This window comes from Streptomyces sp. NP-1717 (assembly GCF_022695985.1).
Classification (GTDB): Bacteria; Actinomycetota; Actinomycetes; order Streptomycetales; family Streptomycetaceae; genus Streptomyces.
In genome coordinates this window covers 1-54,471 of sequence record NZ_JAAPBF010000017.1, presented here as the reverse complement: position 1 = coordinate 54,471, position 54,471 = coordinate 1, and the positions used below count along the sequence as shown (strand labels likewise).

Genomic DNA, 54,471 nt, shown 5'->3' with positions numbered 1-54,471 from the left:
CTTCACGTCGACGGCGGGCGCGGACGACGAGGACGCCGCCGGGAGCACGTCCACTTCGCGGCTGCTGACATCACTGTCCGTGCCGCTGGCGCTGCCATTGCCGCCACCGCCGTTCGAACACCCGGCCGCCGCGGTGGCGATCAGCAGGGCGGAGGCCAGCGCGGTGGCTGTCCTGGTGTGCCGTGTCATCAAGGACTCCTCGATCGTCGGCCGCCCACGCGGGCAGCACGCGGCCCGCCCGATCGGGGCCGCCAGCCCCAGTGCACAGGAGGGCCGGCGCACCGGCCACCTGGGCGGGGCCGTCCGGAGTGCGGTCCGGACGGGACCGAGGAGTACGAGGTCTACGGGCGGGGCCGGGCGCCGGTCAGCTCTCTTCGAAGTAGGCGTCCAGCACGACGTCGAGTTCGGCCGTCCACTCCTTGAGGCTGCTCCGGGAGGGTGCGTCGACCTCCGACTGGTACTGGCGGCGGCCGGTCGTGTGCAGTGTGACGGTGAACCGGCGGCCGAACCGGGGGGTCTCGACCTCCACGGCGCCGATCTCGGCCCAGCCGAACTCCGCCTCCTCCTCGTCCAGCGTGAGCCGGATGCCGGTGCGGTCGGCGGTCATCGAGGCGCGGCGGTCGCTGACCTCGAAGACCGGCCCTTCGGTGGCGGAACCGGAGTCCGTGCCGGAGCCGTCGGAGGCGTCCTTCGTGAAGGAGACCGCCTCGTCCGCCTCGTCCTCGGTCTCCGGGCCGGCCTCGTCGTCGGCCGGCGCGCGAGGCGTCCGCGCCTCTTCGGTCACCTCTTCGTCGGCGGCCTCCTGAGGCGCGCCCTTGGCGGCGTCGTCGGTCTCCTCTGCGAGGCGGGGTGCCATGAGCCCAGGGATGTATCCGGGATCGGTCCCCGCGGCGGGTACGGGCTGGATTATCGGATCGATGCGCTCCACGGCTGGCAGTATGGCCGATAAACCTGTGCGAGGGACACTCGGATCACCGACGGCCACAGGAACGGCGCGATCCCGGCGAACGGGCGGACCGAGTGGTCGCACGTCACGGGAACCGGATCCGCGTCCGGTCCCGGAACGGAACACCCCGGCGTCTTCCGGGAGATGGCGGTGGGAGACCCGATCAGGGCCGCCCCCGGCCGATCGGCGTACCCCACGAGTGAGGGACGAAGTGGGAGGACAGGCAGCGGTTCTGCCCTGGCGGGGCGTCAACTACCACACCGGGACGGACTATTCGGGCCTCGGTCCGGGCCCGGCGGAACCGCACCGGTCCCGCCCCCTCTTCCGGCAGCACATGGCCGCTGTCAGGAACGAGCTGCACTGCACGTCGGTCAATCTCTACGGCACCGGGCGACCGAGAAGCTGCGCTCCTTCCACGAGGTGGCGCGGCGCCACGGAACTCACTGATCCCGAACGAGGTCTCCCGGACATCGGCGGAGGTAATGCGAGCCGATGAATCCCGCGGCGCCCGTGACGAGTGCTGAGGCCATCTCGGCATCCTCGGCAAAAGCATGTCGATTTGCCGGATATCGCCCCGGAAATAGGGGGCCAAATCGTCTGGGGCACACGTTCCGGTGTGTCCCGGGTGGTGACCGGCGGGCAGGTGGGACGAAAGGGAAAAGGCGCCGTCGCGCCGGGGAACTCGCGCCGGACGCCGGGCGGTGCGAGGCCGCACTGAGGGAATAGTCTCTGCGAGGCCTGGCACACCGCTATCCCAGAGCCGTCCGGAGAGTTGGGAGCGACACCGTGTTCTACTACGTCCTGAAATACGTCCTGTTGGGTCCGCTGCTGAGGCTTCTCTTCCGGCCGAGGATCCAGGGGCTGGACAATATCCCGGCGGACGGTGCCGCCATTGTCGCGGGAAATCACCTGTCGTTCTCCGACCACTTCCTGATGCCCGCCATCATCCGGCGGCGCATCACCTTTCTCGCGAAGGCGGAGTACTTCACCGGGCCCGGGGTCAAGGGACGGCTCACCGCCACGTTCTTCCGCAGCGCCGGTCAGATCCCGGTCGACCGGTCCGGCAAGGAGGCCGGACAGGCGGCGATCCGGGAGGGGCTCGGAGTGCTCGGCAAGGGTGAACTGCTGGGCATCTACCCGGAGGGCACGCGCTCGCACGACGGACGGCTCTACAAGGGCAAGGTCGGGGTCGCGGTGATGGCCATCAAGGCACAGGTCCCGGTGGTGCCGTGCGCGATGGTCGGTACGTTCGAGATCCAGCCTCCCGGCCAGAAGATCCCGAACATCAAGCAGGTCACGATCCGCTTCGGCGAACCGCTGGACTTCTCCCGGTACGCGGGCCTGGAGAACGAGAAGGCGGCCGTCCGGGCGGTGACCGACGAGATCATGTACGCGATCCTCGGCCTGTCCGGTCAGGAGTACGTGGACCGGTACGCCGCCGAGGTGAAGGCCGAGGAGGCGGAGCGCGCGCCAGCGAAGAAGTTCCCGCGCCTGCGGCGCTGACGCCACGCCAGGTCCGGTCCGGGGACGGTCGTGAGGGAGGGGGCGGCGGCCCTTCCGGGCAGCCGCCCCCTCCCCGTCACCGGTGCCTCCCGCGCCTTACGGCTTGGGCGTGGCGTGCGGTGCGCACGTCACGTCGCGCCGGTCGAGCTCGCCGCTGAGCAGATACGACTCGACGCGGTCGTTGATGCACGGGTTCGCCACATTGGTGATTCCGTGCGAACCGGCGTCCCGCTCGGTGATCAGACGTGAGCCCTTGAAGCGCTTGTGCAGTTCGACGGCGCCCCCGTACGGGGTGGCGGCGTCGCGCTCGGACTGCGCGATCAGTACGGGAGGCAGGCCCCGGCCCGTCCCGACCTCGACCGGTGTCTGCTGTTCCACGCCCCAGGTGGCGCAGGGCAGGTTCATCCAGGCGTTGGCCCAGGTGAGGAACGGGTGGTCGCGGTGGAGCCGGGTGTTGTCCCGGTCCCAGGTGCGCCAGCTCGTGGGCCACTTGGCGTCGGCGCACTCGACGGCGGTGTAGACCGCGTTGCTGTTCTCCGCGCGCGCGTTGCCGACCGTGTCGGAGAGGTCGGGTGCGGCGGCGTCGACGAGCGCCTGGGTGTCTCCGGCCAGGTACTTGCTCCAGGTGTCGGCGACCGGCACCCAGCTGGAGTCGTAGTACGGAGCGCTCTGGAACAGCCCGATGAGTTCGGCCGGTCCCACGACGCCGCCGATCGGGTTCTTCTTGGCGGTGGCGCGGAGCGTGTCCCACTGCTTCTCGACCTTGGCGACGGTGTCGCCGATGTGGAACGCCGCATCGTTCTCGGCGACCCACTTCTTCCAGTCGTCGAAGCGCTTCTCGAAGGCGACGTCCTGGTCCAGGTTGGCCTGGTACCAGATCTTCTCCCTCGACGGGTTGACCACGCTGTCCAGCACCATGCGTCGCACATGGGACGGGAAGAGCGTGCCGTAGACGGCGCCCAGGTAGGTGCCGTAGGAGACGCCGACGAAGTTGAGCTTCCTGTCGCCGAGCGCCGCCCGCAGGACGTCGAGGTCCCGCGCGGTGTTGGGCGTCGTCATGTGCGGCAGCATCCAGCCGCTGCGCTCCTTGCAGCCGTCCGCGTACTCGGCGGCGAGCTTGCGCTGGGCCCGCTTGTCGGCCTCGCTGTCGGGGACGGGGTCGGCCTTGGGCGCCTTGACGAACTCCTGCGGGTCGACGCACGAGATGGGCGTCGAGCGGCCGACTCCGCGCGGGTCGAAGCCGACGAAGTCGTACGCCTTCGCGGCGTCCGCCCAGATGGCGTTCTTGGTCACGACACGGCGCGGGAACGCCATGCCGGAACCGCCGGGGCCACCGGGGTTGTAGACGAGGGAGCCCTGACGCTCACCCGCGCCGCCCGTGTTGCCTATCCGGTCGACGGCTATCTTGATCTGCTTGCCGTGGGGACGGGCGTAGTCGAGCGGAACGCTCACGTAGCCGCACTGGATCGGCTTCTCCAGGGCCCAGTCGGCGGGGCAGTCCGCCCAGTCGATGCCCTTCTTCGCGGCGCGCTCGGCGGCGACCTCGGCGCCGTGTGCCTGAGCGCTCCGGGTCCTCTGCTCCTCGCTCCGCGCCTTCGAGCCGTCGGCCGCGCGGGCGTCGGCGCTCGCCGACGTGGCGGCGAGTGTGGTGGCGATGAGCGTGCCCGCGAGCAGGGTGCCGGCCGAGCCGAGTAGTGCTGTGCGTCTCAAGTGGTACCTCCCCCTGTGTGGCGCGCCGCGCGCTGCGGCGCTGTTCGTAGGGTTATCGGGAGGATCCTTCCGTCTCGGGACCCGTCGGGAACAGGTGATGGCCCTGATTCTTTGCCGAACCGATAGCCGGTGAATCCGGTTCCGCTCAGCGGTACATGTCCGCCAGGGCGTCGTCCAGGACCCGCCGCAGCGCCCGGGCGTCCGGGGCGAGGGCGGTCACCAGCGCTGCGGGACCGGCGAGCGGGGTGCGTACGGCGGTGTCGCCGAGCAGCCGGGGCGCCACCGGCTTCTCCTCGAACTCCGGTGCCACCAGCAGTAGTTGGCCGACCGCACGATGGTCTGCGACGACCGCGCCGCCGTCCCATCCACCGGGTGCGCCGGGTCCGAGGGCGAGTTGCTGGTCCAGCAGCGGGCGGCCCGCGTGGTGCACGGTGAGCCGGGAGGTGACGGTGCCGGGCGCCTCTCCGTGGCGCCCGAGGACGAGTTCCTCGCGCAGCACCAGCCGGGCGGTGGGGGCGAGTTCGACGCGGGTGTGTGTGCGCAGGTCGCTGCCGGTGACGGAGATCAACTGCTCGGGCAGCCAGTGCAGTACGGCGTCCGCGCCGACCGTCAGCCGTACGTCGTAGCCGGCGTGGTCGGCGGGCTCGTCACCGGCGCGGCGGCCGGGCAGCGCGATCATGGCCGCCGCCGCGTCCACGGTGAGCGCGGCCCCGTCCCGTACCCCCACCTCCAGGGCGAGCCGGTCGCCGCCGAGCGGTGCGCTCATCGCGCCGACGACGGTGACGCGGGCGGGCGCGGCGGAGCGGGCGTCCGGGCCGCCACCCGGGTGGGGGCCCGTGCCGGTGGTGGCCGCTCGGGTACGGCGCAGTGCGAGCGGGCCGGCGCTCTCCAGCACGGGCAGGACGGTGCCGCCGCGTCCGTCGGGCGCGGCGGTGATCCGGGCGGTGGCGTGGACGCTCATGCGGTCCAGGCGGTGAATCGCGCGCGTACCCAGTCGGCCACCGGGGCCACCCCGTCGGGGCCGGTGAGCGAGGTGAACAGGACGGGCAGTTCGCCGCGCTGCTCCTTGGCGTCGGACGCCATGCGCCCGAGGTCCGAGCCGACGTACGGCGCGAGGTCGGTCTTGTTGATCACCAGCAGGTCGGAGGTGGTCACGCCGGGACCGCCCTTGCGGGGGATGTCGTCGCCGCCGGCCACGTCGATGACGAAGATCTGCGCGTCCACGAGGCCCTTGGAGAAGGTGGCGGTGAGGTTGTCCCCGCCGGACTCGACGAGGATCAGGTCGAGCGGTCCGACGGAGTCCTCCAGATCCTCGACGGCTTCGAGGTTGGCGGAGATGTCGTCGCGGATCGCGGTGTGCGGGCAGGCGCCGGTCTCGACGGCCTGGATCCGCTCGGCGGGCAGCACCGCGTTGCGCAGCAGGAACGCCGCGTCCTCCCGCGTGTAGATGTCGTTGGTGACGACGGCGATGGACAACTGGTCGCGCAGTGACCGGCAGAGGGCCGCGACGGTCGCGGTCTTGCCGGAGCCGACGGGCCCGCCGAGGCCGATGCGCAGGGCCCGGCGCGAGCCGTCGGGGCGGGCGGCCCCGGCGCCGTGGCCGTGCGGGCCCGGATACGGGTCGGTGTACGGGTCCGCGTGGTCGAGGTGCATGGTGCGGCTCCTTCGTGACGAGTGGTGCTGCGAGGCGTTACGAGGCGAAGAGGCGCACCGCCCAGGCCGCGTGCGCCTCGGCGGTGATGTCGAGCAGCGGCGCCGAGGCGGCGGGCAGCGCGCCGGGGCCCTTGCGTACGGCGCGGTGCGCGGTGGCCACGGCGTGCCGGGCGGCTTCGTCGATGTCGGGTGCCAGCCGGGCGAGGACGGCGGTCGCGTCGAAGGGGTCCAGGCTGAGCAGACGTACGGCGGCGGTGGCCGGGCCGCTCGCCGTCTCGTACAGGACGCAGTGCGCGGCGTCCTCGGGTCCGAGACCGGCCGAGCGCGCGGCGAGGCCGAGGACGATCGGCTGGTGGGCGCCGCGCGGGCGGGCCGCGGCCAGCGCGTCGAGTTCGGGGCCCGGCCAGGTGGCGCGTGCGGCGCGCATCATCTGGCGGCCCAGTCTGCGTGCGGTGGCGCGCAGGGCGGGTGAGGGGGTGCGTGCGTCGGCGGCCTCGTCCAGTGCAAGGGGGTCGACGCCGAGTACGGCCGCCGCGGCGAGCGCGGCGGTGGTGAGGCCGGTGGTGTGGAGCCGGCCCCGGCAGAAGGACGCCAGGTCGCGGGCGTCGGTGAGCCGCCCCGCGCGGACGGCCGCCTCGGCGCCGCCCGAGTGGGCGTGGCCGCCGGCCGGGAACCGTCCGTCGGCGAGGACGAGCAGTGCGGCGCGGCTCATCAGAAGAGGAAGTAGCGCTGCGCCAGGGGCAGTTCGGCGGCGGGTGCCGGTTCGACCACCTCTCCGTCGATGGTCACCGTGAAGGTGTCGGGGTCGACCTGGACCCGTGGCAGGGCGTCGTTCTGCCGCATGTCGGCCTTGCCGACGGAGCGGGTGTTCTCGATGGGTACGAAGCGTTTGCCGAGGCCGAGGCGTTCGGGCAGGGCGTCCTCGATCGCCTCCTGTGCGACGAAGTTGACGGAGTTGGCCGCCGGGGCGGTGCCGGTCGCGCCGAACATGGGCCGGGGCATGACGGGTTGCGGGGTGGGGATGGAGGCGTTGGCGTCGCCCATCTGCGCGTACGCGATCTGGCCGCCCTTGATGACCAGTTGGGGCTTCACACCGAAGAACGCCGGGTCCCACAGGACGAGATCGGCGAGTTTGCCGGTCTCGACGGAGCCGATCTCGTGGCCGAGTCCCTGCGCGACGGCCGGGTTGACGGTGTACTTGGCGATGTACCGGCGGACCCGGTGGTTGTCGGCCCGGCCGTCGCCGGGCAGTGCGCCCCGGCGTTTCTTCATGACGTGCGCGGTCTGCCAGGTCCGCAGGATCACCTCGCCGATACGGCCCATGGCCTGGGAGTCGGAGGAGATGATCGAGACGGCTCCGAGGTCGTGCAGGATGTCCTCGGCGGCGATGGTGGACGGTCTGATCCGTGACTCGGCGAACGCCAGGTCCTCGGGGACGGCGGGGTTGAGGTGGTGACAGACCATCAGCATGTCGAGGTGTTCGTCGATGGTGTTGACGGTGTGCGGCCGCGTGGGGTTGGTCGAACTGGGCAGGACGTACGGCTCGGAGACCACCGTGATGATGTCGGGGGCGTGACCGCCGCCCGCGCCCTCCGAGTGGTACGCGTGCAGGGTCCGCCCGGCGACGGCGGCGAGGGTGTCGGCAACGAATCCGGCCTCGTTGAGTGTGTCGGTGTGGATGGCGAGCTGGACGCCGGTCTCCTCGCAGACGCCGAGGCAGGTGTCGATGACGGCCGGGGTCGCCCCCCAGTCCTCGTGGATCTTGAACCCGAGGGCGCCGCCGCGCAGTTGGGAGTACATGGCGTCGCGCGACATCGTGTTGCCCTTGCCGAGCAGTCCGATGTTGACGGGGGCCGAGTCCAGGGCGGCGAACATCCGTGCCAGATGCCAGGGCCCCGGCGTGACGGTGGTGGCCTTCGTCCCCTCGGCGGGTCCGGTGCCGCCGCCGACGAGGGTGGTGATGCCGGAGGAGAGCGCCTGGTCGACGAGGGTCGGCGAGATGAAGTGGACGTGGGCGTCGACGGCTCCGGCGGTGAGGATCTTCCCGTTGCCCGCGATGATCTCGGTCTCGGGCCCGATGACGAGATCGGGGTGGACGCCGTCCATGGTGTCGGGGTTGCCGGCCTTGCCGATGCCGGTGATACGGCCGTCCCTGATGCCGATGTCGGCCTTGACGACGCCCCAGTGGTCGATGATCACGGCGCCGGTGAGCACGGTGTCCGGGGCGCCCTCGGCCCGCGTCGTACGCGACTGGCCCATCGACTCACGGATCACCTTGCCGCCGCCGAACACCGCCTCGTCCCCGGCGAGTCCGGGGCCGCCGGAGCGGTCCTCCTCGATCTCGACGAGGAGGTCGGTGTCGGCGAGCCGGATCCGGTCGCCGGTGGTGGGGCCGAAGAGGTCGGCGTAGACGGCTCTGTTCAGCTCAGGCATCGAGGGGACCTCCGGTCGCGCCGCGCAGGCCCGGTACGACGCGGTGCCCGGCGAGCGGGACGAGTTCGACGTCGACGGGGATGCCGGGCTCGAACCGTACGGACGTGCCGGCGGCCACGTTCAGGCGCAGGCCGTACGCCGCCGCGCGGTCGAACCGCAGGCCGGGATTGGTCTCGGCGAAGTGGTAGTGGGAGCCGATCTGGACGGGCCGGTCGGCGGCGTTGAGCACGGTGAGACGGGTGACGGGGCGGCCCTCGTTGAGCTGCACGGCGTCGTCGCCGTAAAGGATCTCTCCGGGAATCATCGGCGGCCCTCCCCTCAGACGATCGGGTCGTGGACGGTGACGAGCTTGGTGCCGTCCGGGAAGGTGGCCTCGACCTGCACGTCGTGGATCATCTCGGGGATGCCCTCCATGACGTCGTCGCGGGTGAGCACCTTGCGTCCGGACGCCATGAGTTCGGCGACGGTACGGCCGTCCCTGGCGCCTTCGAGGAGGTGCGAGGTGATGAGGGCGACCGCCTCGGGGTGGTTGAGACGCAGTCCGCGCGCCAGCCGTCTGGTGGCCACGTCGGCGGCCACATGGATGAGCAGACGTTCCTGCTCGTGCGGGGTCAACTGCACGTTCCCACCTCACTGTCGCGGCCCGGTCCGGCGTGGAGCCTGTTGTCCACCCGTGTCGATTCAACACTCTGTTGAACACGTGAGAGGGCAACGCGGAGAGACATCGCACGTTACGGCGGAAGTTTTTCCGGCAGGTTAACCGGGCCTTTGCGCACCCATGGACATCAACCCGCGCAGGCCGTCCTGGAGGATCTCCACCGGGGCCTCACCGAACAGCGCCTGCTGGGCGGCGAAGCCCTGCACCGTGGCGATCACCGTCCGGGCGACATGCTCCGCCGGGATGTCGTCCCGCATCAGCCCCGCCGCCTGGTACGCCTCGACGACCTCGACCCAGGCGGCGCGCACCGCGTCGTAGCCGGTCCGGAGCAGCTCCGCGAGCGACTCGTTGCGCAGGGTCTCCCCCCACACCTGGATGAGCAGGCGGGGCATCTCGACGGTGACGCCCCGGACGTGCTCCCCGTACACCACGCGCCCCATCACCTCGCCGACCAGCACGTCCGGCGGGTCGGGCGGACTCTGGCGCGCGGCCTCCTCGAACGCCTCCCTGACGGTGTCGAGCACCTCGGCGACGATGGCCCCGATCAACTCCTCCTTGCCGCTGAAGTAGCGGTAGACGGCGCCGGCGGAGAGGTCGACCTCGCGCAGCACGTCCTGCATCGACGTGGCGTGGAAGCCGTTGCGCGCGAAACAGCGCGCGGCGCCGTCGAGGATCTGACGCCTGCGGGCGTCCAGGTGCTGCTGCGATACGCGTGCCATGCGAGCAACGTAAAACGAACATTCCTTCTTGACAAGGTTCCGTTCCGCGGTGACAGTGGAATCCGTAAAACGAACGATCCTTCTTTTTTACCGCTCCCGTGGACCGAAGCGAGGACACGATGCCCGCCTCCCCCACCCGCCGCATGATCGGCGTCATCCTCCTGATCCCCCTGATCGCCGCTCTGGCGCTGTCGGCCTTCGCCTGGCCCGCCGCCCGGACGGCCCCCCACGATCTGCCGGTCGGCGTCGCGGGGCCCGCCGCGGCGACGGCGCCGCTCCAGCGGGGATTCGAGCGGCAGCCGGGCGCCTTCGAGGTGCACCGGTACGACGACGAGGCCGCCGCCCGCGCGGCCGTCGAGGAACGGGACGTCTACGGGGCCGTGGTCGCCGCACCGGAGGGACCGCACCTGCTGACGGCGTCCGCGGCCGGACCAGCCGTCGCCCAGCTGCTCAGGGAGGCCGTGACCGCGCGGGCACCGGCGGGCACCCAGGTCCGTGTGACCGACGTGGTCGCGACGCCCCCGGGCGACCCGCGCGGCGGCGTGTTCGGCGCGAGCATGCTCCCGCTGTCCCTGGCGGGCGTCGCCACCGGCGCGCTGGTGAGCCTGCTCGCACTGCGCGGCGTCCGCGCGCTGGGCACGCTGTTCGGAGCGGCGGCCCTGGCGGGCCTCATGGCCACCGCCCTCGCCCACAACTGGCTGGACGTGCTCGCCGGCGACTGGTGGGCGGAGGCAGGGGTGTTCGGGCTCGCCGTCCTGGCCATCGGCGCGACCGTGGCCGGGCTCGCCGCGCTCCTGGGCCGGGCCGGGATCGGTCTCGGGGCGCTGCTGGTGGCGCTGCTCGGCAACCCGCTCTCCGGAGTGTCGAGTGCGCCCGAACTCCTGCCGGAATCGGTCGGGGCGCTCGGTCAGTGGCTGCCGCCGGGCGCGAGCGGTTCACTGCTCCGCTCGGTCGCCTACTTCGACGGGAACGCGGCGGCGACACCCGCGCTGACGCTCACCGCGTGGGCGGTGCTGGGCCTGGCCGCCGTGATGCTGGGGGCACGCCGCACGGCCGCGGCGCCCGAGACCCCGGACTCGCCCGACGCCCCGGCGCGTACGCGGGAGCCCGCCCCGGCCGCCTGACCGCGTCTCACCGAACCGCGCACACCCACCATCACGCCGGACGGGCCCAGCCCATCCGGCGTCCGAGCGTGGCAGCCGGGACAGAACCCCGCCGCGCCCGGCGTCCGGGGCCGGAGATCTCAGCGCCTCTCCGGCCGCTCGTGTTTCGCCACGATGCCGAAGTCCGCGCGTTCGCCCGGAGCGGACGCCACCGACCTGATCGCGCTCACCGAAGCGATCACCCGCTCCTCGGCCGCGGCGGCCTCCTCGGACTTGAGGCTCTCCAGTCGCTCCAGGTCAGCGGCCGACACCAGGGCGACGAGCGGCTTGCCGTGACGCGTCACCACGACGTGTTCCTCGCCGTAGACGACCCGGTTGATCAGGTCCGCGAGTTCCGCCCTCGCTTGCGTCACCGGAATTTCGTAGGCCATGCTCTCCATCTTACGGTCTGTACGTCCTGTACATTTTTTACGGACGAGAGCCGTGTCCGGCACGCGAGGAGAGGCACACCATGAACCGTCCTTCCGCCCGTTACGTCCTGCCCGAGTTCACCGAGCGGACCTCCACCGGGACCCGGTCGCTCGACCCGTACTCCAAGCTCTTCGAAGGCCGGATCGTCTTCCTCGGCACCGCCCTGGACGACACCTCGGCGAACGATGTGATCGCCCAGCTGCTCCAGCTCGAATACGCGGCGCCGGACCAGGACATCGCCCTCTACATCAACTCCCCCGGCGGCTCCCTCAGCGCCATGTCCGCCGTGTACGACACGATGCAGGTCGTCGGCTGCGACGTGGCGACCACCTGTCTCGGCCAGGCCGTGTCGACCGCCGCGGTCCTGCTGGCCGCGGGAGCCCCCGGCAAGCGCATGGCGCTGCCCGGCGCGCGCGTCGTGCTCCGGCAGCCGGGGATCGAGGAGCCCGTACGCGGCCAGCCGTCCGATCTCGCCATCCACGCCGAGGAGTTGCTGCGGCTGCGGGCCCTGATGGCGCGCATGCTGGTGCGGCACACCGGCCGGAGCACCGAGCGGATCGACGACGACATCGACCGGGACACGATCCTCGACGCGACGGGCGCCATGGAGTACGGCCTGGTGGACCACGTCGCACAGGACCGCAGGGCGTCCCTCGGCCTCAACTCCCCCCGGTGACCCGCCGATGCTGCCACCGGAACTCCCGCCGCTGCCCGCGCTGACGCGCGCCGAGGGCGACTTCGTCGACAGCTACCTCCAGGTCGTCGATCTGGTCGGCCGGATCAACCCGTCGCGGGGCGACGACACGTACGGCGCGCTGCGCGCCGCACAGGCCCTGGTCTCCAGGGCCGCCGAACTGCGCGACGCGCTGACACTGATGCACGCCAGGGGTGAGCGGGAGTTGCACACGCCGACCCTGGACCGCGCACTGCGGGTCCTCGACGGGGAGCGCAGGGCCGGGCGGGTCACCATGCCGCCCGGACCGGGGACTTGACGGGCCCCGGCCGCACAACCCGCCCAAGGACCCGTGACACGGCGCGGACCGGCGGCCCACCGCCCCGTACGGACGCGTCCGTACGGGAATTGCCCGCCCGTTCGGCGTATCGGCGCGCCCCCCGCGATCAAGGCGGCGACTTGCGGCGGGTGATCGGCCGTCCGGCCCTCACATACTCGCTGCGCCGCAGGTACAGCGCATGAGTGGTCATATCAGCCCTTCACCCAATCGCCCACAGCAACCCAAACGCGCCAAAAGTGACGAGAGTCACATCTGGTCGTTTCGGCGCGGAATTTCACCGATGCCGCGTCAAGATCCGTGGACGACAAGCCCCCGCCACCTCGGCGGGGCGGTCCGGGTGGACGCCGAGTCCTGCCGCCGCTCCGGACGACTGGTCGACACGAGTGGATCGGCAGGAGTGGAGGACCCGAGCAGTTCGGGGCGTTCCGACCATGGACCGCCCCTCGGGGTGAAGCCGCGCACGCGGCCGGACATCTTCGCCTGTCCGAACCCGACAGGTCATCCTTCACAGGCGGCTGACGAAGGGTTGCGCATGTCCGCGCAGACGCATGTCCCGTCGCTGCTCTCCCGGACCGGTACCGCATCGGTTCTCCTCGCCGCCGTCGGCGGCACGATGCTGGCGCCCGGCGCCGTGTCCGAGGCACACGCCCGGCCCGCGACCGCGGCCAAGGCTCTGCATGTGGCCGCCTCCAAGAAGGGCGCGCCGTACAAGCACGGGGCGGCGGGCCCGCACCGGTTCGACTGCTCGGGCCTGACGGTGTTCTCGTACAAGAAGGCGGGCAAGTCGCTGCCGCGTACGGCGCAGCAGCAGTACAACACGTCGCGCCACATCCCGGCCTCCAGCCGCAAACGGGGCGACCTGGTCTTCTTCCATCACGGCAGCAGCGTCTACCACGTCGGGATCTACGCCGGGGCCGGCAAGATCTGGCATTCGCCGAAGTCGGGTCAGGTGGTGCGGCTGGAGCGCATCTGGTCCAAGAGCGTCTGGTACGGCCGCGTCCGCTGACGCCCTCGCAGGCGGCGCGCGGCATGGCTGACGGGTCCGCGCGTGGGTCAGCCCTGGGCGGGGACCGTCCAGGGCAGGGTGATCCAGACCGTCTTGCCGCCGTCCGGTGTGGGAGTGACGGACAGCCCGCCGCCGTACTCGACGGTCAGCGCCCGGATGATGACCATGCCCCGGCCGTTGTCCTGCTGGACCGCGGCCGGGAGCCGGCGCGGCCACCGCGGATGGCTGTCGGTGACGCCGACGCGCAACTGTTCGTCGCGCTCCAGGGTGATGTCGACCGTGAACGTCGGTGACGACCCGAAGGTGTGCTGCACGGCGTTGGTCGCGAGCTCCGAGATGATCAGGCGAACCGTTTCGGCGGTCTCGGCGTTGCCGGGCAGGCCCCACTCCGCGAGAACGCGCGCGACGTATCTGCGCGCCTCGGGTACCGAGGCGGGATCGCTCGGCAGCGTGACGGATGCTTCCTGATGGTCTGCCATGGGCGACGCTGTCCTTTTCCAGCCGGGACGCAGACCGACCTACGGCAGATGCCCGCGGGTACGTCCCCGGATTGCGCTTCGCGACACACTGCCATCATCGGTGCCCGCCGCACGGCGATCCGCCGGGATACTGCTCCCGTTGTCGCTCTAAGCGGTGAACCCTGCTACGCGCAAACGTATTTGAGCGGGCTCAAGTTTCCGGTCCCCGCGACCGAGGTGGGACACCCCGTGGGCGGGGCTTCACCGTGCGTCAGCCGACGTGTGCCACGGCCCCGGCGGGCGCGGTCGCGACGATCGTCGCGAGCGCCGTGGCGACCTGCTGCTCCGTCAGGTCCGCGCGGGCCGTGAGCCTGATCCGGGAGATCCCGTCCGGCACCGACGGCGGCCGGAAGCAGCCCACCACCAGCCCCGCGGCCCGGCAGTCGGCGGCCCAGCGCACGGCCGCCTCCGGGGAGGGCGCACGGACGGAGACCACGGCCGCGTCCGGTCGTACGGCCGTCAGCCCCGCCCCCGTCAGCCCCTGGTGCAGCGCGTGCGCCACCGCCCGGGCCCGGACCGCGAGTGACGGGTCCCCCCGCAGCAGCCGCAGGCTCGCGAGCGCGGCGCCCACGGCGGCCGGTGCCAGACCCGTGTCGAAGATGAACGACCGCGCGGTGTTGACGAGTTGTCCGATGACCCGGGCAGGCCCGAGGACCGCGCCGCCCTGGCTGCCCAGCGACTTGGAGAGGGTGATGGTGGCGACGGTCCCCGGGTCGCCCGCCAGGCCCGCCGCGTGGACGGCGCCACGCCCGCCGTCGCCCAGCACACCGAGACCGTGGGCGTCGTCCACGAGCAGGGCCGCGCCCCGTGTACGGCACACCTCGGCCAGCCGCGCGAGCGGCGCCGCGTCGCCGTCCACCGAGAACACCGAGTCACTGACGGCCAGGGCCCGCGTGCCCTCGCGCGCTTCGAGCGTCTTGTCCACGGCCTCCGGGTCCGCGTGCGGTACGACGACGGTCTCGGCGCGCGAGAGACGGCAACCGTCCACGATGGAGGCGTGATTGGCGGCGTCCGAGACGACGAGCGAGCCGCGCGCGGTCAGCGCGGTGAGGGCGGCGAGGTTCGCGGCGTACCCGGACGACAGGACGAGCGCGGCCTCGAAACCGCAGAACCCGGCCAGCTCGGACTCCAGTTCGGCGTGCAGGGCGGTGCTTCCGGTGACCAGCCGGGAGCCGGTGGCGCCCGCGCCCCAGCGGCGTGCCGCGTCGGCCGCCGCGTCCGTCGTCACGGGGTGGCGCGTGAGCCCCAGGTAGTCGTTGCTCGCCAGATCCAGGAGCGCCGAGCCGGCGTCGCGTGGCCGCAGCGTACGGACCAGACCGGAACGCTCCCGCCCGCGGGCCTCGTCGTCGATCCAGCCGAACGGATCCGGCGGGGTGGACGGGGCACGCGTGCTCGGCACGTGCGGCGGCTCGATGGGCACGGCTCAGGTCCTTTTGTAGGCAGCCCACAGACCCTAACCGTGGTGGAACCTGACTTGAGTGTGGTCATACACACACCTGAATGCACCTGTCTTGTAGGATTCATCCTTGGCCCGGAGGCCCGCGGTACGCCAGGATCGGCGCCATGGACCTGCTGAACACACTGGTGGAGAAGGGCCTTCGGCGCGAGCTGCCGTCGCGCGAAGAAGCGCTCGCCGTGCTGGCGACCTCCGACGACGATCTGCTCGACGTGGTGGCTGCGGCCGGGAAGGTGCGCCGCCAGTGGTTCGGGCGGCGGGTCAAACTCAATTACCTGGTCAACCTCAAGTCGGGGCTCTGCCCCGAGGACTGCTCGTACTGCTCCCAGCGCCTCGGGTCCAAGGCCGAGATCCTCAAGTACACCTGGCTGAAGCCCGACGAGGCGTCCAGGGCGGCCGCGGCCGGAGTGGCCGGCGGCGCGAAGCGGGTCTGTCTGGTCGCGAGCGGCCGGGGCCCGACGGACCGGGACGTCGACCGGGTCTCGCGGACCATCGGCGCGATCAAGGAACAGAATGCCGACGTCGAGGTCTGCGCCTGTCTGGGGCTGCTCTCGGAGGGTCAGGCGGAGCGGCTGAAGGCGGCGGGCGCCGACGCGTACAACCACAACCTGAACACGTCCGAGGCGACGTACGGCGACATCACCACCACCCACACCTACGCGGACCGGGTGGAGACGGTGCGGCACGCGCAGGGCGCTGGTCTGTCGGCCTGTTCCGGGCTGATCGCGGGCATGGGCGAGAGCGACGCCGACCTGGTGGACGTGGTCTTCGGACTGCGCGAGCTGGACCCGGACTCGGTTCCGGTCAACTTCCTCATCCCCTTCGAGGGCACTCCGCTGGCGGACGAGTGGAATCTGACCCCGCAGCGGGCGCTGCGCATTCTCGCGATGGTGCGGTTCGTCTGCCCCGACGTGGAGGTCAGGCTCGCGGGCGGACGTGAGGTGCACCTGCGGACGATGCAGCCGCTCGCGCTGCACCTGGTCAACTCGATCTTCCTCGGTGACTACCTCACCAGCGAGGGCCAGGAGGGCAAGGCCGACCTGGACATGATCGCGGACGCCGGGTTCGAGGTGGAGGGCACGGACACCACGACGCTGCCCGGGCACCGCGGCGGCGGCTGCGACAGCCCGTGCGGCGATGCGCCGGCGGACGGCGGGGAACCGGCCGGGGCGGATGCCGCCTCCGCCCGGACGGACCTGGTGACCGTACGGCGGCGCGGCGCGGGTACGGATCTGGCGCCCAATGCCTGACACCGTGGACGCGGGCGCGCTGGATCCTGACGCGCTGCTGGCGCTGGACCGGGCCCATGTCTGGCATCCGTACGGCCCGATGCCGGGCCGTACTGACCCACTGGTCGTGGAGTCCGCCTCCGGTGTACGGCTCCGGCTCGCCCGCCCGGCCGAGGGGCGGGACGAGTTGGTCGACGGCATGTCGTCCTGGTGGTCGGCGATCCACGGCTACAACCACCCGGTCCTCAACGAGGCGGCACACGGCCAGCTCGCTCGGATGAGCCATGTGATGTTCGGTGGGCTCACCCATGAGCCGGCCGTCCGGCTGGCCGCCCGGCTGGTGGAGATCACCCCCGAACCGCTGCGGCACGTCTTCCTCGCCGACTCGGGTTCGGTGTCGGTGGAAGTGGCCGTCAAGATGTGCCTCCAGTACTGGCGTTCGCGGGGCCGCCCGGCCAAGTCGCGCCTGCTGACCTGGCGCGGCGGCTACCACGGGGACACCTGGCAGCCCATGTCGGTGTGCGACCCCGAGGGCGGTATGCACGGGCTCTGGTCGGGTGTGCTGCCGCGCCAGGTCTTCGCCGACGGGCCGCCGGCCGACTCCGAGCCGTACGACGAGGGTTACGCGGACGGTCTGCGCGCGCTCGTCGCCCGTCACGCGGACGAACTGGCCGCCGTGATCGTGGAGCCGGTGGTGCAGGGGGCGGGCGGTATGCGCTTCCACTCCCCCGACTACGTACGGGTGCTGCGCGAGGTCTGCGACGAGTACGGCGTCCTGCTCGTCCTCGACGAGATCGCGACGGGCTTCGGCCGCACGGGCGCGCTGTTCGCCGCCGGGCACGCGGGTGTCTCCCCCGATGTGATGTGTGTGGGCAAGGCCCTGACCGGCGGTTACCTCACGATGGCCGCGACGTTGTGCACGTCGGAGGTGGCCGAGGGCATCTCGCGCGGTGAGGTGCCCGTCCTGGCCCACGGGCCCACCTTCATGGGCAACCCGCTGGCGTCGGCGGTGGCGTGTGCCTCGATCGACCTGCTGCTCGGCCAGGACTGGCAGGGTGAGGTCAAACGGATCGAGGCGGGGCTGCGTGACGGACTCGCCGAGACGGCGGCACTGCCCGGTGTGAAGGACGTCCGGGTGCTCGGCGCGATCGGCGTCGTGCAACTGGACCGCGAGGTGGACATGGCGTCGGCGACACGGGCGGCGGTGCGCGAGGGTGTGTGGCTGCGGCCGTTCCGCGATCTCGTGTACACGATGCCGCCGTACGTCACGGACGACGACGACGTCGCCCGTATCTGCCGCGCGGTGGCCGCCGCGGCGAGGGAGGGCTGAGATGCCGGTACTGATCGTCTCCGGGACCGGGACGGAGATCGGCAAGACCGTCGTCACGGCCGCCGTCGCCGCGATCGCGCTGGCCCGGGGCCTGGACGTCGCCGTACTGAAGCCCGCCCAGACCGGTGTCGGCGCGGGCCGGCCGGGAGACGTGGACGAGGTCATCCGCCTCGCGGGCGGCGTCACGACGGTCGAACTGGCCCGGTTTCCCGAGCCGTTGGCGCCGGCCACGGCGGCCCGGCGGGCGGGTGCGCCACCGGTGCGGCCCGACGACATCGCCGAGACGGCCGGGAAGCTGGCGACCGAGCACGACCTGGTGCTGGTCGAGGGCGCGGGCGGGCTGCTCGTACGGTTCGACGAGAAGGGCGGCACGCTCGCGGACGCCGCGCGGCTGCTCGACGCCCCCGTGCTGATGGTGGCGCCGGCCGGGCTCGGCACGCTCAACATGACCGCGCTGACGTCCGAGGCGCTGAGGTCGCGCGGCCTGGCGGCCCTCGGCGTGGTGATCGGGAGCTGGCCGGCCGTGCCGGATCTGGCGGCGCGCTGCAATCTGGCCGATCTGCCGGACGTGGCGGGGGCCCCGCTGCTCGGGGCCGTACCGCACGGCGCGGGCGTGCTCACCCCGGCCCGGTTCCGTGCGAGCGCGGCCGGCTGGCTGGCTCCGGCGCTCGGCGGAAGCTGGGACGCGTCGCGTTTCACGGCGGACGCGGTGTCGGGACCGCTACGGGCGCGGAGTCATGTGCCCCGCCCGAACGGTGACGGGTTCCGGCCCATGAGCTGCTGAGCGGAGCCTGACGGGGAAGAATCGCGGTGTCGCCGTACGCCGGAGGAGACCCGCCCCATGCATCTGCGCAACCGCATGCCCGCCAAGGACTCGGTGCACCACCCGGTCTTCGCGCGCTTCTACGCGCGGATGAGCGTCGCCGCCGACACGAGGGGCGGCGTCGCGGCCCTGCGCACGGAGCTGCTGGCCGGTCTGTCGGGACGGGTCGTCGAGATCGGCGCGGGGAACGGGCTGAACTTCGCGCACTATCCGGCGGCGGTCTCCGAGGTCGTGGCGATCGAACCGGAGCGCGGGCTGCGGCAGTTGGCGGTGCGGGCGGCGATGCGGGCGACGGTCCCGGTGGATGTGCGGCCCGGCACGGCGGAGGCGTTGCCCGCCGAGGACGAGGGCTTCGACGCGGCGGTCGCCTCCCTGGTGCTGTGCACCGTACGGGACGTGCCACGGGCGCTCGCCGAGGTACGCCGGGTCCTGCGCCCCGGCGGTGAGCTGCGCTTCTTCGAACACGGGCTGGCGCGGGAGCGTGGTCTGGCGACGGTGCAGAAGGCGCTCCAGCGCACGGTGTGGCCGGCGCTCTTCGGCGGGTGCCATCCGGCGCGCGACCCTCTCGCCGCGATCGCCGACGCCGGCTTCGAGTCCGGCAAGCACCGCTCGCTGCGGGTGCCGGACCCCGGCCCGCGGACGCCGACCTCACCGTGTGTGCTCGGTGTGGCGTACCGGCCGCGGGCGGATCTGGTCTGACCCGGCGTGGCCGGGCCCGGCGGAGGCCGGGCTCACAGACTCCAGCCGCGCAGCTCCTCGGCGATGACGCGTACGTCGGCCCTGCCGTCCTTGACCAGCCTGGCCAGGTCCCTGACCTGCTCGGGCGAGGTGACGACCTTCAGACCGCTCGCGACGAGGTAGCCGTACGCGACGGCCGAGGCGTACATGGCGTTCGACCGCTCCAGCGCGGGCACGTGCAGGAGGCTCTGCAGGAGGGCCGCCGCGCGGCTGTGCGGATCGCTGTAGACGGGGGTACCGAATATCTCCGCCTCGTGCCGGCAGACGGCGGCCACGAGGGCTCCCCAGTCGGTGACTTGGGGATCACCGGGCATCTTGTGCTCGGCGACCATGAGCAGCCAGGACAGATCGATCCGTAAGGTGAGGTTGGCATGTGACGGTGTGTCAGAAGAATCGGCGTTTTCCATGGTGGCAGCTGTCTCGGTAGGGGGCGGATGCGGGGAGTTCCCGATGATCAGTATCCCCGACACGGATGAGCAGTGCGGTGATGTTGTCCTGCCCGCCCGCGTCCATCGCGTATCCGACCAGCACCCGCGCGTCCTCAAGCAGGCCGTGGCCGACCGGTGTCGAGTGCCCGCGCCGGTCGAGTACGGCGCGCAGCCCCTCGGCCTCGGGCAGATGACGCGTCAATCCGTCGGTGCACAGCAGCAGTCGGCCCGGTCCCCGCGGGCGGTGGCCGCGGACGCTCGCGACCGGTTCGTCCGCGTCGGCGCCCAGCCAGGCGGTGAGGGCGTCGTGCCGGCCGGAGTGGTCCTCGGTCAGCGCCAGGCAGGTCCCGTCGTCCGGGAGCCAGTACGCGCGGCTGTCGCCGATCCAAGCGCACCAGATGCCCTCGGGGCCGGCGATGCCCGCGACGTACGTACAGGCCGGGGCCTGGTCCACCGAGGCGGCCAGGGCACCGACGGCGCGGCCCGCGCGGGCGGCGGCTTCCACGAGGACGGTCTCCGGCAGCGCGCCCTCCCGCAGTCCCGCTCCCAGACGGGCGGCGCCGACGTCGGCCGCGACGCGGGCGGCCCGGTCCGCGCGGGGCGACATGGACACTCCGTCGCACACGACGCCGATCGTCCAGGCGTCGGCCGCGGTCAGTGTCATGGCGTCCGCGTTGACGCCGCGGTGTTTGCCGCGGTCGCTGACACCGGCGGCGCCGGCCGCGAGGGTGGTCTCGATGTGCGCGCGGTAGGCGGGCTGTGGCTCGCCGCAGTCCCAGCAGTGGCCGTCGGGGGCGACGGTCCCGCCGCACACGGTGCAGCCGGGTGGTTCGGGTGTCCCGGTCATCGGCCACGAATCCCGACCGGACGGGGATCCGGCCTCAGCGTGAGCCCTCGCGCCCCGTGCCCCGCCGCGTGGAGCGTTCCGTGGTGGCGCTCTCCGCGTCGAACTCCTCCGTGAACACCGACTCGTACTGCTTCATGAAGTCGGCGGCGGACTCGACGAAGGTCTTCCCGATTTCACCCGCGTCCTGCTTCACGAGCTCCTCGATGTAGCGGTTCACGCTCATCCCGCGCCGCCCCGCCTGCCGCCGGGCGGCCTCCGCGGTGGTCTCGTCCACGCGTACGTTCAGCTGGGTCTTCGCCACCCCAACAAGCTAGCGCGCGGACGCTAGCGTCGGCAAGTGGGCCGGTCCACGACGCCCGCGCCGGGCAATGGGGCGCCCCGGCGTCAGGAGAGGCCGAGCACCGCTTCGATCCGCTTGCCCGAGCCGGTCACGATGACCGCGACGCTCTTGGCCAGCCGGCGGACGAGCGGCCAGCCGTAGCCGCCCACGGTGAACTCGCCGGGTGCGCGCGCGACGGTGATCGGCGGCCACGGACTGGCGTCGGCGACCACGAGCAGCAGCTCGTCCGCGACCACCTCGGCGCTGAATTCCGTGATGCCCCCGCCGTGCCGCAACGCGTTGGTGACCAGTTCGGAGGTGACGAGCAGCACGTCCGCGAGAACGACGTCGTCATGGGTGGACTCGTCGATCGCGCAGAACCGGCCCTTCAACAAGTCCATGACCTGGGCCCGCGCGGCGGCCGCGTTCACGGGCAGCACCGGCCGAGGCCCGGCCTCCTCGGACACCGCGTCCGGGGCCCCGCCTTGCACGTCGTCAGGCTGTTCCGTATTCACCGCAGCTTCCGCCTGCCCCGATGGCCGGTCTTCACGCGGGCGACTTCGCGGGCCTGTGGCGCCCGCGGTATCGAGCCCTACGAGGTCACCGCGGCCTCGACGGTGGGAGCGACGACGAAGAACCCCAGGGTCCCGGTGACGTCGAAAAGCCGCCCGACCGTCGGGCCGAACGGTCCGGCGACCACCAACCGCCGCCCCGCCGACCGGTGTTCACGCTGCGCGTCGAGCAGCACGTGCAGCACCGTGGAGTCGGCGAACACCAGCCCGGAGAGGTCGACCACGGTCCTGGGCATGCCCGCCCGGGCGGCCGCGGCCAGCGCCTCGCGCAGCCGCGCGGCGTTGTCGACGTCGATGTCCCCCGTCGCCTTCACGATGTAGACATCGCCCTCGACGGCGCCTGTGACCTCGTTCCCGCATTCGTCGAACACCGGATCAGCTTGTCATGCCCCCTCGGCGACTCCGCAACCGCAGGGTGGTCAATCACCCACCACTCAGTGACATTTCAGCTTGAATGCGTTGCTTATCATCCGATGGCATGTTTTACGAAGATCACGGTTGGTTGCCTCAGAGTTGGGAGTGCGGGATGGTTACCCGAGGGCAACTGTTCTGACGTCGAGACGAAAGAAGGTGAGGGGACCGCGCAGCGGGCCCCACGAGTGTGGCTACTTCCGCCGAACAACCGACCGATACAGGTGGTGGCATGAGGAGATCCGTTCTCCGTGCGGCGCCGTATCCGGTGCTCGTCGCGGACACACACGGTGTGGTGCGATTCCTCAACGACACCGCGGCGGCGCTGCTCCCGGACGCCTGGCACGGAGCACTCCTGAGCGACACGGTGCCCGGCTGGCTGGCCGACGCCCATCACACCCTGCCCACGGGGCCCACGCCGACGGACGCGGGCTCGCTGGACGAAGCGGTCTGGTCCGGATCCGACATCGCCGCGACCCTGGAGTCCGCGGCGCCCCTCGTGACCGTCATCCGCGGTGACATCGGTGACCGCAGCTTCGAGGCGCACCCGACCCGCGAGGAGAGCGGCGAGGTCGTGTGGTGGCTGGTCGACGACACCGACCACCGGCTCGCCCGCCGCGCCCTGCGCCTGGAGCGCGCCCGTACCACCTTCCTGGGTGAGGCGTCGAACGCGCTCCTGTCCTCGCTCAATCTCGTGCGGTGCACGGAGACGACGGCGCGGCTCGCCGCCGGCCATCTCGCCGACGCCGCGCTGGTGGTCGCCCCGTCCGCCGGCCGCGGGCTGCCGGTGGTCTCCTGCGAGCGCGGCGGCGAGCCCGTACACGTCCACGTCCACACCGGCTCCGACCAGGTGCCCGGGCTGGCGGAGGCGCTCCAGGGCTTCCCTCCGGTGCCCTCGCGCTGGATCGACCCCGCCGCCGCGCCCGACTGGCTGCTTCCCGAGGGGTTCGGCCCCGTCGGTTCGATCGTGGTGACCCCGCTGCCCGGGCACGGTGTGCCCGCCGGTGCCCTGATCATGCTGCGGCGGGAGGGCGAGCCCGCGTTCACCGAGAGCGAGGAGGTGTTCGCCCGGCTGTTCGCCGCCCGGGCGGGCGCCGCGCTCTCCGCGGCGCGGCTCTACGCGGAGCAGAGTTCCATCACGGAGACGCTGATGCGCGAGCTGCTGCCGCCGGTGCTGCGTGAGGTGTCCGGCGTGGAGTTCGCCGGCGCCTACCGTGCCTCGGCCGAGAGCGAGCGGGTGGGCGGCGACTTCTACGACGTCCATCCCGCGCCCGCCGATGCCGCGGGCCAGGAGTCCCTGGTGATCCTCGGCGACGTGTGCGGCAAGGGGCTGGAGGCGGCCGTACTGACCGGCAAGATCCGCAACACCCTCCACGCCCTCCTTCCGATGGCCGAGGACCACCAGCGCGTGCTCAGCCTGCTCAACGGCGCGCTGCTCAACTCCCACCACACGCGCTTCGCCACCCTCGTCCTCGCCTCGGCGGTGCGCCACGCCGGCAAGGTCCGGCTGCGGCTGACCAGCGCCGGCCATCCGGCGCCACTGATCGTGCGCGGCGACGGACAGGTGGAGGAGGCGGCCACCCGCGGGACGCTCGTGGGCGCGCTGCCGCAGGCGCAGGCCGTCACGGTGGAGACCACTCTCGCGCCCGGCGAGACCTGTCTGCTGTTCACCGACGGCATCACCGAGGCCAGGGGCGGACCGCTCGGCGACGACCTCTACGGCGACGAGCGGCTGCACGGCGCGCTGTCCCAGTGCGCGGGGATGCCGGCGGAAGCCGTGGTGGAGCACGTCCAGATGCTGGCCTCGCAGTGGGTGCGGGGCGGGCGGCACGACGACATGGCCGTGGTCGCGATCACAGCTCCGCGCAACAATCACCTCAGTGCGGTAGGTGGACGCGGACCGGGCAGGTTCACTGCATGAGTCCGTCCATCACGCAGATCACACCGACCCAGCCGGCCCCGTTCGACGGGGCCGCCCTCCGTCGTACGGCGGACGACCTCTGGGAGGCCGTCTCGTGCGGCGACGAGCACGCCGCGTACGGTGTCGTGCTCGACGCCCACGACGCCGGGGCGGATCACGAGGCCCTGCTGCTCGACGTGATCGGCGCCGTCCAGCGCAGGGTCGGCCAGGAGTGGGCCGACAACCGGATGAGCGTGGCGCGCGAGCACGCGGCGACCGCCATCAACGACCGGGTCATCGCGGCCCTGTCCGTCCGCCATATGCCGCCGCCTACGGGTAAGCGGCGCGGACGCGTCACGGTCGCCTGCGTCGACGGGGAGTGGCACGCGCTGCCGGCCCGTCTGCTGGCCGAGGTGCTGCGGCTGCGCGGCTGGCACGTCGACTACCTCGGCGCGCAGGTGCCGACCGCACACCTGATCGGCCATGTGCACCGTACGGGCCCCGACCACGTCGCCCTCTCCAGTTCACTCGCGACCCGGCTGCCGACCGCCCACGCCACCGTCACCGCCTGCCAGGCGATCGGTGTCCCCGTGCTGGCCGGCGGCGCGGCCTTCGGGACCGACGGTCGCTACGCCCGTCTGCTCGGCGCCGACGCCTGGGCGCCCGACGCCCGCGCCGCCGCCGACCTGCTGGCCCTCAGACCCCCGACCCGCCCCCTCACCGGCCATCAGCCCATCGACGACCTGCCGCATCTCGCGGACCAGGAGTACACGATGGTCTCCCGCGACAGCGGCCGACTCGTACGGGCCGCCCTCGCGGGGCTGGAGGAACGGTTCCCCGCCATGCGGTCGTACACCGAACGGCAGCGCCAGCACACCGCCGAGGACCTCGGCCACATCGTGGACTTCCTCGCCGTGGCGCTCTACACGGACTGCGACCGGCTCTTCACCGACTTCCTGACATGGACGGCGGGCATCCTCACCGCCCGCTCCGTCCCCGCGGCCTCACTGCCGCCGGCCCTGGAGGTCCTCGGCACACAGCTGACGGACTTCCCCCGGGCCGGCCGCCTGCTCGACCACGCCCTCCAGGCGCTGAACGACCCGGACGTTCCCGCCGCACGATCCGGATCAGGAGTGTCCCGATGACGACGATCCCGCCCGCCGGCCTGCTGCTGACCGTGTCCCCGACGGACGAACACACCGTCCGTGTCGACGTGGCGGGCGATCTGGACTACGACAGCGCACGGCGCCTGCTGGAGGAGGCCGAGCGGCAGCTCTCCCTGCACCCGCGGATGCGGGAGCTGCGGCTGGACTGCTCCCGGCTGGCGACCTGCGACTCCATGGGGCTGGCCATCCTGCTGGCGGTGCGCCGGGCCACCGGCGCGGCGGGGGTGCGGCTCTTCCTCGACGGGCGGTCCGCGTCCCTGGAGCGCATCCTGCGCGTGACCGGCACGCTGGACCATCTCACCGAAGCGCCCGTCGGCGTCGAGGACATCGGCGCGGACGAGCAGCACGGGGTGCCCGGCGGGGAGCATTCCTGACTCCGGTGCGCGAAGGGCGCGGCCGCGCCTGCCCCACGACGGGCCGTTCGCCCGGGCGACGCCCCGGTTCCCGCTCCGACGACCGAGAGGTGTGACCGTCCGCCCATGGGCGAGCTTCCCCGTACCGCCGTGCCCGCACCGGCCCGTTCCCGTTCCGGCTCGGACTCCGGCTCCGGCTCCGGCTCCGACAGCGGCGGATATCGCGCCGCCCGGCAGCCCCTGACCGATCATGGGACGGAGGTGAACCGATGACCGAAGTGCTCCTGCTCCTGGTGGCCGTGCTGCTCGCGCTGGCCTGCGGGGCCTTCGTCGCCGCCGAGTTCTCCCTCACCACGGTCGAACGCGCCGACCTCGAACTGGCGGTCGAGAACAACGAACGTGGCGCGGCCAGCGCCATGAAGGCCGTACGCAGCCTCACCTTCCAGCTCTCCGGGGCCCAGCTGGGCATCACGGTGACCAACCTGGTCGTCGGTATGCTCGCCGAGCCGTCGGTGGCGAAGCTCATCCGCGGCCCCGTCGAGGCGATCGGCTTCTCGCCGTCCGTCGCCTCGTCGCTGGCGCTGGTCATCGGTACGGCCCTGTCGACCGTCGTGCTGATGGTGGTCGGCGAGCTGGTGCCCAAGAACTGGGCCATCTCCACGCCGCTGTCGGTCGCCAAGGTCGTCGCCACTCCGCAGCGGGTCTTCACGACCATCTTCCGGCCGTTCATCAGCCACCTCAACAACACGGCCAACCGTCTGGTGCGGGGGCTGGGCCTGGAGCCCGCCGAGGAACTGGCCTCGGCACGCAGTCCGCAGGAGCTGGTCGCACTCGCCCGGCACTCCGCCAAGGAGGGCGCGCTGGAGGCGGACACCGCGGAGCTGTTCGTACGGACCCTCAACCTCGCGGAGCTGACCGCCGAGAACGTGATGACACCGCGCGTCCAGGTCACCGCGCTCGACGTGCGGGCCACGGCCGAGGACGTCGCCAACGCCACGCGCGCCACCGGACTCTCCCGCTTCCCCGTCTACCACGACAGTCTCGACACCGTCGTGGGCGTCGCCCACATCAAGGACGTGCTGGCGGTCCCCGACGAGCGGCGGACGCGTACTGCGGTGTCCGAGCTGATGCGCGACCCCCTGCTCGTACCGGAGTCGCTGACCGTGGACCGCCTGCTGGACCGGCTCTCCGGCAGCCGGACCATGGCGGTCGTGATCGACGAGTACGGCGGTACGGCGGGCGTCGTGACGCTGGAGGACATCGTCGAGGAGGTCGTCGGCGAGGTACGTGACGAGCACGACCCGCACGAGACGTCCGACCTGGCCCGCGCCGGCGAGGACGCCGACGGCCGCGACCTGTGGTCGGCCGACGGCGCCGCGCGCTTCGACCAGCTGTGGGACATCGGGATGCGGGCGCCCGAAGGGCCGTACGAGACGCTCGCCGGTCTCGTCGCCACCGAACTGGGGCGGATCCCCGTCGAGGGCGACCGCGTCGAACTGCGCGGCTGGCGTATCGACGTGGTCGACGCCTCCGGACGGCGCGCCGCCCGCGTACTCCTGCACGCGCCCCTGCCGACACCCGCCGGGGACGACGAGGGCGAAGAGGGCGACGACCACGGCAGGGGGCCGGGACGATGACCGTGATCCAACTGCTCGTCGGACTGCTGACCCTGGTCCTCAACGCGTTCTTCGTCGGGGCGGAGTTCGCCCTGATCTCGGTGCGCCGCAGCCAGATCGAGCCCGCCGCCGAGGAGGGCGACCGGCGCGCGCGCAGCGTCCTGTGGGGCCTGCGGCACGTCTCGGCGATGCTCGCCGCCGCCCAGCTCGGCATCACGCTGTGCACGCTGGTGCTCGGCATCGTCGCCGAGCCCGCCATCGCCCATCTGCTGGAGCCCGTCTTCGACGCGGTGGGTGTGCCGCACGGGGTGGTGCACCCGATCTCGTTCGTCATCGCGCTCGCCCTGGCGACCTATCTGCACATGCTGCTCGGCGAGATGGTGCCCAAGAACATCGCGCTGGCCGAGCCGGTGCGTACGGCGCTGATCCTCGGCCCGGTGCTGGTGGCGCTGTCCCGCGCGCTGCGTCCGGTGATCTTCACGGTCAACGCGTTCGCCAACGTGCTGCTGAAGCTGCTGCGCGTGGAGACCAGGGACGAGGTGTCGGCGACGTTCTCCGACGCCGAGCTGTCCCGGATGGTCACCGACGCCGGTGACGCGGGGCTCCTCGACGACCGCGCCGCCGAACGGCTGCACGACGCGCTGGAGCTGGGACGCAGGCCCGTACGGGACGTGGTCATGCCGCTGGACCAGGTCGTGACGGCTCGGGTGGGCATCACCCCCGTCGCACTGGAGGCGCTGGCGGCCGAGTCGGGGTTCTCCCGTTTCCCGGTCGTGGACGAGTCGCGCCGGATCCTCGGCTACCTCCATGTGAAGGACGCCCTGGACGCCATGCCGCGCGACGAGCCGCTGCCGGTCCCGGGGATGCGGGCGATCGCCCAGGTGCGGGCGGACACCCCGCTCGACGACGTGCTGACGGCGATGCGCCGCAGCCGTACGCACCTGGCCGCCGTGCTGGACGAGGACGGCAAGCTGGAAGGTCTGGTGACCATGGAGGACGTCCTGCGTGAGCTGGTCGGGAGGCATGCGCGGGGAACCTGAGGCCCCGTCCGGAAAGGCCCGCGGCGCGCGATACGATCGCTCGGCCATGGAGAAGAACGCCACGTACACCAGCCTCGTCGCCGTCGGGGACTCGTTCACCGAAGGCATGTCGGACCTCCAGCCGGACGGGTCGTACCGGGGCTGGGCGGATCTGCTCGCGGCCCGCCTCGCCGCCCGTACCCCCGGTTTCCGCTACGCGAATCTCGCCGTGCGCGGCAAGCTCATCGGGCAGATCCTCGACGAGCAGGTGGACACCGCCGCCGCGATGCGCCCGGATGTGGTGACCCTGGTCGGCGGGCTGAACGACACCCTGCGGCCCAAGTACGACCCCGCTCTGGTCCTCGGGAAGCTGGAGGAGTCGGTCGAGCGGCTGGCACCGCACTGCGGACGGCTGGTGCTGATGCACAGCCCCGTCCGCCGGGGCCCGGTGACGGAACGTTTCAAGGCGCGCTGGGAGTCTCTCTTCGCCTTCATCGACGAGCTGGCCGCGCGGCACGACGCGTTGGTGGTCGATCTGTACGGGGCTCGGGTACTCGGCGAGCAGCGCATGTGGGACGCGGACCGGCTGCATCTGACCGCCGACGGGCACCGCAGGGTCGCCGAGGCCGTGTGGCAGGCCCTGGGCCTGGAGCCCGCCGACGACTGGCGCGCGGAGCTCGCGCCCGCGCTGCCCACGGGCTGGCTGATGCGGCGCACCGGGGACGCCCGGTTCGCGCGGCAGCACCTGGGGCCGTGGATCGGCCGCCGGCTGACGGGCCGCTCGTCGGGGGACGGCAGGCCGCCGAAGCGCCCGGAGCTGCTGCCGTACGAGCCACTGCCCGGTGACGCGGGCGCGCGGCAGGAGCAGACGTAGAAGGCACCTTTCCGGTCTCGCCCGGTCCCGTACGAACGAGGGCGCGGCTCGGACCAGCGGGAACGGCCACGTAGAATCCGGCTACGTGACTGCTGCGTCTGTGAAGCCCCGTATCCCCAACGTCCTCGCCGGCCGCTACGCCTCGGCGGAGCTCGCCGTGCTCTGGTCCCCCGAGCAGAAGGTGAGGCTGGAGCGTCAGCTGTGGCTCGCCGTGCTGCGGGCCCAGCGGGATCTCGGCATCGAGGTGCCCGAGTCCGCGCTCGCCGACTACGAGCGGGTCCTCGACCAGGTCGATCTGGCGTCGATCGCCGAGCGCGAGAAGGTCACCCGCCACGACGTGAAGGCGCGCATCGAGGAGTTCAACGCGCTCGCCGGTCATGAGCAGGTCCACAAGGGCATGACGTCGCGGGATCTGACGGAGAACGTGGAGCAGTTGCAGGTCCGGCTCTCGCTGGAGCTGATGCGTGACCGTACGGTGGCGGTGCTCGCCCGTCTGGGGAAGCTGTCCGGGGAGTACGCGGAGCTGGTCATGGCGGGCCGCTCGCACAACGTCGCCGCGCAGGCGACGACCCTCGGCAAGCGCTTCGCGACGGCGGCCGACGAGCTGCTGGTCGCCTACGGCCGTCTTGAGGACCTGCTCGCCCGTTACCCGCTGCGCGGGATCAAGGGCCCGGTCGGCACGGCGCAGGACATGCTCGACCTGCTCGGCGGTGACCCGGCGAAGCTCGCGGACCTGGAGTCCCGGATCGCGGGGCATCTGGGCTTCGGGCACGCCTTCACCTCGGTCGGCCAGGTGTATCCGCGTTCGCTGGACTACGACGTGGTGACCGCGCTGGTGCAGCTCGCCGCCGGTCCCTCTTCCGTGGCGAAGACGATCCGGCTGATGGCCGGGCACGAGCTGGTCACCGAGGGCTTCAAGCCCGGCCAGGTCGGTTCGTCGGCGATGCCGCACAAGATGAACACCCGCTCCTGCGAGCGTGTCAACGGGCTGATGGTGATCCTGCGCGGTTACGCGTCGATGACGGGCGAGCTGGCCGGTGACCAGTGGAACGAGGGCGACGTGTCGTGCTCCGTCGTCCGCCGGGTGGCGCTGCCGGACGCGTTCTTCGCGTTCGACGGGCTGCTGGAGACCTTCCTGACGGTGCTCGACGAGTTCGGCGCCTTCCCGGCGGTCGTGGCCCGCGAGCTGGACCGCTACCTGCCGTTCCTGGCGACGACCAAGGTGCTGATGGCCGCCGTACGCGCGGGGGTCGGCCGGGAGGCCGCGCACGAGGTCATCAAGGAGCACGCCGTCGCGTCGGCGCTCGCGATGCGCGAGCGCGGAGCGGAGCGCAACGAGCTGCTGGACAAGCTCGCGGCCGACGAGCGGATGCCGCTGGACCGGGCGCAGTTGGACGGTCTGATGGCCGACAAGCTGTCGTTCACGGGTGCGGCCGGTGACCAGGTGGCCGCCGTGCTCGCCCGGATCGAGGAGATCGTGAAGCGGCACCCCGTCGCCGCCGGATACACGCCCGGGTCGATCCTCTGAGGCCGGCGACGTGAAGCCCGAGGAGCTGGCCGCCGCCCGCGACCGCGTCATCCCCGACGTGGTCGCGGCGGATCTGGGCGTGCTCTTCTGCGGTATCAACCCCGGCCTGATGTCGGCGGCGACGGGCCACCACTTCGCCCGGCCCGGCAACCGCTTCTGGCCGGTGCTGCGCCTCTCGGGCTTCACCCCCCGGCAGCTCGCGCCGTCCGAGCAGGACGAGTTGCTGAACTACGGCCTCGGCATCACCAACGTCGTGGCACGGGCGACGGCGCGGGCCGACGAGCTGAGCGACGAGGAGTTCCGGAAGGGCGGCCGGATCCTGGCCACGAAGGTGGAGCGGCTGCGCCCGCGCTGGCTGGCGGTCGTCGGCATCACCGCGTACCGCACGGCGTTCGGCGACCGGTCGGCGGCGATCGGCCCGCAGACGCGGACGATAGGCGACACCCGCGTCTGGGCACTGCCCAACCCGAGCGGCCTGAACGCGCACTGGACGGCGGAGACGATGGCGGAGGAGTTCGGCAGACTGCGCGTGGCGGCGGGGATGCCGGACCGTACGCGGTCTTAGGAACCCGACTGGGGTGCGTCCGCGCAGCCCAGGGCGTGACCGCCGCACGGTCGCCCGGCGGCTGAATGTGGGGGGTGGGGTCACGGATACCAATCCGGTCCCGGGCCGAGGCCGGGGACCTTCCCACCCACCCCCCATGACCGCGAGTCCCTGAGGATCTCCGTCCGGCCCATCACACCGCACCGTATCCCGAGCCACTGACACCACGGTCGTCCGGATGACTCCACCTCCTCTGAGGGGCAAGAGGGATCGGGGAGCGCCCGCTCGACCGCTCTACGGCGGGTCTGTCTCCGTGACGGCCGCGAGGAGTTGGAACGGGTGTTCCTCGCCCTGGTGGGAGACGCCCAGCGCGACCCAGCGGCCTCCGGTGCGCCACAGGTGTACGTAACCCACTCCGGCCGACAGCTCGCGCCAGGGCTCCGGTATCTCCTCGCCCTCGGTGGCGCGCACGTGGATGCTCCAGAGGCTGACGAGTTGCGGCTCTCCCCAGCGCGCCTCCAGCACCGATGCCAGGGCCGCGCACTCCGACTCGTACTGCTCCGCCTCCTGGGCGCGGCGCGTCCCGTCGTCGTCCCAGAAGCCCTCGCCGCGCGCCAGCTCCGCCAGGTGGTAGCCCGGTCCGCTCGTACCTGTTTCGGACCCGGCGCGCTCGGCGGGGAAGGAGCGGGCACACAGCAGATCGATGGTGGCGACGTGCCGTGCGGTGCTCATGACTCCAGTAAAGCGCCCGGCACTGACAATTGGCAGGGCGTCAGAAGTCCCCCGCCCGACAGGTGGCTTCCCGCCGTCTTCGGGAGCAATCCGGCACCGCGCGGCCCCCGTGTCGTCGACCGTTAGCCGCCTCGGCGACCACCGAGTACCATCCGGCAGACACGCGCACGAGCTTGGAGGACATACCGTGGGGCGGCTGACCGGCGGGGACCCTTCCTTGTTGCGGCGGATCAACTCCGCGGTGGTGCTGCACGCCCTGCGGGGCGCCGACTGCCCCACGTTCACCGATCTGACCCGCATCACCGGTCTGTCGCGGCCGACGGTCGAAGGTGTCGTCGAAGGGCTGATGGAGCTCGGTCTGGTCATGGAGGCGGCGCCGGGCGAGGGCGAGGCCCGCCGGCAGGGCCGTCCCGCGCGCAGGTTCCGCTTCCGGGCCGAGGCCGGGCATCTGCTGGGCATCGAGATCGGGCCGCACCGGGTCGCCGCGCTGCTGTCGGGGCTCGACGGCCGCATCATCGGGGCCAGTTCGCGCGAGGCCACGGAGACCGCGTCGGCGGACGAGCGGCTGGACCGGGTGCGGGTCGTCGTCTCCGACGTGCTGCGCCGCGCGGGGGTGGCGCGCAGTTCGCTGCGGGCGGTCGGTGTCGGCAGCCCCGGCATCGTGGAGGCCGACGGGACGGTACGTCTGGGTACGGCACTGCCCGAGTGGACGGGCCTGGCGCTCGGCGAGCGGCTGCGCCGCTCGTTCCGCTGTCCGGTGCTGGTGGAGAACGACGCCAACGCGGCGGCCGTGGCCGAGCACTGGAAGGGCGCGGCGACCGAATCGGACGACATCGTGTTCGTCCTCGCCGGTCTCAGCCCGGGGGCGGGATCGCTGATCGGCGGCCGGCTGCACCGTGGCTACGGCGGCGCGGCGGGTGAGATCGGGGCGCTGCATCTGCTGGGCCGCGAGGTGACGCCGGAGAAGCTGCTGTCGACGACGGACGAGCCGCTGCATCCGCTCGACGAGCGGGCGGTGGCCCGCGTGTTCGCGATGGCCAAGCAGGGTGACGTCGGCGCGAAGCAGGCGATGGAGCGGTTCATCCAGCGGCTGGTCCACGACGTGGCCGCGCTGGTCCTGGCGCTGGACCCCGAGTTGGTGGTCATCGGCGGCTGGGCGGCCGGTCTCGACGGCGTACTCGACCCGCTGCGCGACGAGCTGTCCCGTTACTGTCTGCGCCCGCCCCGCGTGACGCTGTCGCTGCTGGGCGAGGCGGCGGTGGCCACGGGTGCGCTGCGTCTGGCGCTGGACCATGTCGAGGAGCAACTGTTCGCCGTCGACGCGACGGTGACGGCCCGCCGCTGAAGCCTCCGGCGGATCCTGGGGGATCGGCTCTGGTTCCGCCGCAGGGCGTCGGCGTCATGTGGCGCGGTGCTTCGCGATGCGGAGGATCGGCGTTGTCGATGGCCGGCGGCCACACTTGGCCGACTCCCGAAAGCGCATTGCCCCCGGGCTACGGGGGCAATGCCAGTCCAGGCGTCGCCGGCCCTGCCCGCTGCGGAGCGCGGACGCCGTGGACCGGGCGGCATCTGGCGACCGGCCCCGGCGAAGGGCCCGCGGGTGGGAGCGGGAACAGCCGTCAGGAGGCCTTGCGCTCGTCGGGGTGGTGGCTTATCCGGACGTCGCCCGTGTCCCCGAAGGTGAGCCGGCAGGTGTCGGCGCGGTACGTGGCCACCGAGACGGCCGCCGTACGGCCCCCGGCCAGGTAGCGGGTGGTGACGACGAGTACGGGCGCGCCGGGCAGCCGGTCGAGTTCCTTGGCATCGTCCACGCGGGCGGAGCCGAGCTCCACGGCGCGGTCCTGGCCCTCCATGCCGAGCCGCTGGAGCTCGCGCAGGACGCTGCGCGCGCGGGCCGGGCCGGACGGGATGTCTATGGCGGGCAGCTCGGGCACCGACTCCGAGGGGACGTACAGCAACTCGGCCGCCACGGTCTGGCCGTGTGTCACACGCGTCCTGCGGACCGTGTGGACCTCGTCGCCGCCGTCCGTACCGAGCATCCTGGCCACGGCGGCCGGCGGCGCGGCGGTCACCGAGTCGACGGGCTGCCAGGCGTCCGGGTCCGCGCCCGGCCACTCCTGCTGGGTGGTCGACACGTCGACACCCATGCGCGGCGGGGCGACGGTCGTGCCGACGCCCCGGCGGCGCTGCAACCGGCCTTCGAGTTCGAGCTGTTCGAGCGCCTGACGGAGCGTCGCGCGGGCGACGCCGAAGCGGGCGGCGAGGTCGCGCTCGTTGGGCAGCACCTCACCGACCGAGAAGTCGGAGTCGAGCGCCTCGCCGAGCACGGTCTTGAGGTGCCAGTACTTGGGCTCCGGCACTGTTTCGAGCTGCGTGGTCCCCACCGTGATCCTCCGCAATCGCCGTGTCCCCGGCGGCTTTTCCATGCACTTGTTTATTAAAGGTTCCTGCACTAACTCTCCGAGAGTAGGACGGCCGATCGCGTTGGTCAAGACCAATCCTGCGGGCACTCTCCGGCGGAATCGCACTCTGCCACAGACCGTTCACGCAGAGTTCGCGGGTTTGGCGTGAAACGACGACATCAGCAGGTGGGAGCCCCGGGGGCGGGGACCCGATGTGTCGGGACAGACACATACGGGCACGTCAGGGCGCGGGGACCGGCTCGCTCTCCGCGACGCGGCGGGCCGCCGCCCGGGCCCGGAACGCCCCGGAGCCGAGCGCCACGCCGATGCCCACGAGCAGGCTGCCGGCGGCCTGCGCGGGCCCGTACGCTCCCGTGCCCACGACCGGGGCGGTGAGCGCCGCCGCCACCGGGATGAGGCCGGAAAAGAGTGTGGCCCGCTCCGCGCCGATGCGCTGCACGCCCATGTACCAGCAGATGAATCCGATCACCGTCACCACGGCCGCCTGCCAGCCGAGCGCGACCGCCTCCCCGGCGGTGGGGACGCGGACGAACCCGGCGCCGTCCAGAAGGAGTCCGGCGATCGCCGACTCGATCGCGGCGACGCCGGCCACCGTCGCGGAGAGCAGTCTCGGTCCGAGCGGACGCAGTACCGGTACGGCGAGTACGGCGAAGCCGACCTCGCCGACGAGCGCGGCGACCGACCAGGCGATGCCGGCGGCATCCGTACGCCCCCAGCCCTGGACGGTGAACGCGCCGACGGCGACCAGCAGCGCGCCGTACACGACGGCGCGAGCGGGGCGGCGCCGGCCGAGCAGGGGGAAGAGCACGGCGACGACGACGGGCGCGCAGCCGACGAAGACACCGGGGACGGCGGGTTCGGCGGTGCGTTCGGCGGCGATGACGGACAGGTTGAAGCCGACCATGCCGACCCCGGCGACGGCGGCGAGCCGGCCCCACTGCCGGCGGGTGAGGGCGCGCAGGGGCGCGGCGGCGCCCCGGGCGACGAGCGGGAGGAGCAGCAGACAGGCGATGCCGTAGCGCAGGGCCTGGCCGCCGGCGTAGGGGTAGTCGCCGAGGACGCTGTTGGCGGTGAACGAGGCGCCGACGAGCATGCAGGCGAAGGCGGCGAGAACCATGCCGGTCAGGGAGTTTCCCCGGGGTGTGGCAGTCATGGGGGCGACGCTACGAAAGGGAGGTGGTCCGGTTTAAGGTCCACTTCCATGACGGTATCGGGAACCACTTCGGGTGACGGTGCGACCGGTCGCGGGGACGGGACGGCCGCCGGATCGCGTACCGCCTGGACCGACGCCTGGGACGTACTGCTGGCGTCCGCGCCGGCCCGGCGCCGTGGACGGGTGCTCCAGTCGGCCCTGCGGGAGGCGGTGCGGTCCGGGCGGCTGGCGGCGGGTACCCGGCTGCCGTCGAGCCGTGAACTCGCCGCCGATCTCGGTGTGTCGCGCGGCCTGGTCACCGACGCGTACGAGCAGCTGACGGCCGAGGGCTATCTGCGCAGCGGGCACGGTTCGGGGACCTGGGTGGGCGACGCGGTGCGGGCGGCGGCACCGGCCGTGCGTGACCGGGCACCCCATCCGGCGGGCGCGCGGGCCGACTTCGTACCGGGTACGCCGGACCTCTCGCTCTTCCCGCGCGCCGCGTGGGGCGCCGCCCAGCGCTCCGTACTGGCGCGGCTGCCGCACCGGGCACTCGGCTATCCCGATCCCCGGGGCATGCCGGAGCTGCGTACGGCGCTGGCGGCGCTGCTGACCCGGCGGCGCGGGGTGGTGGCCGATCCGGAGCGGCTGCTGGTCTGCTCGGGGGTGGCGCAGGCGATGACGCTGCTCGGGTTCGCGCTGCACCGGCGCGGGGCGCGCACCGTGGGTGTGGAGGATCCCGGCAGCCCGGAGAACGTGGCGGTGCTCGGCGCGACGGGGCTGCGTACGGTGCCGCTGCCGGTGGACTCCGACGGGCTGGTGCCGGGGGCGCTTTGGCGGGCGGGTGTACGCGCGGTGGTGACGACGCCGGCCCATCAGTACCCGTCCGGTATCGCCTATTCGGCGGCGCGCAGGACCGAACTCCTCGACTGGGCACGGTCGGTGGACGGCTTCGTCCTGGAGGACGACTACGACGGGGACTTCCGTTACGACCGGGCCCCGGTCGGCGCGTTGCAGGGCCTGGACCCGGAGCGCGTGGCGTACATGGGCTCGGTCAGCAAGTCGATGGCGCCGGGGCTGCGGGTCGGCTGGCTGCTGGCGCCCGAGGAGCTGACCGAGGAGCTGGTCGAGCGCAAGCGCACCATGGACCTGGGCAATCCCGTACTGGAGCAGGCGCTGCTCGCGGACTTCGTCGAACAGGGCGGTTACGACCGGCACCTGCGCCGCTGCCGACTGGCGTACCAGCGGCGCCGGGACACGCTGATCGCCGCGCTGGACGAGCACTTCCCCGGCACCGAGGTCAGCGGCATCGCGGCGGGTCTGCACATCATCGCGCTGCTGCCGGGGCGTTACGGTCCCGAGGCGCGGTTCCTGGAGCGGGCGGCGGGAGCCGGTGTCGCGCTGCGCGCGCTGGCGTACCACGGGACGGCGCGGCCGGACGACGGCCGGGTGCGGCTGGTGATGGGGTACGCGCACCAGTCGCCGTCGGACATCACGCGGGGGGTGCGGCTGCTGGCCGCGGCTGTCGGGCGGGGCTGACGCCGGGCCTGGTGGTGGACGAGGTGGGTGCGGGTGCGGAGCCGAAGGGGGGTGTGTTCACCCGGGGTTCGTGTACCGGCCGTCGCCGGGCGCTACGTATGGCACGTCGCACCATTCCCCAGGTCACGCTCCTACCGAGCCCGCCGCAGGAGGCACATCGATGACGAACAGTTCCCCGGGTCCCGCCACGGACCGCCGCACCGTACTGCGCGGCTCCCTCGCCGCCTCCGCCGCACTGGCCCTGCCCGCGACCGCCGCCGCCGTCGCCGGGACGGTCGCCGGCGCCGCACCCGCCCAGGCGCGTTCCGGGCGCCCGAGCGCCGGCTGGGGCGTCCAGACGGGCGATGTCACCTCGTCCTCCGGGCTGGTGTGGATCCGTTCGGACCGGCCGGCCCGGATGCTGGTGGAGACGTCGGCGACCGATTCGTTCCGCCGTGCGCGCACCTGGCACGGTCCGCTCCTCGGCCCCGGCACCGACTTCACGGGAACGACGCCGCTGCGCGGACTGCCCGCCGGTGAGCAGGTGCACTACCGGGTGACGCTCGCCGACCCCGACGACCCCCGGCGGACGAGCGAGCCGGTGTACGGCACGTTCCGTACGGCCCCGGCGCGGCGCCGGCAGGGCGTGCGGTTCCTGTGGTCGGGCGACATCGCCGGCCAGGGGTGGGGCATCAACCCGGACATCGGCGGCTATCGCGCGTACGACGACATGCGCCGGCTCGACCCGGACTTCTTCCTGTGCAGCGGCGACACCGTGTACGCGGATGGGCCGCTGGTGCCGTCCGTGACGCTGCCGGACGGGCGGGTCTGGCGCAACCTCGTCACGGAGGAGAAGTCGAAGGTCGCCGAGACGCTGGACGAGTACCGGGGCCAGTTCCGCTACAACCTGCTCGACCACAACGTGCGCCGGTTCAACGCCCAGGTGCCGACGATCGTGCAGTGGGACGACCACGAGGTGCGCAACAACTGGTATCCGGGGCAGATCCTGGACGACGTCCGCTACCAGGAGAAGGACGTGGACGTCCTGGCGGCGCGCTCGGTCCGGGCGTTCGGCGAGTACTTCCCGGTCTCCACGCTCCGCGCGCGGGGCGAGGACCGGCGCATGCACCGGGTGGTGCGGTACGGGCCGCTGCTCGACGTGTTCGTGCTGGACATGCGCTCGTTCCGCAACGCCAACTCCCCCGGACGGCAGGCCGACGACACCACGGGCATTCTCGGCGCCGAGCAACTCGACTGGCTCAAGCGCGAGTTGTCGCGTTCCCGCGCGGTGTGGAAGGTCATCGCGGCCGACATGCCGATCGGTCTGGTCGTGCCGGACGGTACGGCGGACATCGAGGCGATCGCGCAGGGCGACCCGGGCGCGCCGCTGGGCCGGGAGCTGCAGATCGCCGATCTGCTGCGGTACGTCAAGCACCGCCGGATCACCGGCACGGTGTGGCTGACGGCGGACGTGCACTACACGTCGGCGCAGCACTACGAGCCGGAGGGCGCGGCCTTCAAAGACTTCGCGCCGTTCTGGGAGTTCGTGTCGGGTCCGCTGGCGGCGGGCGGGTTCCAGGCGAACGCGCTGGACGCGACGTTCGGGCCGAACCGTGTCTTCGTACAGGCTCCCGACCGGGCGAACGTCTCGCCGATGGAGTCGCCGCAGTACTTCGGCGAGGTGGACATCGACGGTGGCAGCGGCGAGTTGACGGTGCGGCTGCGGGCCGAGGGGAACAAGGTGCTGTTCAGCAAGGTGCTGAAGCCGGGCCTGGTCGGCCAGTAGGTCACGCGGGTCCGGGGCGGGTAGCCTCGGCGGAGGACGCGCGCCCCGCCCGGTCGTCAAGGTTGAACAGGCGCGTGGTCACCTGACGCCATAAATCAGCCAAAAGTAGTTGATAGGCGAAGAGAAGCATCTGTTACCCATCAGTCACAGTACGTTCGCGATTGCGCAACACCGCCGCGTCACAGTGAGGGCATGACCGATGTGACTTCATCGAAGAGCGCCCGGCGCCCCCACCACTGGCGCCGGGATCTCGTCGAACTGGCCGCCCTGTTCACCGCGGTGGCGGTCGCCGACGCGGTCGCGAACATGATCGTGCACGGGCCGGACGGGCCCGTGCTGCTCGTCGCCTCCGCCATCGCCCTGATCAGCACGGCCGGATTCCACACCTGGTGGTCGAGGCGCCACGGCCACGCGCCACCGGTCGAGGACCCCCCAACCGGCGGGGCGTCGGCCGGCGGCGGGCCGGCCGACGGCGCCGCGGACACCGGCGCGGCCACCGCGCTGTGGCGGATGCGGGCGACGGTCCGGGACGCCCCCGGTTCGCTGGCCGCGCTGTGCACGGTCCTCGCCCGCCGCCGGGTGGACATCCTCACGCTCCAGACGCACCCCCTGGCCACCGGCACCGTCGACGAGTTCCTGCTGCGCGCGCCCGCCGCGCTGCCCGCGCGGCAGCTCACCCGAGAGATCTCCCTCGCGGGCGGCAGCGACATCTGGATCGAGCGCGCCGACGCGCACGATCTCGTGGACGCCCCTACCCGGGTCCTGGGTCTGGCCGCCCGTACCGCGCTGGACGCGGCCGAACTCCCCCTGGCCCTGCGCCAGTTGCTCGGCCGCTGCACGATCCACTCGCTGCCCGCCGTCTCCCCCGCCGGCCGGCCGGCCGGCGAGAGCGCCCCCGTCGAGGGCGTCCTGGAGAGCACCACGATGCGGCTGCGCGACCCGAGCGGAGGCACCATCACCGTCGAGCGCCACCATCTGCCGTTCACGCCGACCGAGTTCGCCAGGGCACGCGCCCTGGTCGAACTGGACGCACGTCTCGGGCCGCGCGTCCCGCGCGGCCGTGACGTCCTGACCCTGCCCGAGGGCAGGATCACCGTGCGCCGCGCCGACCGGAGCGACGTCGACGCGGCGTCTGCGATGCACGAGCGCTGTTCCGAGCGCACCCTGGGCCTGCGCTACCACGGTCCGGTGGGCGACGCGGACCGCTATCTCGACCATCTGCTCAGCCCTCGGCACGGTCGGACGCTGAAGGCGCAGACGGCGTCCGGGCGTCTCGTCGCGCTCGGCCACCTCCTGTGGGACGGTGACGAGACCGAGGTCGCGCTGATCGTCGAGGACGCCTGGCAGCGGCGCGGCATCGGCTCCGAACTCCTCGGCCGCCTCGTCGCGCTCGCCGTCGAGGCGGGCTGCGCGAGCGTGTACGCGGTCACGCAGGCGTCCAACACCGGGATGGTCGCCGCCATGCGCGGACTCGGTCTGCCGCTCGACTACCAGATAGAGGGTGGCACGCTGGTCGTCACCGCCCGCCTGAGGGCGACGGACGAGCGGCGGACACCGGTCACGGACGGGACGGAGCACGAGACCTCGCACGGAACGCCGTCCGGGACGTCGCCCGGCATCCGGCCCGGTGCTACGTACGGGACCCGGTAGCGGGCACCGTACGAGGTGCCGTACGAGGCCCGGCAAGGGACTGCGTGGACATCGGCGCGCGAGCGGACCGGGCACTGAGCGCCTCGGTCAGATCCCGCCACAGGTCCTCGACGTCCTCCAGACCGACCGACATCCGCAGCAGCCGGTCGCTCACCCCGGCCGAGCGCCGGTCCCCCTCCGGCACGATCCGGTGGCTGATGGAGGCCGGGTGCTGGATGAGGGTGTCCACGCTGCCGAGGCTGACCGCCGGGGTGATCAGCCGGACGCCGGCGATCACCTCGTGCGGGTCGCCGTACACCTCGAAGGAGACCATCGCCCCGCCGATGCTCGGGTAGTGGACCCGGGCGATGCGCGGGTCGGTGGCCAGCCTGCGGGCCAGGTCGGCCGCCGTGGCCGAGGCCGCCCGTACCCGCACGGGCAGCGTGGACAGACCGCGCAGCAGCAGATAGCCGGCCATCGGGTGCAGGACACCACCGGTCGCGAACCGCACCTGGCGCAGCTTCCGCGCGAACTCCTCGTCGCACGCGACGACTCCGCCGAGGACGTCGCCGTGCCCGCCGAGATACTTCGTCGCGCTGTGCAGGACGAGCCGGGCGCCGTGCTCGACGGGCCGCTGCAGAACGGGCGTGGCGAAGGTGTTGTCGACCAGCAGCGGTATCGAGCCACAGGCGTGGGCGACGGCGGCGATGTCGACCTCCGCGAGGGTCGGGTTCGCGGGGGTCTCGACCATCACCAGGCCGGTGTCGGGGCGGATCGCGTCGGCGATGCCCGCCGGATCGGTCCACGTCACCTCCGTACCGAGGAGGCCGGCGGTCAGCAGGTGGTCGCTGCATCCGTACAGAGGCCGTACGGCGACGACATGGCGCAGGCCCACACCCGACCGTACGAGCAGGACGGCGGTGAGGGCCGCCATGCCGCTGGCGAATGCCACCGCGCTCTCGGTGCCCTCAAGCCGGGCGAGCGCCGTCTCGAAACGGGCCGTCGTCGGGTTGTCCAGGCGCGCGTACACGGGCGGGCCCTCGGGGCGGGCGCCGGTGGTGGCGAACTCGTCGATCCGCGCGGCCTCGGCACGGGGGTCGTAGGAGGGGTAGGTCGTCGACAGATCGATCGGCGCGGCGTGCACACCGAGCAGGGCGAGGTCCTCGCGACCCGCGTGCACGGCCTCGGTCGCCAGCGCCCGGGGGAGGGTCGCGGAGAGGGGTACGGCCACGGGTTCGGGCATGCCGTCGGCATCCAGGGAGTCCATGGGAGCACTCTGAACATCCGGCGGGATCCACGGGAGATCCTCCGTGTTACGTTCGCCGGATGAGCGAGTCAGTCGTACTTGACACGGTCGATCTGCACATACTGCGCCTGTTGCAGAACGACGCACGGACCACCTACCGGGAGATCGCGGCCGAGGTCGGAGTCGCCGCGTCGACGTGTCTGGACCGGGTGGCCAGACTCCGGCGCTCCGGAGTGATCCTGGGACACCAGCTGCGCCTCGATCCGGCCAAACTCGGCCGTGGGCTCCAGGCGTTGCTGTCCGTGCAGGTCCGGCCGCACCGCCGGGAGCTGATCAAGCCGTTCGTGGAGCGGATCCGGGGCCTGCCGGAGTCCCGCTCGCTGTTCCATCTGACCGGGCCGGACGACTATCTGGTCCTTGTGGCCGTGGCCGACACGGCGGATCTCCAGCGGCTCGTGGTGGACGAGTTCACCTCACGGCCGGAAGTGGCCCGTGTCGAGACGCGGTTGGTCTTCCAGCAGTGGGACTGTGGTCCCCTTATGCCGCCTTCATCGGCCATTCCAGCGGCAACGCGGTCCTGAAGGAGGGTGACGCGGGGTCCTCCCTCGGAGAGGATGTCGCCATGCCAGACACTTCCAGCAGCGCGCTGCCCCGCCAGGTCGCCGACGCCTATGTCGACGCACTCATCGAACTCGATCCGATCACCGGTACTTTCCTGGGCGTCGCGGCCAGCTCCGGCCGTCTGCCCGATTTCTCACCGGCCGGGGCGCGGGAGGTCGCCGACCTCGCCCGCGCGACCCTCGCCAAGCTCGACATCGCGACGAAGCTGCCGGGAGCCGACAACGACCAGGAGCGGCGCTGCGCCAGACTGCTCCGTGAACGGCTGACGGCCGAACTCGCCGTCCACGACGCCGAGGAGAACCTGCGGGCCGTCAGCAACATCCACTCCCCCGCCCACCACGTCCGCGAGATCTTCACCGTGACGCCGACCGGGACGGACGAGGACTGGGCGGCTGTGGCCCAGCGCCTGCGCGCCGTACCGGCCGCGCTGGGCGGGTTCCGCGAGTCGCTGGCCCTCGGCCTGGAGCGGAACCTGCCGGGCGGGCCCCGTCCGACCGCGACGTTCGTCGGCCAGCTCACGGAGTGGGCGGGCGACGGCAGCGGCTGGTTCGACGAGTTCGCGGCCGCCGGGCCCGACTCGCTCCGTACGGAACTGGACGCGGCGGCGGCCGCCGCGACCGGCGCCGTCGCCGAACTGCGCGACTGGATGCGCGACGTGTACGCCCCGGCCGTCGCGGGCGCGCCCGACACGGTGGGCCGCGAGCGCTACGCCCGCTGGTCGCGGTACTTCAACGGCACGGACCTCGATCTCGACGAGGCGTACGCCTACGGCTGGTCCGAGTACCACCGGCTGCACGCCGAGATGACCACCGAGGCCGCGAAGATCCTCCCCGGCGCGACCCCGTGGGAGGCGCTGGCCCACCTCGACGAGCACGGCGAGCACATCGAGGGCGAGGAGGAGGTACGCAAGTGGCTCCAGGCCCTGATGGACGAGGCCATCGAGGCGCTGGACGGCACGCACTTCGAACTCGCCGAGCGGGTACGGAGGGTGGAGTCCCGTATCGCCCCGGCGGGCGGCGCGGCGGCTCCGTACTACACGGGCCCCTCTGAGGACTTCTCACGCCCCGGCACCACCTGGCTGCCGACGATGGGCGAGACGCGCTTCCCGGTGTACGACCTGGTGTCGACCTGGTACCACGAGGGAGTCCCCGGCCATCACCTCCAGATCGCGCAGTGGACCCATGTCGCCGACCAGCTCTCGCGCTACCAGGCGTCCGTGGGCGGCGTCAGCGCGAACGCCGAGGGCTGGGCGCTGTACGCGGAGCGCCTGATGGACGAGCTGGGCTTCCTGCCGGACGCGGAGCGCAGGCTCGGCTATCTGGACGCGCAGATGATGCGCGCCTGCCGGGTGATCGTGGACATCGGGATGCATCTGGAGCTGGAGATCCCGGCGGACTCGCCGTTCCACCCCGGTGAGCGCTGGACACCCGCTCTGGCGCAGGAGTTCTTCGGCAACCACAGCGGCAGGCCGGCGGAGTTCGTGGAGAGCGAGCTGACCCGCTATCTGTCGATGCCGGCCCAGGCCATCGGCTACAAGCTGGGCGAGCGCGCGTGGCTGCTGGGCCGCGCGAACGCACGCGCCCGGCACGGCGACGCGTTCGACGCGAAGGCCTGGCACATGGCGGCCCTGTCGCAGGGCTCGCTGGGCCTGGACGACCTGGTGGACGAGCTGTCCAAGCTCTGACCCACGGGCGCCCGGCGTCACGACGCCGGGCGCCTCCTCCGTACGGCGGGTGCGGACGCGACGCGGCCGTACGCGCCGGCCGGGGCGGGTCGGCAACGTTCGGGGCCGGCCGTTCGGTCAGCAGCCGCAGGGCGCCGAGGCGCGGGGTGCCGTCAGGGGGTCGCGCTCGCGGTGTTCCCTCGGACCGTCGCCGCCCGGGCCCGCGCCCGTCTCGATCTCGAAACCCTCCCTGATCCAGTACTCGATGCCGCCGAGCATCTCCTTCACCCGGTAGCCGAGCAGCGCGAGGGCGAGGGCCGCGCGGGCGGCGCCGTCGCAGCCGGGGCCCCAGCAGTACGTGACGACGGGCACGGACCTGTCGAGCAGTTCCTCCGCCCGGCCGGGAATCAGCGCGGTCGGCAGATGGACGGCGCCCGGGACGTGGCCCTGCTCCCAGGACTCCGCCGAGCGTGAGTCCAGCAGGACGAAGCCCGGGTCCTCGCCGGCGGAGAGCGCGGCGGCGACGTCCGAGACATCGGTGTACGAGGCGAGGCGGGCCGCGAAGTGGGCGGCTGCTTCGGAGGGGGCGGCGGGGGCCACCGCGAGCACGGAGTTGGCCGGTGAACCGACGTCGGCGAAAGTGGTCATGCCCAGAACGATAGGGCGGCGGATCCCCTGTCCTGAAGGGAGATTCCCCGGCACATGACTTGTTCGGCCGGGGAATCCTCTGCTACTTGCTCATGACCGAGTTTTCCCCGGACGCCACGGACTGGCTGATTCTGGACGCCCTGCAACGTGACGGACGGACCGGATTCGCCGAACTGGCGCGCGCCGTCTCGATGTCGGCGAGCGCCGTGACGGAGCGGGTGCGGCGCATGGAGGAGGCCGGGGTGATCTCCGGGTACACGGCCGTGGTCGACCAGGAGCGGCTCGGACGGCCGATCCTCGCCTTCGTACGGCTCCGCTATCCGCATGGCAACTACAAGCCGTTCCACGATCTGCTGGCGGGCACGACGGCGATTCTGGAGGCACACCATGTGACGGGCGACGACTGCTTCGTACTGAAGGTCGCCGCCCGTTCGATGAGCGATCTGGAGACGGTCACGGGCCGGATCGCGACGCTGGGTTCGGTGACGACCAGCGTGGTCTACTCGTCGCCTTTGCGGCGCCGGGCGGTGGCTCCGTAGGAGGAGAGCACCGGCGGTCCGGCTACTCGGCCGGGCCCCGGTGCGGGTCCGCCGGGCGCTCGTGGGGCCGGGGGGTGCCCGGCGCCGGCCTGAAGTGCTCGCCGCTCAGCAGGAATCCGCCCTCCGAGTTGATGACCTGGCCGGTGATCCACGCGGCCTCGTCCGTGGCGAGCCAGGCGATCAGCCGCGCCGGGTCGTCCGGCATGCCCCACCGCCCGGCCGGGAACATCCCGGCGATCTTGTCGTACGCCTCGCCGGTGAGGTAATCCGTGTCCACGGGGCCGGGGTTGACGGTGTTGACCGTGATCCCCATGCCGCCGAGCGAGGCGGCCAGCGTGTGGGTGGCCGAGGCGAGGGCGCCCTTGGACAGGCTGTAGGCGATCTCCTCGGGCATACCGGACCGCAGGTCCTGGCCGGAGGTCATCATGACGATGCGGCTGCCTGGCCGGATACGGACCGGATGGGCGGCCCGCAGCCTGGCGTACGCCTGGATCAGCAGGATCACGGAGCGGGTGTTGGTCGCCCAGTGCGCGTCGAGCACCCGGGCGTCGATGTCCTTGAGCGCACCGTCCGAGCCGTTGAGGGCGTGGTTGGCCACCAGGATGTCGACCACGCCGCCGAGCGCCTCACTCGCCGCCGCGAAGACCTTGGCCGGGCCTTCGGGGTCGGCGAGATCGCCGGGCCCGTGGACCACTCGGGCGTCGGAATGCCCGAGAGCTTCGCGCACGCCCGCCGCGACTCCCTCGGGGCCGTCGGGGTCCGCGCCCCAGGGCTGGGTCCGGTCGTGCGGCACATGGTGGTGGAGGTAGACGCTCGCGCCGTACGCGGCGAGCCGGCGGGCGACCGCGTACCCGATACCGCCGCGTCTGCTCGCACCGGTGACGAGGGCGGTACGGCCCCGCAGCGGCAGGTGCTCACGGCGGAGGGATTCGGCGCTCGGCTGGGGAAGCTGGGGCATGGTCACCCATCATGGTCGGCCGCCCGGCGCCCTGTCATACGGATTGCGGACCGACCCGGCCGGGCCGTGCTCAGCCCTCGGCGCCGCCCGTCCGGAGACTGACCGTCGAGCCCCGGCGTGACTTCGTCACCTCCAGCTGGGTCGGGATCCGGCGGCGCAGGTCCGCGACATGGCTGACTATGCCGACGCTGCGGTCCCGTTCGCGCAGTGAGTCCAGCACGTCCAGGACCTCGTCCAGCGTCTGGTCGTCCAGACTGCCGAACCCCTCGTCGATGAAGAGGGTGTCCAGCCGGGCGCCGCCCGCCTCGTCGGTGACGACGTCGGCGAGGCCCAGCGCGAGGGCGAGGGACACGAAGAACGTCTCCCCGCCGGACAGGGTCGCGGTGTCCCGCGCGCTGCCCGTCCAGGAGTCGACCACGTGGAGTCCGAGCCCGGACCGCTTGCCGCCGCCGCTCCTCGCGTCCGAGTGGACCAGGGTGTAGCGGCCTGAGGACATGCGCAGCAGCCGCGCGGTGGCCGCCTCCGCGACCTGTTCGAGGCGGGCGGCCAGGACGTACGACTCCAGGCGCATCTTGCGGTCGTTGTCGGTGGAGGTGCCGGCGGTGAGCGCGGCGAGGCGGGCGACCCGCTCGTACTCCGTACGGAGCGGGCCGAGGCGCCGTACCTCCTCCTCGGCACGCCGGGAGAGCCCGGCCAGCTCGGCGCCGCGCTCGCGGGCGCCCGTGAGCGCGGAGGACGCGTCGCGCAGCGCGGTCTCGGCCGTCTCGTAGGACATCAGGGCCGTGTCGAGCCGGGCGGGAGGCGCCTGCGCCGCGTCGCGCGCGTCCGGCTCGCCGAGCCGGTCGGCGACGGCGGCGGCCTCGGCCTGCCAGTCGTCCATCCGGTGGGTCAGGTCGCGTTGCTCCGGGCCGGACAGCAGGGCCGCCGCCGCCTCGCGCGGTGTCCCGAATCCCGCGCGGAACGCGGCGTCCGCGAGCCGGCCGTCGCCGTCCTTCAGCCGCTCGGCCGTGGCGTCGAAGTCCCGTACCGCGTCGGCCGCCTCGGCGAGCAGCCGGGCCCGCTTCGCCAGCCGTTCGGCGTGCTCGGCGACGCTGTGGGCGTCACCGCGGGCGCGTACCAGTTCCGATTCGAGACCGGTCTGTTCGTGGTCGAGCGCTTCGCGCCGTGACGTACGGGCCGCGACACGGTTCTCGGCCGACCGCTGGGCGGCGAGCCGGTCCTCGCGCTCCCGCTCGGCGCGGGCCAGCGCCTCACGGGCGGCGTGGGTGCCGGCGGCGAGGCGGTGCGCCGTCGTGTGCTCGCGGCCGAGGCGCTCGGTGAGCGCGACCAGTTCGGTGACGGTCGATCCGCCGGCCGCGGACCGGGCCGCCGCGTACTCCTCCCGTACGCAGGCGTGGTCGCGCTCGGCCTCCGTGACCGCTGCCTCCGCCCTTCGGGAGGCGGCGAACGCGGCGTCCTCGGACGCCTGGTCGACCTGGCCCGCCGCCGCCCGCGCGGGCGCCGGATGGTCGGCGGAGCCGCAGACCGCGCAGGGCTCCCCAGCCACGAGTCCGGCGGCGAGTTCGGCGGCGATGCCGCGCAGCCGTCGCTCGCGCAGGTCGAGCCAGGTCTCCTTGGCGTCGTTGGCGCGCCCGCGGGCGGTGTCCAGGTGGCGCTGCGACGCGGCGGCCCGTGCGTCGAGCGCGTCACGCGCGCGGGCCGCGTCGAGCTGTGCGCGCGCCGGTTCGAGCTGTCCGGCGAGCTGTTCGGCGCGGGTCGCCGCCTCCTGGGCCGCCTCGACGCGTTCCTGGTGTTCCCGGCGGGCGGTCTCCCAGCCCGTGAGCCAGCCGTCGGCGTCGGCCAGCAGGTCCTCGTCCGCGCGCGCCTGACGGTCCAGTTCGGCCCGTTCGCGGCTGATCTCCGCGCTGCGCCGCTCGGCGCCCCGGGCCGCGTCGACCCGGCCCAGTTCGGCCAGCATCTTCCGCTCCAGCGCGGAGAGTTGGTCGGCGCCGGCGTCGGTCAGTTCGGCGGGGAGCACGGCCCGGGCCCGGTCGAGGGCGTCGGCGGCCGTACGGTGCGCGCGCTCGGCGTCGGCGCGCAGGGCGAGCGCGGGGGCGACCCGGTCCGCCTTGCGGGCCCGCTCCAGCCTGGTACGCGCCGCCTCGTACGCGGGGCGGCGGGCTTCGAGGTCGTCGGCGCGCCGCCGTCCGTCGGCGAACCGCTGTTGCAGCCGGGCCAGTTCACGTTCCTCGTCGAGCAGCCGGCGCGCGGCGGCCTGCCTGCTCTCGGCGCCCGCGAGGGCGCACTCGGCGATGTCCCGGCGCTCGTGGGCCGTGGAGCGGGCGACGGCGGCCCATTCCAGGACGGCGGGCGCGAGGCCCGGATCGCCGGGCTGCCGTGCGGGCAGCGGCTGTTCGATGCCCCCGCGTGCCGCACCGGCGATCCGCTGCCCGATGTCGAGCAGCCGCTGATCGCCCTCCCGTACCTGCTGTTCGGCGCCCCGGCGCAGTTCGGCCAGGCGCTCCTCCACGGCGGCGAACCGGCGGGTGTCGAAGAGGCGGCCGAGGAGTCTGCCGCGTGCCTCGGCGTCGGCGCGCAGGAAGCGCGCGAAGTCGCCCTGCGGCAGGAGGACCACCTGGCAGAACTGCTCCCGGCTCATACCGAGGAGCTGGCCGATCTCCTCGCCGATCTCCTGGTGGGAGCGGCTCAGGGCGCGCCAGTCACCGCTCACGGGGTCGTGCTCCCGCAGCCCGCTCCGTGCCTTCTCCGTGGTGACGCCGGTGCCGCGCTTCTTGGGACGTGTCTGCGCGGGGCTGCGGGTGATCTCCAGCCGCCGTCCGCCGACGGTCAGTTCGAGGCAGACCTCCGTGGAGGTGCCCGCGGGGGCGTGGTCGCTGCGCAGCGAGGCGTCCTTGGTGGCGCCGCCCTTGATCTGGCGCGCTCCCGGCACGGCGTCGTACAGCGCGTAGCAGACGGCGTCGAGGACCGAGGTCTTCCCGGCGCCGGTCGCGCCGTGCAGCAGGAAGATCCCTCCGGCGCACAGCGCGTCGAAGTCGACCTCCTGGGTGTCGGCGAAGGGGCCGAAGGCGGTGACGGTCAGCCGGTGCAGTCTCATCCGGTCACCTCGCGTACGGCGGTGTCGACGCGTACGTGGTCGAAGGCGCCGCGCAGCACGGTCCGTTCCCGGTCGTCCGGTCCGGCTCCGCTCCTGACGTGCGCCACGAAGTCCTCGGCGATCTCCTGGTCACTGCGGCCTTCGAGGCGCCGCGCGTAGGACGCGACGACGTCGTCGTCACCCCGGTCGGGGTCGAAGACGAGGCTGAGGGTGTGCGGGAAGCGTTCGGCGAGGCGTGCCATGGGCTCGGCGGGGCGCACGGGGTCGGTGAGTGTCGCCTCGATCCAGGACCGCTCGTGGCGGGTGAGTACGGGGTCGTCGAGGAGCCCGGCGAGGGTACCGCGGACACGGGCCAGCGGGCGCGGCACCGGGCAGTCGATCCGCTCGGCGTGGACCTCGCCGCCGGGCCCGAGGTCCACGAGCCACATCGTCTTGCGGTGGTCGGTCTCGGAGAAGGAGTAGGCGAGGGGTGAACCGGAGTAGCGGACGCGCTCGGTGAGGGTCTGTGAGCCGTGCAGATGCCCGAGGGCCACGTAGTCCACGCCGTCGAACGTCCCGGCGGGCACGGCGGACACGCCGCCGACGGTGATGTCGCGTTCGCTGTCGCTGGCGGCGCCGCCGGCCACGAAGGCGTGGGCGAGGACGACGGACCGGGTGCCTTCCGGCCGTGCGGCGAGGTCGGCCCGTACCCGGTCGAGCGCGGCGGTCAGCACGGCCTCGTGTCCCGCCTTGTCCGCCTTGAACTCGTCGCGGACCAGGGCCGGTTCGAGGTAGGGCAGGCCGTAGAAGGCTACGTCGCCGTGGGCGTCGGGGAGCACGACGGGGGTGGCGCAGCGGGCCGGGTCGGTGCGCAGATGGATTCCGGCGTGGTCGATGAGCCCGGCGCCGACGCCCAGCCGCCGGGCCGAGTCGTGGTTCCCGGAGATCATCACCGTCGGTACGCGTGCCTCGGCGAGGCGGTGCAGCGCGCGGTCGAAGAGTTCGACGGCGGAGAGCGGCGGCACCGCCCGGTCGTACACGTCGCCCGCCACGAGGACCGCGTCGACCTCGTGCGCCAGCGCGGTCGCCACGAGATGGTCGAGGAAGGCCGCCTGTGCGTCGAGCAGGCTGACCCGGTGGAACGACCGCCCCAGGTGCCAGTCCGACGTGTGCAGGAATCTCATGATCCCTGAGAGTAACGGTGGGGTCGGACATCACGTGTGGCTACCGGCATTTCACCCGTGGGGCGACTGGCGTTCCTCCGGTCCCGGCCGGGGTCAGACGTCGCCGTACGCCTCACCGCCCAGTTCCAGCAGGGCGGTTCCGGCGGTGGTGTCGGCGAGCCATTCGCGGAAGGCGCCGACGTCGGAGGCGGGCAGTCCGATCCGCATGGTCACTATCTCCGCGTACCGCACGTCGCGCACGGTGCGGCCGGTGGCCCGGAGTTCGTTCTCCAGCTTTCCGGCCCGCTGGTGGTCGACGATGATCGTGGCGAGCCGGTAGCGCCGGCGGGTGACGGTGCCGACCCTGTCGAGGGTTTCGCCCACCGCGCCACCGTAGGCGCGGATCAGCCCGCCCGCGCCGAGCTTGACGCCTCCGTAGTAGCGCGTGACGACGGCGACGACGTACCGCACGTCCCGGCGCATCAGCATCTGGAGCATCGGCGCGCCGGCCGTACCGCCGGGTTCCCCGTCGTCGCCGGCCTTCTGTACGGAGGCGTCGGCGCCGATGACGTAGGCGAAGCAGTTGTGCGTGGCGGTGGGGTGTTCCCGGCGGACGCCCGCGACGAAGTCCCGTGCCTCCTCCTCGGTCGCGGCGGGCGCGAGTGCGCAGAGGAAACGCGACCGGTTGATCTCGGTCTCGTGGACACCCCGGCGGGCGACGGTGCGGTACTGCTCATGCATCGCGCCACCCTAGGCTCTGCCACCACCGGGCGCGCATGGCGGCCCCTCGCCAATGGGCGGGGCGGGGGTGGGACGGGGGAATTGCCGGGCCGTGCCGGCCGTTGATCCGGGCATGTACGCAGACGATGAGACGATCCGCAGGATTCTGACCTCCACGGGCGACACCTGGGCGGTCGTGGGCCTGTCCGGCAACAGTTCGCGCGCGGCCTACGGGGTGGCGGCCGTGCTCCAGCGGTACGGCAAGCGCGTGGTGCCGGTGCATCCCAAGGCGGAGACGGTCCACGGCGAGCGGGGGTACGCGTCGCTGGCCGAGATCCCGTTCCCCGTGGACGTGGTGGATGTGTTCGTCAACAGCGAGCTGGCGGGTCAGGTCGCCGACGAGGCCGCCGCGATCGGCGCGAAGGCGGTCTGGTTCCAGCTCGGTGTGATCGACGAGAAGGCGTACGAGCGCACGCGGGCCGCCGGTCTCGACATGGTGATGGACCGCTGCCCGGCCATCGAGATACCGCGCCTCGGCTGAGCGGGCCGTCGGACTTCGCGGCCCGGCCGGCTTCAGGCGGTGGGGACACCGAGCCCGTCGACGACCGTGGCGCCCGGCAGGGTGGCGAACGCCTTGCCGGGCACGATCAGCTTCCCCCGGCGGCGTCCGCTGCCGATGAGCACCCACTCGGTGTCCACGACGGCGGCGTCCACGAGCAGTGTCCAGCCGGCCGGCAGGCCGATCGGTGTGATGCCGCCGTACTCCATGCCGGTCTCGCCGGTGGCGGAGTCCATCGGGGCGAACGAGGCCTTGCGGGCGCCGAGTTGCTTGCGTACGACCCCGTTGACGTCGACACGCGTCCGGGACAGCACGAGACAGGCGGCGAGCGTGGACTCGCCGCCGCGCTTGCCCGCCACGACGACGCAGTTGGCGGACCGGTCGAGCAGATCGGCCCCGTGGTGTTCCACGAAGGCGGCGGTGTCCGCGATCTCCGGGTCGGTGTCCACGTAGAGCAGCTGCTCGGCGGGCACATCGCCCTGCCAGGCCCGTACGGCGGCGGCGACGGGCTCCGTGAGCAGGTCGAGGCAGTCGGGGGCGGGTCGGGCGTCGGTGAAGTCTCCGATGGGGGCGCGCATGGGCGTCAAGCTAACAGGCGGGCGGGCGGCGGCGTACGGGCGTCTCGGCGGATGAACGGCAGCGCGATGCGCGCGTTCAGCGGGCGGGCGGGATGGAGACGGCCATCGTCATCTCGACGGTCGTGGTGCCCTCGTTGCGGTAGGCGTGGGACACGTTCGCCTCGAAGACCGCCGACGAGCCCTCGGCCACGGTGTGCGTCGCGCCGTCCACGACGAGGGTCAGCTCGCCCGCGGTGACGTGCAGCAGCTCGGTCGTGCCGTCCGGGTGCGCGTCGGAGTCGCTGTGCTCGCCGGGCACCAGCTTCCAGGACCAGAGTTCGAGCGGGCCGCGTGACTCGGTCCCGACCAGCAGGACGGTGGAGCTGCCCGCGTCGGTGGACCACATGCGGACGGCCTGGCCGGCCGGTACGACCCTGACCTGCGGGCCCTGTTCGTAGTCGAGAAGCGTGGTGATGCTGATGCCGAGCGCGTCGGCGAGTTTCACCGTCGTGCCGACGCTGGGGTTGGTGCGCGCCTGCTCGATCTGGATGATCATGCCCCGGCTCACCCCCGACCGGGCCGCCAGGGCGTCGAGGGTGAAGGCTCGCTCGCCGCGCCACCGTTTGAGGTTACGCGCGAGCGACTGGGTCAGCTGGTCGAGCTCCGACACATTCCGTCCAATATATTCAATGGAGCAGTCCAATAGAGTGCACTACGGTGTGGTGCACCAACCGTCCACCACACTGTACTGGCGAGGTTCGCTCCATGACCGCACTGTTCGCGCTGGCCACCGCCCTGCTCTGGGGTCTGGCCGACTTCGGCGGCGGACTGCTCACCCGGCGGACACCCGCCCTGACGGTGGTCGTGGTGTCGCAGTCGATCGCCGTCGCCGTCCTCGGCGTGGTCGTCGTCGCGACCGGCGCCTGGACCGCGACCGGACCTCAGCTCTGGTACGCGGTCGCGGCCGGAGTCGTCGGCCCCGTCGCCATGCTCGCCTTCTACAAGGCGCTCGCACTCGGCCCCATGGGCGTCGTCTCCCCGCTCGGCTCGATCGGCGTGGCCGTACCGGTGGGCGTCGGCATCGTCGTCGGCGAGCGCCCCGGACTGCTCCAGCTCGCCGGGATCGCCGTCGCCGTCGCGGGCATCGTGCTGGCCGGCGGGCCCGAGCTGCGCGGAGCGGCGGTCCAGCGCCGGGCGATCGCGCTGACGCTGGTCGCCGCGGTCGGGTTCGGCGCGGTCATGGCCCTGATCGCCGAGGCGTCGGCGTCGATCACCGGCCTGTTCCTGGCGCTGTTCGTACAGCGCGTCACCAACGTCGCTGTCGGCGGGGCCGCGCTGTACGTGTCGGTGAGGCGGGGCGCGCGGGCGCTGCCGGAGGGGGGCGGATTCCAGGTGATCCGGGCGGCGCTGCCCGCGCTGGCGTTCGTCGGACTCGCGGACGTCGCCGCCAACGGCACCTACTCGATCGCCGCGCAGAACGGTCCCGTCACGGTCGCCGCCGTCCTGGCCTCGCTGTACCCCGTGATCACGGCGGTCGCCGCGCGAGGCGTACTGAAGGAGAAGCTGCGCGCCGTCCAGGCGGCGGGCGCCGGACTCGCGCTGATCGGCACGGTCCTGCTGGCCGCGGGCTGACGAGCCGCCCGTACGACGCCCCGTGGCGGCCCCGGCGGACCGGGCCGGCGGGCGTGCCAGGGGGTGTCCGCGAAGTAGCGCCGTCCGCCCGTAGGGCGGGGCCCGCGGCGGCTGGTGCGGTGCATCGCAAGGCGGAGGACCGGCGTTGTGGATGGACCTGCCGTACTCGGCCGGGTCCGACAACGCGGCGAGGTGCCGTACCAGGCGCCGCGAGCCAGGCGGGACTTCGCGGACACGCCCTAGGACAGGTCCGGATCCAGCTCGGCCAGCGCCAGCAGCTGCTGCGGGGTGATGCCTTCCGGGATCGGTACGGGCGCGGGCGTACGCAGCGGCGGCTGCCAGCCCCGCTCCGGGTCCCAGCTCCGTACGATCCGCGCGGGCGCGCCGGCGACCACCGAGTGGTCGGGCACCTCGCCCCGTACGACCGCGCCCGCCGCGACCACCACGTTGCGGCCCAGCCGCGCCCCCGGAAGGATCACCGCGCCGGTGCCGAGCCAGCACCCGGGCCCCACCGAGACCCGCTCACTGCGCGGCCACTGCTTGCCGACGGGCACCTCAGGATCGTCGTAACTGTGGTTCGTGGACGTGATGTAGACGTACGGCCCGCAGTAGGTGTTCGCGCCGACGGTCACCGCCGAGTCGGCGACGACATGGCTGCCACGGCCGAGTACGACACCGTCACCGAGCCGCAGGATCGGCTCCGCGCCCAGGTCCAGGCCGGGCATCATCCCGGCCGTGAGCGTGACGTGTTCGCCGATGACACAGTGGTCGCCCAGTTCGATCCACGGCTCGCCGAAGACCGTGCCCTGCGGGAAGGCGAGCCGGGTCCCGGTGCCGATCCGGCCGAAGCGCAGCCTCCCCGGCTGCTCGGCGCTGACCGCCCCGGCCTCCCGGATCCACCGCCAGCCGCCCTGGACGGCGCGCGAGACGAGCCGACGGCGCCAGGCGGTCAGTGCGGGCCACGTGTCTCTGCTCTTCGGCACCCG

56 protein-coding genes and 1 riboswitch (1 of these 57 only partly in view) are annotated in these 54,471 nt (G+C 72.5%); of the genes, 26 read left to right on the top strand and 30 right to left on the bottom strand.

The window, feature by feature from the left end; genetic code table 11:
- A protein-coding gene (locus GXP76_RS06065; protein WP_242570376.1) for a hypothetical protein crosses the window boundary here: on the bottom strand, positions 1-189 show its 5' portion. Its footprint begins 369 nt before the window's first position; the window shows 189 of its 558 coding nt (coding positions 1-189); it begins with the start codon at positions 187-189; its stop codon lies off the left edge, out of view.
- Between the two features lie 175 nt (positions 190-364).
- On the bottom strand, positions 365-928 hold the full coding sequence (locus GXP76_RS06060; protein ID WP_242570375.1) for a hypothetical protein: 564 nt from the start codon (positions 926-928) through the stop codon (positions 365-367).
- Positions 929-1,732: 804 nt separating this feature from the next.
- Here GXP76_RS06060 and GXP76_RS06055 point away from each other — a divergent pair.
- A complete protein-coding gene (locus GXP76_RS06055; RefSeq protein ID WP_242570374.1) occupies positions 1,733-2,449 on the top strand; it encodes a 1-acyl-sn-glycerol-3-phosphate acyltransferase in 717 nt (238 codons plus the stop codon).
- Between the two features lie 96 nt (positions 2,450-2,545).
- Here the strand turns inward: GXP76_RS06055 and GXP76_RS06050 are convergent, their stop codons facing one another.
- From GXP76_RS06050 to GXP76_RS06015, 8 genes are all read right to left on the bottom strand, one after another.
- Complete coding sequence (locus GXP76_RS06050) at positions 2,546-4,159, bottom strand: alpha/beta hydrolase (RefSeq protein ID WP_242570373.1); 1,614 nt, start codon at positions 4,157-4,159, stop codon at positions 2,546-2,548.
- 145 nt (positions 4,160-4,304) lie between these two features.
- On the bottom strand, positions 4,305-5,120 hold the full coding sequence (locus tag GXP76_RS06045; RefSeq protein ID WP_242570372.1) for an urease accessory protein UreD: 816 nt from the start codon (positions 5,118-5,120) through the stop codon (positions 4,305-4,307).
- On the bottom strand, positions 5,117-5,812 hold the full coding sequence (ureG, locus tag GXP76_RS06040; RefSeq protein ID WP_242570371.1) for an urease accessory protein UreG: 696 nt from the start codon (positions 5,810-5,812) through the stop codon (positions 5,117-5,119). Before ureG ends, GXP76_RS06045 begins: the two co-directional genes overlap by 4 nt.
- Before the next feature lie 37 nt (positions 5,813-5,849).
- Positions 5,850-6,524 carry an urease accessory protein UreF gene (locus tag GXP76_RS06035; RefSeq protein WP_242570370.1) on the bottom strand — a complete coding sequence of 225 codons (675 nt, stop codon included), beginning with the start codon at positions 6,522-6,524 and terminating at the stop codon, positions 5,850-5,852.
- Positions 6,524-8,245 (bottom strand): urease subunit alpha, encoded by a 1,722-nt coding sequence (locus tag GXP76_RS06030; protein WP_242570369.1) that lies wholly within the window; start codon positions 8,243-8,245, stop codon positions 6,524-6,526. Before GXP76_RS06030 ends, GXP76_RS06035 begins: the two co-directional genes overlap by 1 nt.
- Positions 8,238-8,549: an urease subunit beta gene (locus GXP76_RS06025; RefSeq protein WP_242570368.1), complete on the bottom strand. Its 312-nt coding sequence runs from the start codon at positions 8,547-8,549 to the stop codon at positions 8,238-8,240. The genes GXP76_RS06030 and GXP76_RS06025 overlap by 8 nt, the downstream gene beginning before the upstream one ends.
- Positions 8,550-8,563: 14 nt before the next feature.
- Positions 8,564-8,866 (bottom strand): urease subunit gamma, encoded by a 303-nt coding sequence (locus GXP76_RS06020; protein WP_069626722.1) that lies wholly within the window; start codon positions 8,864-8,866, stop codon positions 8,564-8,566.
- Between the two features lie 135 nt (positions 8,867-9,001).
- Complete coding sequence (locus GXP76_RS06015; RefSeq protein ID WP_242570367.1) at positions 9,002-9,622, bottom strand: TetR/AcrR family transcriptional regulator; 621 nt, start codon at positions 9,620-9,622, stop codon at positions 9,002-9,004.
- Between the two features lie 119 nt (positions 9,623-9,741).
- On the opposite strand from GXP76_RS06015, the gene GXP76_RS06010 reads away from it, so the two are divergent.
- Positions 9,742-10,746 carry an ABC transporter permease gene (locus GXP76_RS06010; protein ID WP_242570389.1) on the top strand — a complete coding sequence of 335 codons (1,005 nt, stop codon included), beginning with the start codon at positions 9,742-9,744 and terminating at the stop codon, positions 10,744-10,746.
- Positions 10,747-10,865: 119 nt separating this feature from the next.
- Here GXP76_RS06010 and GXP76_RS06005 read toward each other — a convergent pair whose 3' ends face one another.
- Positions 10,866-11,156: a type II toxin-antitoxin system Phd/YefM family antitoxin gene (locus tag GXP76_RS06005; RefSeq protein ID WP_242570366.1), complete on the bottom strand. Its 291-nt coding sequence runs from the start codon at positions 11,154-11,156 to the stop codon at positions 10,866-10,868.
- Positions 11,157-11,236: 80 nt separating this feature from the next.
- Between GXP76_RS06005 and GXP76_RS06000 the strand changes: the two genes are divergently transcribed.
- The 3 genes from GXP76_RS06000 to GXP76_RS05990 all read left to right on the top strand — a co-directional run bounded on the left by GXP76_RS06000 (position 11,237) and on the right by GXP76_RS05990 (position 13,215).
- Complete coding sequence (locus GXP76_RS06000) at positions 11,237-11,872, top strand: ATP-dependent Clp protease proteolytic subunit (RefSeq protein WP_242570365.1); 636 nt, start codon at positions 11,237-11,239, stop codon at positions 11,870-11,872.
- 7 nt (positions 11,873-11,879) lie between these two features.
- A complete protein-coding gene (locus GXP76_RS05995; protein ID WP_242570364.1) occupies positions 11,880-12,188 on the top strand; it encodes a hypothetical protein in 309 nt (102 codons plus the stop codon).
- Between the two features lie 366 nt (positions 12,189-12,554).
- Positions 12,555-12,738: riboswitch (cyclic di-AMP (ydaO/yuaA leader) on the top strand.
- Between the two features lie 3 nt (positions 12,739-12,741).
- Positions 12,742-13,215, top strand: a complete 474-nt coding sequence (locus GXP76_RS05990) for a C40 family peptidase (RefSeq protein WP_242570363.1) — start codon at positions 12,742-12,744, stop codon at positions 13,213-13,215.
- A 47-nt stretch (positions 13,216-13,262) separates the two neighbouring features.
- On the opposite strand, the gene GXP76_RS05985 is transcribed toward GXP76_RS05990, so the two are convergent.
- Together GXP76_RS05985 and GXP76_RS05980 are read right to left on the bottom strand one after the other, a co-directional pair.
- Positions 13,263-13,694, bottom strand: coding sequence for an ATP-binding protein (locus GXP76_RS05985; protein ID WP_242570362.1), 432 nt, complete (start codon positions 13,692-13,694; stop codon positions 13,263-13,265).
- A 250-nt stretch (positions 13,695-13,944) separates the two neighbouring features.
- On the bottom strand, positions 13,945-15,153 hold the full coding sequence (locus tag GXP76_RS05980) for an 8-amino-7-oxononanoate synthase (RefSeq protein WP_242570361.1): 1,209 nt from the start codon (positions 15,151-15,153) through the stop codon (positions 13,945-13,947).
- Between the two features lie 143 nt (positions 15,154-15,296).
- Between GXP76_RS05980 and bioB the strand changes: the two genes are divergently transcribed.
- The 4 genes from bioB to GXP76_RS05960 are packed head-to-tail and all read left to right on the top strand — an operon-like array spanning position 15,297 to position 19,270.
- The gene (gene bioB, locus GXP76_RS05975; RefSeq protein ID WP_242570360.1) at positions 15,297-16,439 is read left to right on the top strand and encodes a biotin synthase BioB; all 1,143 of its coding nucleotides are present in this window, start codon (positions 15,297-15,299) and stop codon (positions 16,437-16,439) included.
- Positions 16,432-17,748 carry an adenosylmethionine--8-amino-7-oxononanoate transaminase gene (locus GXP76_RS05970; protein ID WP_242570359.1) on the top strand — a complete coding sequence of 439 codons (1,317 nt, stop codon included), beginning with the start codon at positions 16,432-16,434 and terminating at the stop codon, positions 17,746-17,748. The genes bioB and GXP76_RS05970 overlap by 8 nt, the downstream gene beginning before the upstream one ends.
- Position 17,749: 1 nt before the next feature.
- Positions 17,750-18,532, top strand: coding sequence for a dethiobiotin synthase (bioD, locus tag GXP76_RS05965; protein ID WP_242570358.1), 783 nt, complete (start codon positions 17,750-17,752; stop codon positions 18,530-18,532).
- Between the two features lie 57 nt (positions 18,533-18,589).
- The gene (locus tag GXP76_RS05960; RefSeq protein WP_242570357.1) at positions 18,590-19,270 is read left to right on the top strand and encodes a class I SAM-dependent methyltransferase; all 681 of its coding nucleotides are present in this window, start codon (positions 18,590-18,592) and stop codon (positions 19,268-19,270) included.
- A 32-nt stretch (positions 19,271-19,302) separates the two neighbouring features.
- Here the strand turns inward: GXP76_RS05960 and GXP76_RS05955 are convergent, their stop codons facing one another.
- The 5 genes from GXP76_RS05955 to GXP76_RS05935 form a co-directional block, all read right to left on the bottom strand.
- Entirely contained in the window at positions 19,303-19,716 is a 414-nt protein-coding gene (locus GXP76_RS05955) for a fic family toxin-antitoxin system, toxin component (RefSeq protein ID WP_242570356.1), read from the bottom strand.
- Positions 19,694-20,584, bottom strand: a complete 891-nt coding sequence (locus GXP76_RS05950) for a PP2C family serine/threonine-protein phosphatase (RefSeq protein WP_242570355.1) — start codon at positions 20,582-20,584, stop codon at positions 19,694-19,696. The genes GXP76_RS05955 and GXP76_RS05950 overlap by 23 nt, the downstream gene beginning before the upstream one ends.
- 34 nt (positions 20,585-20,618) lie before the next feature.
- Positions 20,619-20,885 (bottom strand): antitoxin, encoded by a 267-nt coding sequence (locus GXP76_RS05945; RefSeq protein ID WP_242570354.1) that lies wholly within the window; start codon positions 20,883-20,885, stop codon positions 20,619-20,621.
- Positions 20,886-20,968: 83 nt separating this feature from the next.
- Positions 20,969-21,394 (bottom strand): ATP-binding protein, encoded by a 426-nt coding sequence (locus GXP76_RS05940; protein WP_242570353.1) that lies wholly within the window; start codon positions 21,392-21,394, stop codon positions 20,969-20,971.
- 101 nt (positions 21,395-21,495) lie between these two features.
- Positions 21,496-21,846, bottom strand: coding sequence for an STAS domain-containing protein (locus GXP76_RS05935; RefSeq protein ID WP_242570352.1), 351 nt, complete (start codon positions 21,844-21,846; stop codon positions 21,496-21,498).
- Positions 21,847-22,118: 272 nt separating this feature from the next.
- Between GXP76_RS05935 and GXP76_RS05930 the strand changes: the two genes are divergently transcribed.
- From GXP76_RS05930 to mug, 8 genes are all read left to right on the top strand, one after another.
- Positions 22,119-23,807: a SpoIIE family protein phosphatase gene (locus GXP76_RS05930; RefSeq protein WP_242570351.1), complete on the top strand. Its 1,689-nt coding sequence runs from the start codon at positions 22,119-22,121 to the stop codon at positions 23,805-23,807.
- The gene (locus GXP76_RS05925; protein WP_242570350.1) at positions 23,804-24,931 is read left to right on the top strand and encodes a B12-binding domain-containing protein; all 1,128 of its coding nucleotides are present in this window, start codon (positions 23,804-23,806) and stop codon (positions 24,929-24,931) included. Before GXP76_RS05930 ends, GXP76_RS05925 begins: the two co-directional genes overlap by 4 nt.
- Complete coding sequence (locus tag GXP76_RS05920) at positions 24,928-25,326, top strand: STAS domain-containing protein (RefSeq protein WP_242570349.1); 399 nt, start codon at positions 24,928-24,930, stop codon at positions 25,324-25,326. The genes GXP76_RS05925 and GXP76_RS05920 overlap by 4 nt, the downstream gene beginning before the upstream one ends.
- Positions 25,327-25,574: 248 nt before the next feature.
- Positions 25,575-26,942 (top strand): hemolysin family protein, encoded by a 1,368-nt coding sequence (locus GXP76_RS05915; RefSeq protein ID WP_242570348.1) that lies wholly within the window; start codon positions 25,575-25,577, stop codon positions 26,940-26,942.
- The gene (locus tag GXP76_RS05910; protein WP_242570347.1) at positions 26,939-27,961 is read left to right on the top strand and encodes a hemolysin family protein; all 1,023 of its coding nucleotides are present in this window, start codon (positions 26,939-26,941) and stop codon (positions 27,959-27,961) included. The genes GXP76_RS05915 and GXP76_RS05910 overlap by 4 nt, the downstream gene beginning before the upstream one ends.
- 46 nt (positions 27,962-28,007) lie before the next feature.
- Complete coding sequence (locus GXP76_RS05905; RefSeq protein WP_242570346.1) at positions 28,008-28,814, top strand: SGNH/GDSL hydrolase family protein; 807 nt, start codon at positions 28,008-28,010, stop codon at positions 28,812-28,814.
- An 85-nt stretch (positions 28,815-28,899) separates the two neighbouring features.
- On the top strand, positions 28,900-30,342 hold the full coding sequence (purB, locus tag GXP76_RS05900) for an adenylosuccinate lyase (RefSeq protein WP_242570345.1): 1,443 nt from the start codon (positions 28,900-28,902) through the stop codon (positions 30,340-30,342).
- 10 nt (positions 30,343-30,352) lie between these two features.
- On the top strand, positions 30,353-30,907 hold the full coding sequence (mug, locus tag GXP76_RS05895; protein ID WP_242570344.1) for a G/U mismatch-specific DNA glycosylase: 555 nt from the start codon (positions 30,353-30,355) through the stop codon (positions 30,905-30,907).
- A 273-nt stretch (positions 30,908-31,180) separates the two neighbouring features.
- Here the strand turns inward: mug and GXP76_RS05890 are convergent, their stop codons facing one another.
- On the bottom strand, positions 31,181-31,618 hold the full coding sequence (locus tag GXP76_RS05890) for a hypothetical protein (protein WP_242570343.1): 438 nt from the start codon (positions 31,616-31,618) through the stop codon (positions 31,181-31,183).
- A gap of 187 nt (positions 31,619-31,805) precedes the next feature.
- Here GXP76_RS05890 and GXP76_RS05885 point away from each other — a divergent pair, with 187 nt between their 5' ends.
- Positions 31,806-32,963: an ROK family transcriptional regulator gene (locus GXP76_RS05885; RefSeq protein ID WP_242570342.1), complete on the top strand. Its 1,158-nt coding sequence runs from the start codon at positions 31,806-31,808 to the stop codon at positions 32,961-32,963.
- A 274-nt stretch (positions 32,964-33,237) separates the two neighbouring features.
- Here GXP76_RS05885 and GXP76_RS05880 read toward each other — a convergent pair whose 3' ends face one another.
- Both GXP76_RS05880 and GXP76_RS05875 read right to left on the bottom strand, forming a co-directional pair.
- Positions 33,238-34,002 carry a GntR family transcriptional regulator gene (locus GXP76_RS05880; RefSeq protein WP_242570341.1) on the bottom strand — a complete coding sequence of 255 codons (765 nt, stop codon included), beginning with the start codon at positions 34,000-34,002 and terminating at the stop codon, positions 33,238-33,240.
- A gap of 259 nt (positions 34,003-34,261) precedes the next feature.
- Complete coding sequence (locus GXP76_RS05875) at positions 34,262-35,194, bottom strand: DMT family transporter (RefSeq protein ID WP_242570340.1); 933 nt, start codon at positions 35,192-35,194, stop codon at positions 34,262-34,264.
- 48 nt (positions 35,195-35,242) lie between these two features.
- Between GXP76_RS05875 and GXP76_RS05870 the strand changes: the two genes are divergently transcribed.
- The 3 genes from GXP76_RS05870 to GXP76_RS05860 all read left to right on the top strand — a co-directional run bounded on the left by GXP76_RS05870 (position 35,243) and on the right by GXP76_RS05860 (position 40,127).
- Positions 35,243-36,712 carry a PLP-dependent aminotransferase family protein gene (locus GXP76_RS05870; protein WP_242570339.1) on the top strand — a complete coding sequence of 490 codons (1,470 nt, stop codon included), beginning with the start codon at positions 35,243-35,245 and terminating at the stop codon, positions 36,710-36,712.
- A gap of 160 nt (positions 36,713-36,872) precedes the next feature.
- Complete coding sequence (locus GXP76_RS05865) at positions 36,873-38,477, top strand: alkaline phosphatase (RefSeq protein WP_242570338.1); 1,605 nt, start codon at positions 36,873-36,875, stop codon at positions 38,475-38,477.
- A 192-nt stretch (positions 38,478-38,669) separates the two neighbouring features.
- Positions 38,670-40,127 carry a GNAT family N-acetyltransferase gene (locus GXP76_RS05860; RefSeq protein ID WP_242570337.1) on the top strand — a complete coding sequence of 486 codons (1,458 nt, stop codon included), beginning with the start codon at positions 38,670-38,672 and terminating at the stop codon, positions 40,125-40,127.
- Here the strand turns inward: GXP76_RS05860 and GXP76_RS05855 are convergent.
- Positions 40,108-41,373: a PLP-dependent aspartate aminotransferase family protein gene (locus GXP76_RS05855; protein ID WP_374359902.1), complete on the bottom strand. Its 1,266-nt coding sequence runs from the start codon at positions 41,371-41,373 to the stop codon at positions 40,108-40,110. The two genes, GXP76_RS05860 and GXP76_RS05855, sit on opposite strands and share 20 nt — an antisense overlap.
- Before the next feature lie 59 nt (positions 41,374-41,432).
- Here GXP76_RS05855 and GXP76_RS05850 point away from each other — a divergent pair, with 59 nt between their 5' ends.
- Together GXP76_RS05850 and GXP76_RS05845 are read left to right on the top strand one after the other, a co-directional pair.
- Complete coding sequence (locus tag GXP76_RS05850) at positions 41,433-41,933, top strand: Lrp/AsnC family transcriptional regulator (RefSeq protein WP_242570336.1); 501 nt, start codon at positions 41,433-41,435, stop codon at positions 41,931-41,933.
- Between the two features lie 41 nt (positions 41,934-41,974).
- Positions 41,975-43,657, top strand: a complete 1,683-nt coding sequence (locus tag GXP76_RS05845; protein ID WP_242570335.1) for a DUF885 domain-containing protein — start codon at positions 41,975-41,977, stop codon at positions 43,655-43,657.
- A 117-nt stretch (positions 43,658-43,774) separates the two neighbouring features.
- Here GXP76_RS05845 and GXP76_RS05840 read toward each other — a convergent pair whose 3' ends face one another.
- On the bottom strand, positions 43,775-44,284 hold the full coding sequence (locus GXP76_RS05840) for a rhodanese-like domain-containing protein (protein ID WP_242570334.1): 510 nt from the start codon (positions 44,282-44,284) through the stop codon (positions 43,775-43,777).
- Between the two features lie 92 nt (positions 44,285-44,376).
- On the opposite strand from GXP76_RS05840, the gene GXP76_RS05835 reads away from it, so the two are divergent.
- A complete protein-coding gene (locus tag GXP76_RS05835; protein ID WP_242570333.1) occupies positions 44,377-44,823 on the top strand; it encodes an Lrp/AsnC family transcriptional regulator in 447 nt (148 codons plus the stop codon).
- Between the two features lie 22 nt (positions 44,824-44,845).
- Here the strand turns inward: GXP76_RS05835 and GXP76_RS05830 are convergent, their stop codons facing one another.
- The 4 genes from GXP76_RS05830 to GXP76_RS05815 all read right to left on the bottom strand — a co-directional run bounded on the left by GXP76_RS05830 (position 44,846) and on the right by GXP76_RS05815 (position 50,758).
- Positions 44,846-45,781, bottom strand: a complete 936-nt coding sequence (locus GXP76_RS05830; protein ID WP_242570332.1) for an SDR family oxidoreductase — start codon at positions 45,779-45,781, stop codon at positions 44,846-44,848.
- Positions 45,782-45,851: 70 nt separating this feature from the next.
- Positions 45,852-48,875 (bottom strand): AAA family ATPase, encoded by a 3,024-nt coding sequence (locus tag GXP76_RS05825; RefSeq protein ID WP_242570331.1) that lies wholly within the window; start codon positions 48,873-48,875, stop codon positions 45,852-45,854.
- A complete protein-coding gene (locus GXP76_RS05820; protein ID WP_242570330.1) occupies positions 48,872-50,038 on the bottom strand; it encodes an exonuclease SbcCD subunit D in 1,167 nt (388 codons plus the stop codon). The genes GXP76_RS05825 and GXP76_RS05820 overlap by 4 nt, the downstream gene beginning before the upstream one ends.
- Before the next feature lie 93 nt (positions 50,039-50,131).
- On the bottom strand, positions 50,132-50,758 hold the full coding sequence (locus tag GXP76_RS05815; RefSeq protein WP_242570329.1) for a YigZ family protein: 627 nt from the start codon (positions 50,756-50,758) through the stop codon (positions 50,132-50,134).
- 112 nt (positions 50,759-50,870) lie between these two features.
- On the opposite strand from GXP76_RS05815, the gene GXP76_RS05810 reads away from it, so the two are divergent.
- Positions 50,871-51,278, top strand: a complete 408-nt coding sequence (locus tag GXP76_RS05810) for a CoA-binding protein (protein ID WP_242570328.1) — start codon at positions 50,871-50,873, stop codon at positions 51,276-51,278.
- Positions 51,279-51,310: 32 nt separating this feature from the next.
- Here GXP76_RS05810 and GXP76_RS05805 read toward each other — a convergent pair whose 3' ends face one another.
- Together GXP76_RS05805 and GXP76_RS05800 are read right to left on the bottom strand one after the other, a co-directional pair.
- The gene (locus GXP76_RS05805) at positions 51,311-51,874 is read right to left on the bottom strand and encodes a YbaK/EbsC family protein (RefSeq protein WP_242570327.1); all 564 of its coding nucleotides are present in this window, start codon (positions 51,872-51,874) and stop codon (positions 51,311-51,313) included.
- Positions 51,875-51,950: 76 nt separating this feature from the next.
- A complete protein-coding gene (locus GXP76_RS05800; protein WP_242570326.1) occupies positions 51,951-52,523 on the bottom strand; it encodes a helix-turn-helix domain-containing protein in 573 nt (190 codons plus the stop codon).
- Between the two features lie 95 nt (positions 52,524-52,618).
- Here GXP76_RS05800 and GXP76_RS05795 point away from each other — a divergent pair, with 95 nt between their 5' ends.
- Positions 52,619-53,485, top strand: coding sequence for a DMT family transporter (locus GXP76_RS05795; RefSeq protein WP_242570325.1), 867 nt, complete (start codon positions 52,619-52,621; stop codon positions 53,483-53,485).
- A 239-nt stretch (positions 53,486-53,724) separates the two neighbouring features.
- Here the strand turns inward: GXP76_RS05795 and GXP76_RS05790 are convergent, their stop codons facing one another.
- The gene (locus tag GXP76_RS05790; RefSeq protein ID WP_242570387.1) at positions 53,725-54,468 is read right to left on the bottom strand and encodes a DapH/DapD/GlmU-related protein; all 744 of its coding nucleotides are present in this window, start codon (positions 54,466-54,468) and stop codon (positions 53,725-53,727) included.
- Positions 54,469-54,471: the final 3 nt, after the last annotated feature.

Excerpts from the sequence above, each read along its gene's own strand:
- GXP76_RS05820 (WP_242570330.1), bottom strand. The coding sequence starts at position 50,038 with ATGAGATTCCTGCACACGTCGGACTGGCACCTGGGGCGGTCGTTCCAC.
- GXP76_RS05815 (WP_242570329.1), bottom strand. The coding sequence starts at position 50,758 with ATGCATGAGCAGTACCGCACCGTCGCCCGCCGGGGTGTCCACGAGACC.
- GXP76_RS05950 (WP_242570355.1), bottom strand. The coding sequence starts at position 20,584 with ATGACCGGGACACCCGAACCACCCGGCTGCACCGTGTGCGGCGGGACC.
- GXP76_RS06015 (WP_242570367.1), bottom strand. The coding sequence starts at position 9,622 with ATGGCACGCGTATCGCAGCAGCACCTGGACGCCCGCAGGCGTCAGATC.
- bioD (WP_242570358.1), top strand. The coding sequence starts at position 17,750 with ATGCCGGTACTGATCGTCTCCGGGACCGGGACGGAGATCGGCAAGACC.
- GXP76_RS05990 (WP_242570363.1), top strand. The coding sequence starts at position 12,742 with ATGTCCGCGCAGACGCATGTCCCGTCGCTGCTCTCCCGGACCGGTACC.
- GXP76_RS05970 (WP_242570359.1), top strand. The coding sequence starts at position 16,432 with ATGCCTGACACCGTGGACGCGGGCGCGCTGGATCCTGACGCGCTGCTG.
- GXP76_RS05805 (WP_242570327.1), bottom strand. The coding sequence starts at position 51,874 with ATGCGCGCCCCCATCGGAGACTTCACCGACGCCCGACCCGCCCCCGAC.
- GXP76_RS06000 (WP_242570365.1), top strand. The coding sequence starts at position 11,237 with ATGAACCGTCCTTCCGCCCGTTACGTCCTGCCCGAGTTCACCGAGCGG.
- GXP76_RS05845 (WP_242570335.1), top strand. The coding sequence starts at position 41,975 with ATGCCAGACACTTCCAGCAGCGCGCTGCCCCGCCAGGTCGCCGACGCC.
- GXP76_RS05840 (WP_242570334.1), bottom strand. The coding sequence starts at position 44,284 with ATGACCACTTTCGCCGACGTCGGTTCACCGGCCAACTCCGTGCTCGCG.
- GXP76_RS06010 (WP_242570389.1), top strand. The coding sequence starts at position 9,742 with ATGCCCGCCTCCCCCACCCGCCGCATGATCGGCGTCATCCTCCTGATC.
- GXP76_RS05795 (WP_242570325.1), top strand. The coding sequence starts at position 52,619 with ATGACCGCACTGTTCGCGCTGGCCACCGCCCTGCTCTGGGGTCTGGCC.
- GXP76_RS05825 (WP_242570331.1), bottom strand. The coding sequence starts at position 48,875 with ATGAGACTGCACCGGCTGACCGTCACCGCCTTCGGCCCCTTCGCCGAC.
- GXP76_RS05890 (WP_242570343.1), bottom strand. The coding sequence starts at position 31,618 with ATGAGCACCGCACGGCACGTCGCCACCATCGATCTGCTGTGTGCCCGC.
- GXP76_RS05875 (WP_242570340.1), bottom strand. The coding sequence starts at position 35,194 with ATGACTGCCACACCCCGGGGAAACTCCCTGACCGGCATGGTTCTCGCC.
- GXP76_RS05905 (WP_242570346.1), top strand. The coding sequence starts at position 28,008 with ATGGAGAAGAACGCCACGTACACCAGCCTCGTCGCCGTCGGGGACTCG.
- GXP76_RS05855 (WP_374359902.1), bottom strand. The coding sequence starts at position 41,373 with ATGGACTCCCTGGATGCCGACGGCATGCCCGAACCCGTGGCCGTACCC.
- GXP76_RS05835 (WP_242570333.1), top strand. The coding sequence starts at position 44,377 with ATGACCGAGTTTTCCCCGGACGCCACGGACTGGCTGATTCTGGACGCC.
- GXP76_RS06030 (WP_242570369.1), bottom strand. The coding sequence starts at position 8,245 with ATGCCTGAGCTGAACAGAGCCGTCTACGCCGACCTCTTCGGCCCCACC.
- GXP76_RS05850 (WP_242570336.1), top strand. The coding sequence starts at position 41,433 with ATGAGCGAGTCAGTCGTACTTGACACGGTCGATCTGCACATACTGCGC.
- GXP76_RS05995 (WP_242570364.1), top strand. The coding sequence starts at position 11,880 with ATGCTGCCACCGGAACTCCCGCCGCTGCCCGCGCTGACGCGCGCCGAG.
- GXP76_RS05960 (WP_242570357.1), top strand. The coding sequence starts at position 18,590 with ATGCATCTGCGCAACCGCATGCCCGCCAAGGACTCGGTGCACCACCCG.
- GXP76_RS05955 (WP_242570356.1), bottom strand. The coding sequence starts at position 19,716 with ATGGAAAACGCCGATTCTTCTGACACACCGTCACATGCCAACCTCACC.
- GXP76_RS05810 (WP_242570328.1), top strand. The coding sequence starts at position 50,871 with ATGTACGCAGACGATGAGACGATCCGCAGGATTCTGACCTCCACGGGC.
- GXP76_RS05915 (WP_242570348.1), top strand. The coding sequence starts at position 25,575 with ATGACCGAAGTGCTCCTGCTCCTGGTGGCCGTGCTGCTCGCGCTGGCC.
- GXP76_RS06045 (WP_242570372.1), bottom strand. The coding sequence starts at position 5,120 with ATGAGCGTCCACGCCACCGCCCGGATCACCGCCGCGCCCGACGGACGC.
- GXP76_RS06035 (WP_242570370.1), bottom strand. The coding sequence starts at position 6,524 with ATGAGCCGCGCCGCACTGCTCGTCCTCGCCGACGGACGGTTCCCGGCC.
- GXP76_RS05910 (WP_242570347.1), top strand. The coding sequence starts at position 26,939 with ATGACCGTGATCCAACTGCTCGTCGGACTGCTGACCCTGGTCCTCAAC.
- GXP76_RS05860 (WP_242570337.1), top strand. The coding sequence starts at position 38,670 with ATGACCGATGTGACTTCATCGAAGAGCGCCCGGCGCCCCCACCACTGG.
- GXP76_RS05930 (WP_242570351.1), top strand. The coding sequence starts at position 22,119 with ATGAGGAGATCCGTTCTCCGTGCGGCGCCGTATCCGGTGCTCGTCGCG.
- ureG (WP_242570371.1), bottom strand. The coding sequence starts at position 5,812 with ATGCACCTCGACCACGCGGACCCGTACACCGACCCGTATCCGGGCCCG.
- GXP76_RS05985 (WP_242570362.1), bottom strand. The coding sequence starts at position 13,694 with ATGGCAGACCATCAGGAAGCATCCGTCACGCTGCCGAGCGATCCCGCC.
- bioB (WP_242570360.1), top strand. The coding sequence starts at position 15,297 with ATGGACCTGCTGAACACACTGGTGGAGAAGGGCCTTCGGCGCGAGCTG.
- GXP76_RS05830 (WP_242570332.1), bottom strand. The coding sequence starts at position 45,781 with ATGCCCCAGCTTCCCCAGCCGAGCGCCGAATCCCTCCGCCGTGAGCAC.
- GXP76_RS05925 (WP_242570350.1), top strand. The coding sequence starts at position 23,804 with ATGAGTCCGTCCATCACGCAGATCACACCGACCCAGCCGGCCCCGTTC.
- GXP76_RS05865 (WP_242570338.1), top strand. The coding sequence starts at position 36,873 with ATGACGAACAGTTCCCCGGGTCCCGCCACGGACCGCCGCACCGTACTG.
- GXP76_RS05870 (WP_242570339.1), top strand. The coding sequence starts at position 35,243 with ATGACGGTATCGGGAACCACTTCGGGTGACGGTGCGACCGGTCGCGGG.
- GXP76_RS06005 (WP_242570366.1), bottom strand. The coding sequence starts at position 11,156 with ATGGCCTACGAAATTCCGGTGACGCAAGCGAGGGCGGAACTCGCGGAC.
- GXP76_RS06025 (WP_242570368.1), bottom strand. The coding sequence starts at position 8,549 with ATGATTCCCGGAGAGATCCTTTACGGCGACGACGCCGTGCAGCTCAAC.
- GXP76_RS05920 (WP_242570349.1), top strand. The coding sequence starts at position 24,928 with ATGACGACGATCCCGCCCGCCGGCCTGCTGCTGACCGTGTCCCCGACG.